Below are 56,512 nucleotides of genomic sequence, written 5' to 3' on the forward strand. Positions count from 1 at the left end.
GAGCTCGCCGGGCACGTCGATCAGATCGTGTTGTTCTCAGGCGATGGAGATTTTCGTTCGCTGGTGGAAGCCGTGCAGCGCCGCGGCGTCCGGGTGACCGTCATCTCCACGCTGGCCAGCCAGCCGCCGATGATCGCCGACGAACTGCGCCGACAGGCGGACATCTTCGTTGACCTGGCGGAACTGAAGCCGAGAGTGGGGCGCGATCCGGCGGAACGGCCGGGATCGCGCGAGATGCGTCAGCAACCGCCGCAATTCATCGCGCGCGGAACGGTGAATCGAAGCGACCAGCTGGAATAATCTTGGCCTGACGATCCCTGGATCGTCAGACGTCGAAGAACACTGTCTCGTCCGGCCCCTGCAAATTGATCGTGAAGGAATAAACAGCCTTGCCGGCGCGCTCGCTGCGGGTGGCGATCAGCGTGTTGCGACGCACCGGAGGCTCGACCAGATTGAGCACGGGATCGGCGGCGTTGGCGGCCTCTTCATCGGAGAAATAGAGCCGGGTGTTGAGCCCGATATTGATGCCGCGGGCGACAATCCAGATGTCGACGTGCGGCGCGCATTTGCGCCCGGCCCTGTCGACGATCGCACCCGGCTTGATGGTCTCGAAGGTGACGAGTCCGCTCTCGAAATCGGAGCCGGCACGGCCCCAGCCGCGGAAGTCCTCGTCCAGCGCGCCGGCCGAACGATCAGCCGGATGGTTGTAGCGGCCGGCCGCGTTGGCCTGCCAGATCTCCAAAAGAACGTCGCGCAGCACCGTGCCGCTGCCGTCGATCACCCTGCCTTGCAGCGTGATGCGTTCACCCTTCGTGTTCGGCGTCACCAGCACGTTGGAAAAGTTCTTCTCGAAAATGTCGAAGCCGGCCATGGCCGGGATCAGGCCGATATGAACGTAGGGTCCGGCGGTCTGCGAGGCGGTTTCCTTGAGATAGTTGAGCGGCTGCGGCATGGGCTCAGTTCCCTTCGGGACGGTTCTCGAAATAGGTGGAGCGCTGGCCGCGCAGCACGATGTCGAAGCGATAGGCGAGTGAGTCGAACGGCGTCGAGGCGTTGAGGTCGAGCGGCGCCACCAAGCGATCGAGCGCGTCCTTGTCCGGGATCGTCGTCAGGATCGGGCAGACCGGGATCAGCGGATCGCCCTCAAAGTACATCTGCGTGATCAGCCGCTGCGCAAAGCCCGAGCCGAACACCGAGAAGTGGATGTGGGCGGGACGCCAGCTGTTGACGAAGTTGCGCCAGGGATAGGGCCCAGGCTTCACGGTGCGGAAGTAGTAATAGCCGGTGTTATCGGTCAGCGCGCGGCCGCAGCCGCCGAAATTCGGATCGATCGGCGCCAGATACGTGTCCTTCCTGTGCCGGTAGCGGCCGCCGGCATTGGCCTGCCAGAACTCGACCAGCGTGTTCGGCACGCCGCGGCCGATCTCGTCCAGCACGCGGCCGTGGACGATGATGCGCTCTCCGACGGGATCGCCGTCCTTGGCGTAGTTGCGGATCAGATCGTTGTCGAGCGGGCCGAGATCGTTGTGGCCGAACACCGGCCCCGTGATCTCCGAGACCGAGCTCTCCAGCGACAGCAGCGGCTGGCGCGGCGAGCGCAGCACCGAGGATTTGTAGCCGGGCGCGTAGGCCGGCGGATGGATGGCGCGGTCGCGCTGGAAGAAGCCGCCGTCACGCGGCGTAAACGGCTCGGGAGCGTTGAGGCGGCGATCCCTTAAGGCTGGCGCCTGGGCATTCATCGGCGTTGTCTCTCCCTTTGGCTGCGGCCGGTCCTGGCGCACGGCCTATCGGGAGATCATGGGCCGGCCTATTCCACAGATAAATAGATCGATTATAATATATTGCATGAAAAAAATCGATCATTTGGCGCTCGACGGCCACGCCCTCGAACTGTTCCTCGCCGTGCTGGAGGAAGGTTCGGTGACGGCTGCCGCAATCCGGCTCGGCCTGACACAGTCGGCCGTCAGTCACGCCCTGAACAAGCTGCGGCGGATCGCCGGCGATCCGCTGTTCGCCAAATCCGGCCGTGGCATTGTCGCGACCGCCCACGCCCAGGCTCTGGCCGCAAAAGCGCGGGCGCTGATCGACGAGATGCGCAGCTTCGCAGGCGGTGTCACGTTCGAGCCGGCGAGCGCGCAGCTCTCGCTGACGATCGCTGCCAACGACCTTCAGCGCGATTTGCTGCTGCCGCGCTTCTTCGGACATGTCGCCGCGCAGGTGAAGAGCCTCAATCTGCGTCTAATCCCATCGCAGTCGCCCTCGCCTGCGATGCTGCGCGAGAATCGTTGCGATCTCCTGATCACACCGCTGCCGCCGTCCGGCATCGACATCGTGCAGAAGCGGCTGCTGCGGGATCATTACGTCTGCTATTACGATCCCAAGGCGCGCACCGCACCAGGCAGCCGTAGCGCCTATCTCGCAGCGCGCCACATCACCGTGGTCTATACCGACAACGAGCGGCTCGATTTCGACCGCCGGCTCGCCGCGAACGGCTTCCACCGCGACATTGCCATCTCCGTGCCGAGCTTCTCCGGCGTGCCGTCGTTCCTGCGCGGGACGCAGATGCTGGCGAGCATGCCGAGCCTGCTGGCCTCCGGCGTGATGCGTGGCTTCGCGCATGCGCTGATACCGCTGGCCTCACGCACGCGAACGCTGGCCGAACTGCCGATGTTCATGGTCTGGCACCAGCGCTATCAGAAGGACCCGGCGCATCGCTGGATCAGGGCCCAACTCGAAGCCGTGGCCGCGACCGCCGCGGAGACTTGAGACCCCGTCCCAAGTTTCGGAAGCCCGCCCCTCGCCAAACCCACTGGTTGCGCAGGGAGAGCCACGCTAGAATTCCCACATGACAGTGACCGATATCGCGAGCCGAACCTACAATCACAGCTGGCGGCTGGATCCCATCATCCGCAGCCTGCTTGATACCGACTTCTATAAGCTATTGATGTTACAGCTGATTCGGGAATCATACCCGGATCAACAGGTGACGTTTTCGGTCATCAATCGTTCGCGCCATGTGCGCCTTGCCGAGATCATCGACGAGGGCGAGCTGCGCGCCCAGCTCGATCATGCCCGCACCATCCGCTTCACCAAGAAGGAGTTGATCTGGCTCGCCGGCAACACCTTCTACGGCAAGACGCACATGTTCTCCGCGGATTTCATCCGCTGGCTCGCCGAATTCCGCCTTCCCGAATACGAGCTGCGCCAGGTCGAGGGCCAGTACGAGCTGCATTTCCACGGGCCCTGGACCCATACCACCATGTGGGAGATTCCGGCGCTCGCCATCCTCAACGAATTGCGCTCGCGTTCGGCGATGAAGGGCCGCGGCCGCTTCGAGCTGGACGTGCTCTATGCCCGCGCCAAGGCCAAGCTATGGACCAAGGTGGAGCGGCTGCGCGAGCTGGAAAATTTGCGGCTGTCCGACTTCGGCACCCGCCGCCGCCACGGCTTCCTGTGGCAGCGCTGGTGCGTAGAAGCGGTGAAGGAGGGCCTGGGTTCGTCCTTCATCGGCACCTCCAACGTGCTGCTGGCGATGGACAACGATCTCGAAGCCATCGGCACCAATGCGCATGAGCTGCCGATGGTCGCCGCCGCGCTCGCCAAGGACGACGAAGAATTGCGCTGGGCGCCGTATCGCGTTCTCGACCAGTGGCGTCAGACCTATGGCGGTAATCTGCTGATCGCGCTGCCGGATGCTTTCGGCACCAAAGCCTTCCTGCGCGATGCGCCGGAATGGGTGGCGGACTGGACCGGCTTCCGCCCCGACAGCGCGCCGCCAATCCAGGCCGGCGAAGAGATCATCGCATGGTGGGCGAAGAAGGGCCGCAACCCCAAGGACAAGCTGCTCGTGTTCTCCGACGCGATGGATGTCGGCTCGATCGAGGAGACCTATCACCACTTCTCCGGCCGCTCGCGGCTCTCGTTCGGCTGGGGCACCAACCTCACCAACGATTTCGTCGGCTGCGCGCCGGATGGCTCATTCGATCTCGATCCGATCTCGATCGTGTGCAAGGTGTCGTCGGTCGACGGACATCCGGCCGTCAAGCTCTCCGACAATCCGGAGAAGGCAACCGGTCTTCCCTCGGAGATCGAGCGCTATTTGCGCGTGTTCGGCGATGCCGGCCGCGTGCGCAAGCCTGTGCTGGTCTAGCCCCGATCCAAATTCTCTCAATCGAGTAAATCGCGAGGGTCGGATTCGCGGCATCGGCGCGCCGGTTCCGGTTTGGCGGCATTTGCGGCGATCTGCACGAATCCGTTTCACGACACCTTCACTCTGCGAGACAGTCTCTCGGCTTTTCGAGGTCGAGTTAAGCAGCGTTCCCGCCTCATTCGCGTTATGAGCGGAACGCTCCGCTGGGATCGTTGAGCGATTTGGGGAACGCAGGGTGTTTCGTAGAACAGCAACGTCGGCGAAGGAACGCAGCTTCCTTCACGTCATCAAGCTTGTCTCGCCTTTCGTGACGGTCGTCGTGCTTCAGGCGGCGATCGCGGGATTCAGCTTAGAGGTGATGTCATCGGTTCGCGCCTATGTCGCGGGCGAGGCGATGTGGTCGCGCTCGCAGAAGAACGCCGTTTATTTCCTCAATCTCTATCTGCATTCGGGCCAGGCCAGCCAGTTCGCGCAATATCAGACCTCGCTCGCCGTCCCGATCGGCGACGAATACGCGAGATGGGCACTCGAGGGCGATCCGGTCGACGTCGAGCTCGCGCGCATCGGCTTCCTGCAGGGTGGCAACCATCCAGATGACGTCCCCGGCCTGATTTGGCTGTTCCGCTATTTCAACCAAGTCAGCTTCCTCCGCGAAGCGATCCGGGAGTGGGCTGCCACCGATCCGATGCTGCTGGAACTCAGCGTCTTCGGTGAAGTCATCAAGAGTGAACTAAAAAACGGTCCCGTCAGGGACAGCGACCGTCTGCAATTCCTATCGTCCCGCCTCTCGGAGCTGAACAGGCAGTTCACAGGGCATGCCGAGCGATTCTCGACCGTGCTCGGCGAAGGCTCCCGCGCCATCAAGCTGACGCTGACATGGCTCAACATCGCCACCGCCGCGATCCTGATCCTGCTCCTGATCTGGCACACGCGACGACTGGTGCTACAGCGGCAGGCGTTCGAGGATGCGCTGCATGCCGAGAAGGAGCGCCTCGCCTATCAGGCCTCGCATGACTGGTTGACCGGCATCGCCAACCGGCGGGCCTTCGAGGCGCGCCTGCAGAGGGAGCTCGATGATAGCGGCGAAAATTCACTCAGCCTGATCCTGCTCGACCTCGACCAGTTCAAGAGCGTCAATGACAGCTGCGGCCATCTTGCCGGGGATCGACTGCTGTGTCAGGTCGCGCGCCTGCTGCAGCAGGACCGGCGGCCGCACGATCTGGTCGCACGGCTCGGCGGTGACGAGTTCGGCCTGATCCTGCCGCAATGCGCGCCGTACGACGCCGTCGATATCGCCGAGCGGCTGCGGCGATCACTCGAGATGTTCAATTTCGCCTGGGACGATCGCTATTTTGCGGTGACCGCCAGCATCGGCGTTGCCTGCATTGCCGACGCCAACACCACGCTCGAGGAGGCGATGCGCCGGACGGATGCCGCCTGCTATCGCGCCAAGGAAAAGGGGCGTAACCGGGTTCAAGTCGACAACGGAAAGCCGGACGTCGCTCTCGTCGCTGCGCCGGCGCGGGAAGCTGCCCGCGCGTGAGCGTCACCGCTATTGTCCCGGCAAGATCCCGAGACCCAGGAGATGCGCGTCCAGGAAATGCGTGACCTGCTGGCGCAGCATCTGCGGCGGCACGGCGACCATGCGTTCTTCGAGGCCGAGCGAGATGATCCCATGCACTGCGGAAAACAACGTCCGCGACAGCAGTGCGATCTTCACGTCATCCGCATCCGGTAGCAAACGCACCAGAGGCGGATGCATCAACGCGAAGGCGTCCATCACCATCTGAAGAATGTCGTCGGGATAAGGACGGTCGTCCTCCATCCGATGCTCGAACAGCGAGCGCAACAGATTGGCGTTGTCGGCGAAGAATTCGAGATAGGTCTCGGCGAGACCATAGAGCTGGCGGACCGGGTCCTCAGCCGGAACCCGGCCCAGCCGCACCGTCAACGCCTGAACCGTCTCCCGATTGACCGTCAGGATCACCCCGTCGAAGTCGCCGAACTCGTTATAGACGCTGCCGACCGAGCAGCCGGCGGCCTCGGCCACGTCTCGAACCTTCAACGATCTCAATCCTTTAGTCGCAATAATGCTGCGGGCGATCTCCAGGATCTGGAGACGCCGTCGATTTTTTTTCTGGTCCCGCAATGATTCTTCTTGAACATTGTTCATTTTAAAGCTACTCACGTGAACATTGTTCAAACTAACCCGGAGACCTGCAAAATGCAAACCCTCGCTGTCGATATCGCCTCCACCTTCGTCGACGACGCCGCGGCTCTCTTGAGCGGCTTCGGCCGCGCCCTACTGCGGGTCGTCATGGCCCCTATCGATCGGATCGCGAATGCCTGCGATATTGCCGGCGTGCTCGCTGGGCGCCGCGCGACCTTCCGGATGTGGCGGACCACCCGTCGTTCCCGCCACGAGCGCCGCCGCTTCAGCGTGCTCGGCCGCTTAAACCCCTTTCGCCACCTCGCTCACCTCACCTGAAGAGAAACCGGTGCGCATGCGAGTCGGTTCGAATGCGAGGACAGGCCGCAACAAAGACTTATTATGTCCGGACATTCGTGGCCGATCCCGCGGTTGTGAGAGAGAGACGATTCAGCTTTTGCTCATCGGCTAGGGCAATCCCCGTAAGCGCGGCATTTCCGCCCGAACCCGCGGCCGCAACCGGATATTTGCGAACCTGACGAGACCACTTGGAGACCAACAGGATCGGAGGGACCGAGGGGACAGAGCAGGCCGATGACCGTCGTCGCCTTGCAGTCGTTCCTCCCACACCCTTCCGGTCGTGACGTTTCACCGATAACGCAACACCTTCAGGCTGCTCTTCCAAAACAGGACTCGTCATGATCAGGGATTTGATGTCGTCACGCCGATTTGCGCCGCTGTTCTGGGCGCAATTCTTCTCGGCGCTCAACGACAACGTACTCAAGAACGCACTCGTCATCATCCTGCTTTACAGCGCCGCGACCGGCCACGGCGATGCGCTGGTGACGGTCGCAGGCGCCGTCTTTATCTTCCCCTATTTCATCCTGTCCGGGCTCGGCGGCCAGCTCGCCGACAAATACGTCAAATCGGTCGTCGCAAGGCGGCTGAAATTCACCGAGATCTTCGCTGCGGCCTTCGCCGCCGCCGGCTTCTTCCTGCACTCGGTGCCGCTGCTGTTCGCGGCGCTTGCGCTGTTCGGCATCATCGCCGCCCTGTTCGGCCCCGTAAAATACTCCATGCTGCCGGACCAGCTCGAACTCGGTGAGCTCGCGACCGGCAACGCGCTGGTCGAAGGCGCGACCTTCATGGCCATCCTGCTCGGCACCGTCGCCGGCGGCCAGTTCGTGGCCGGCTCCGCCCATATGGGCTGGGTCGCATCGGCCGTGGTCGTGCTGGCCCTGTTGTCGTGGGCCTTTGCCTCCCGCATTCCGCAAACAACGCCCTCCGCGCCCGATCTGCCCGTCGATGCCAATCCCTGGACCTCGACGCTCGGCCTGTTGAAGACGCTCCATGCGGATCACCGACTGTGGGACGGCACGGTGATCGTCTCCTGGTTCTGGCTGATCGGCGCGATCGTGCTGTCGCTGCTGCCGGCGCTGGTCAAGGACGTCGTCGGTGGCAACGAAGGCGTGGTGACGCTGTGCCTGGCGATCTTCGCGATCGGCATCGCCATCGGCTCGCTGTTTGCGGCCAGCCTGAGCCACGTTCGCCCCAACCTCGCGCTGGTGCCGATCGGTGCCATCATGATGGGATTTGCCGGCATCGACCTTGCCTGGGCCATCGGCGTCACCGTGAAGGGGAACGACATCGCCGCGGTCGATTTCGCAACCTCGTTTGCGGGCCTGCGCATGCTGATCGACTTTGTCGCCTTCGCTTTCGGCGGCGGGCTGTTCGTCGTTCCGTCCTTCGCCGCGGTGCAGGCCTGGTCGGCGCCGAACGAGCGCGCCCGCATCATCGCTGCCGGCAACGTGCTGCAGGCCGCCTTCATGGTGGTCGGCTCGCTGTTCGTCGCGCTGCTGCAGGCGGCCGGATTGCATGTCGGCTGGATCTTCCTCGGCCTGGGTGTCGCAAGCTTCGGCGCGGTGTGGTTCGTGCTGACGAAATGGGGCAAGGAGGGCGTGCGCGATTTCGGCGGGCTCTTCTTCCGCGCCCTGTTCCGCACCGAGGTGCGCGGGCTCGAGAACCTGCCGCCATCAGGCACGCGCATGTTGATCGCGCCCAATCATGTCAGCCTGATCGACGGCCCGCTGCTGCACGCCGTGCTGCCGATCGACGCGAGCTTCGCGGTCGATACCGGGATCTCCAAGGCGTGGTGGGCCAAGCCGTTCCTGCGTGTGGTCAAGCACTACACCATGGACCCAAGCAAGCCGCTGGCCGCACGCGACCTGATCAAGCTCGTGGCTGCCGGCGAACCGGTCGTCATCTTCCCGGAAGGACGCATCACGGTCTCCGGCTCGCTGATGAAGGTCTATGACGGGACCGCGATGATCGCCGACAAGGCCGACGCCGTCGTCGTGCCGGTTCGCATCGAGGGCGCCCAGCGCTCGCATCTCAGCTACCTCGACAGCAGCCAGATCAAGCGCTCGTGGTTTCCGCGGGTGACGGTGACGATCCTGCCGCCGGTCAAGCTTCCGGTCGATCCGGCGCTGAAGGGCAAGGCGCGCCGTAATGCTGCGGGCGCAGCGCTCCAGGACGTGATGATCGATGCGATGGTCAAGAACGCCATGCTCGACCACACGCTGTTCGAGGCGCTCGGCCATGCCTACCGCGACCGCGACACCGGCAAGGTCATCGTCGAGGACGCGCTCGGCACCAGGCTGACCTATCGCAAGCTGATCCTCGGTGCGCAGGTGTTGAGCCGCAAGCTCGAAGCCGGCACCTCGGCCGGCGAAAATGTCGGCGTGCTGCTGCCGAACTCCGCGGGCGTCGCCGTCGTCTTCATGGCGCTGCAGAGCATCGGCCGCGTACCAGCGATGCTCAACTTCTCCGCCGGCCCGGTCAACGTCCTCGCCGCCATGAAGGCTGCACAGGTCAAGACGGTGCTGACCTCAAAGGCGTTCATCGAGAAGGGCAAGCTCGACAAGCTGATGACAGCGATCTCCGCGGAGGCGCGCGTCGTTTATCTCGAGGACGTCCGCGCCTCGATCGGTACGGCCGACAAGCTCAAGGGCCTGCTCGCCGGCAGCGCGCCGCGCGTTGCCCGCCAGGCCAACGATCCAGCCGTCGTGCTGTTCACGTCGGGCTCGGAAGGTACGCCCAAGGGCGTGGTGCTGACCCACCGCAACATCCTCGCCAACGCCGCACAGGCGCTGGCGCGGGTCGACGCCAACGCCAATGACAAGGTGTTCAACGTGCTGCCGGTGTTCCACTCCTTCGGGCTGACCGGTGGCATGATGATGCCGATGCTCGCCGGCATTCCGATCTACATGTACCCCTCGCCGCTGCACTACCGCATTGTGCCCGAGCTGATCTACCAGACCGGCGCCACGATCCTGTTCGGCACCGACACGTTCCTCACTGGCTACGCGCGTTCGGCGCACGCCTACGACTTCCGCACGCTGCGGCTGGTGATCGCCGGCGCCGAAGCGGTCAAGGACCGCACGCGGCAGGTATTCATGGAGCGCTACGGCATCCGCATCCTCGAAGGCTATGGCGTCACCGAGACGGCGCCTGTGCTGGCGATGAACACGCCGATGGCCAACCGTCCCGGCACTGTCGGCCGCCTCTCGCCACTGATGGAAAGCCGGCTCGATCCGGTTCCGGGCATCGAGGAAGGCGGACGCCTGTCGGTGCGCGGACCGAACGTGATGCTCGGCTACCTCAGGGCCGAAAATCCCGGCGTGCTCGAGCCGCTTGCCGAGGGCTGGCACGACACCGGCGACATCGTGGCGATCGACGCGGCCGGCTTCATCACCATCAAGGGCCGCGCCAAGCGCTTTGCCAAGATCGCAGGCGAAATGGTCTCGCTGTCGGCGGTCGAGAGCATCGCGACGACGCTGTGGCCGCAGGCCGTATCGGTCGCGGTGTCGATCCCCGACCAGCGCAAGGGCGAGCGCATCGTGTTGCTGACGACGGAGAAGAATGCCGAGCGCAGCACGATGCAGGCCCAGGCCAAGGCGATCGGCGCCTCCGAGCTGACGGTGCCCGCGACGATCATGGTGGTCGACAAGGTGCCGCTGCTCGGCACCGGCAAGACCGACTATGTCACGGCAACGACGATGGCCCGCGAGCAGGCGACGGCAGCATCGGAGCGCGAAGTTGCCTGACACGCAGCCCACGGCCGTCGCACTGGCGCATGCGCTGTGCGACGGCGTGGTGCTGCTGCATGGCATCGGCGTCGGCTCCTGGACGCTGAAGAAGCTGGATCGAGCGCTCCAGCGTCGCGGCTTCGCGACGCTCAATCTCGACTACTCCAGCCGCAAGAAGCCGCTCGAGGCACTCGCGGAGGAGATCCAGGCGCCGATCGCCGCATTTTCCGAACAATGCGAGGGCGCGATTCACTTCGTCGCCCATTCCATGGGCGGACTGCTGACGCGGGTCTACATCGCGCGATACCGGCCGGTGCGGCTTGGCCGCGTCGTGATGCTGGGCACGCCCAATGGCGGCAGCGAGGTCGCCGATCTCTTAAAAGACCTGTCGCTCTACCGCGCCGCTTTCGGCCCGGCCGGCTTGCAGCTTACCACCACCCAGGACCCGGTGCTCGCCGACCTGCCGGCGCCCGATTATGCGATTGGCATCATCGCCGGATGCCGCACCTTCGCGCCGATCGCGTCGGCCTTTGTTCTGCCGCGCCCCAACGACGGACGGGTTTCAGTTGCGAGCGCGAAGCTGGCCGGAATGGCCGACCACATCATCGTCAAGGCATCGCACACCGGACTGCCGCGTCACGCCGCAGCGATCGAGCAGACGATCGCGTTTCTGCACGACGGCCGCTTCCATTCTGCTTGAATCTCAAGAGCCGGCTTCGCTGCGCCGCTCCTGCGCGTAACGCACCAGCGCCGCGAAGCGGTAGATGCCATGCACGAACTTGCCATAGGGCATGGTGATGAACAGCGCGAACACCGCGCCGAGATGCAGCGCCAGCAGCGGACCCATGGCGGCGGTCTCGCGCAGGAGCAGAAGCAGCACGCCGGTGAGGCCGGTCAGGAACAGCATGGCGATGAAGCCGACATCCATGCCGTAGCTGGTCTCGTCGAGAAGCTCGGGCGCGCGGCGCAATTTGGCGACGAGCAGCCCGATGGGGCCGACGACGAGACCGATGCCGCCGAGCGTGCCGAGCACGACCGGCAGATCCCACCACGGATACGGCGCCTCGCGGCCGAGCAGATAGTGATACAGCGTGGCAACCGAGGTTGCCGCAAAGCACAGCAGGAAGCCATAGAACGTCAGGTGATGGAAAAGCTTGCGCCGATCGGTCGGCGTGTCGTCCTCGTTGTAGCAACCGACCCCGCCGCCATGGAGATAGCGCAGCTCGCCGGCGTCGCGGATGGCCTGGAATATCGAGCCGCCGTCGGCCCGGCCGCCGATCGGTGCGCCGATGTCGCGCCAGAACGCGCGAACGCTCATGACCAGCGCGAGGATCGCATAGAGAAAGGCAGCGCTGAACAATGCGGCCATCGCATTATGCGGCATCAGCTTGTAGAACGCGCCGGGACCGGTGTGCACGCCAAGCAGCACGCCGCGGTCGTTGAGCGCCGCAAAGCCGAGGATGAAGGCGGCCATGCTGAGTGCGGCAACGATGCTGATGACGAGTCCATTGCGTGCGAAAGCTCCGGACAGCGCCTGCGGCCACGCATAAGCAGCATAGGATTCGGCGCGCGCCACCGCCAGCGTTTGGGGAACGTTGACGTTGAACTCGTGCGGCGGCGAGAACTGGCAGTCGACGTAGCAGGCACCGCAGGAATGGCAGAGGTTGGCGAGATAGTTGAGATCGCCATCGGAGAAGGCGCGTCGCATCTCCATCGCGGGAAACACTGCGCAGAGACCCTCGCAGTAGCGGCAGGAATTGCAGACCGTCATCAGACGGTCGGCTTCGTCCAAAATTCTAGTTCCGTGCATGTTTCGCCGCTTCCCGTCCTGCGATCCGCCCGAACACGCTGCCGATGGTCATGCCCATGCCTGCGGCATACCCCTTGCCGAGCACGTTGCCAGCCATGATCTCGCCGGCGGCGAACATGTTGGCCGACGGCTTGCCGTCAGCCATCAGCATCCGCGCCTGCTTGTCTACGCGCGTGCCGAGATAAGTGAAGGTGATGCCGGGCCGCACCGGATAGGCGAGATAAGGCGGCGTCTCGATCCGCCGCGCCCAGTGCGTCTTGGGCGGCGTGATGCCTTCGGTCACGCAATCGTCGAGAATGGTGTGGTCGAAGGTGCCGGGCCGCACTGCGGCGTTGAATTCGATGATGGTCTTTTCCAACGCGGCCGGGTCGAGGTCGAGCTTGGCTGCAAGCTCGGCGATCGTCTGCCCGGCGATCGGCGGGAACAGCGTCGGCATGAAGCTCGTGACGACAGTGGAATCGAAGATGATGTAAGCAATCTGGTCGGGCTGCGCCGCAACCAGCCGACCCCAGATCGCGTAACGCTTCGGCCAGATGTCCTCGCCCTCGTCGTAGAAGCGCTGCGAATGCTTGTTGACGACGATGCCGAACACGACGGAGTCATGCCGCGTGATGATGCCGCCGTCGAATTTCGGCGCGCGGGCGTCGATCGCGACCGCGTGGCACTGGGTGGGATCGCCAACCTCCTGCACGCCCTTGTCGAGCAGCATCTTCAGGATCGAGCCGCGATTATAGGGCGTGCCGCGGATCAGGAAATTGTCGGCGGCGTCACCCCAATATTGCTTCAGCCATTCGATGTTGGCCTCGAACCCGCCGGCCGCGGCGACCAGCGAGGTCGCGCGGATCTCGGTCTCGCCGTTGATCGGCCGCTTCAGGCGCGCGGCGACGAACATGCCGTCCTCGATCACGAGGTCGGTGACCTCGGCGTCGTATTCGACGTCGACGCCGAGCCGGTCGGCGGTGAGATAGAGCGCGTTCAGCATCGCACGGCCGCCGCCGAGGAAAAACGAGTTGGTGCGGCCCAGGCTCAGCGTGCCGCCGAGCGACGGCTGCCAGCGTACGCCCTGCTCCACGATCCAGTTCAGGATGTCCTTGGACTCCCGGATCATGTGGCGGGCGAGCACCTCGTCGGTCTGTCCCCCGGTGACGAGCAGGAGATCCTCCCAGAACTCCTGCTCGGTATAGGGACCGGTCAGGATTTCGGTCGCGGCGTCATGGGCGCAACGCATGTTGCGGGTGTGACGGGTGTTGCCGCCGCGATAGAACTTTGGCGCACCTTCGAGCACCAGCACCGAGGCACCGCCGCGGCGGGCGCTGATCGCTGCGCACAGCGCCGCGTTGCCGCCGCCGATCACCAGCACATCGTATTTGCTGCCCATGCCGTCTGTCCGATGCGACGAGGTTAGAGACATTCTGCCCGCGGGCCGCCCCGGTCAAGCCGATCCATCATTGCGTACTTTTGTATACAAAGATATACACTTGGTGCAAAGCGGCATCTGTGCATGGGCAGGATGCGCATTGCGAGCCCGAGGATTCATGGCCAGACGCCCGGCAAAGGCAGGCGGATCGATCGCACGTGGCGGCGGCGTGGCGCTGGGCGAAGCGGTGTTCCGCTCGCTCTGCGAGGCGCTCCAGGCCGGCAGCTACCGCGCCGGCGATCGCCTGCGTGAGGAAGAGGTCGCCCAGCGACTCAAGGTCAGCCGTACGCCGGTGCGCGAAGCTCTGGGCCGTCTCGCGGCACGCGGCTTCGTCGAGCCCGCCGGCGGCCGCGGGCTGATCGTCCGCAACCTCGACATATCGGAGGTGCTCGAGCTCTACGCCATGCGTGAGATCATGGAGGGCGCCGCCGCGCGCCTCGCCGCCGAGCACGCGTCTGCGCCGGAGATCCACGCGCTCAGGGATATCGAGCAGGCCTTTGTCGAGGCGCCCGAGACCGATGCCGCCGGGATGGCAGGAGAAATGGCAAGAGAAATGGCAAGGCTCAACCGCGCCTTTCACGAAGCCATCTGCCGCGCCGCGCGCAACCGCTATCTCGACAACGCGTCGCGGGAATTGCAGGACTGGATCGCCCTGCTCGGCCCGACCACCTTCACCGTGACGGGGCGCCCCTCGACCAGCCATGGCGAGCATCAGGCCATCATCGAGGCCATCGCCGCACGCGATGGCGACAAGGCCGAGCAGCTCGCGCGCGCGCATATCCGCGAGGCGCTGCGTTGCCGGCTAAAACTGTTGCAGAAACAGTAGCCGCGAACTCAGGCGAGCACGTCCGCTGCGATCGCCTTCAGGATATCCCGCACATCGGCTGGTTTCATCCGCACCTGCAGGCCGCGCTGACCGCCATTGAGATAGACCAGATCGTGCGCGAGCGCGCTCTGTTCGATCACCGTGCGCACGGACTTGCGCTGTCCGAACGGACTGATGCCGCCGACCTTGTAGCCGGTGACGCGCTCGGCCTCCGGCGGCTTCATCATCTGCGCCGACTTGCCGCTCACGGCCGCGGCGAGCTTCTTCATCGAGACTTCCTGGTCGGACGGAACGATGACACAGACCGGCTTGCCGTCCACCAGCGCCATCAGCGTTTTCAAGACCCGTGCCGGATCCTCACTGAGCGCGGCGGCCGCCTGCAGCCCGATGCTTTCGGCCTCCGGATCGTAATCGTAGGCGTGGATGATGAAGCCAACGCCAGCGGCGGTGAGCGCGCGGGTGGCTGGGGTGACTTTGGACATGGTTACGTTTACCACCGTCCTTGCAAGCGGAAAATCCGGGCGCTGTGGTGACCGTGCATTGATACAGGTGTTTTGCCCGACGCTGCAAGTCGTTTCGGCAAGACCGAAAATTCCTCAAGCCTTTCAACCCCCGTTCTACTGTGCATGGGGTTGTTTTCGCGGATTGCTATTCCGCCGCGTCCCGCATCTCCGCGCGTTCGGCCTTCGCCGCGCAGAACTTGAATTCCGGGATCTTGCCGAACGGATCGAGCGCCGGGTTGGTCAGCAGGTTCGCCGCCGCTTCCGCGTAGCAGAACGGCATGAACACCATGTTCTCCGGCACGTCGCGGTCGGAGCGAACCTTGACCTCGATCGCGCCGCGGCGGGTCTCCAGCCGAATGAAATCGCCGGGCAGCAGCTTCTTCTTGCGCATGTCCTTTGGCGACATGAACGCAACCGCCTCGGGCTCGATCTGGTCGAGCACCTGGGCGCGACGGGTCATCGACCCGGTGTGCCAGTGCTCCAGCACCCGGCCGGTGGAGAACACCATCGGATATTCGTCGTCGGGCACTTCGTCCGGTGGAATGACATGGGCCGGCACGATCTTGCCGCGGCCGCTCGCGGTCGGGAAGCCCGTGGTGAAGATGATCTCGTTGCCGGGCTTGTTCGGATCGTCGGCCGGATAGGTGACGGCGCCTTCGCGCACCAGCCGCTCCCAGCTGATGTTCTTGAGCGACGGCATCAGCTCCGCCATCTCGGTGTAGACCTCGCCCGGGCCGGCGTAATTCCACGGCAGGCCCATGCGCTTGCCGATCTCCTGGATGATCCAGAGATCCTGCCGCGCATCGCCGGGTGGCTTGATCACCTGGCGCGCGATCTGCACGCGGCGGTCGGTGTTGGTGAAGGAGCCGTCCTTTTCCGCAAAGGCCGAGGCCGGCAGGATGACGTCGGCGTGGAACGCGGTCTCGGTGACGAAGAGATCCTGCACCACGAGATGATCGAGCATGGCGAGCGCCTGGCGCGCGTGCTGGAGATCAGGATCGGACATCGCGGGGTTCTCGCCCTCGATATACATGCCCTTGATCTCACCGGCATGGATCGCGTTCATGATCTCGACTACGGTCAGGCCGCGGACGGGATCGAGGTCCTGGCCCCACAGCTTCTCGAACGCCCCGCGCATGTCGTCGCGGCCGACCGGCTGATAGTCCGGCAGGAACATCGGGATCAGGCCGGCGTCGGAGGCGCCCTGCACGTTGTTCTGGCCACGCAGCGGATGCAGGCCTGTGCCAGGACGGCCGACCTGGCCGGTGATCAGTGCGAGCGCAATCAAACACCGTGCATTGTCGGTGCCGTGGACGTGCTGGCTGATGCCCATGCCCCAGAAGATGATCGACGATTTTGCCCGCGCATAGGTCCGGGCGACCTCGCGCAGCGTCTGCGCCGGAATGCCGCAGATCGGCTCCATCTTCTCCGGCGTGAAATCCTTGATCTTCTCCTTGAGATCCTCAAAGCCCTCGGTATAGCCGGCGATGTACTGGTCGTCGGTCAGGCCTTCGGTGATGATCGTGTTGATCATCGCATTCAGCATGGCGACGTCGGAGCCCGGCTTGAACTGCAGATGCTTGGTCGCATGACGCGACAGGCTCTGCCGGCGCGGATCCATGACGAAGAGCTTTGCGCCGTTCTTGGCCGCGTTCTTGATGTAGGTCGCGGCGACGGGATGATTTACCGTCGGATTGGCGCCGATCACCCAGATCACCTCGGCATCCATAGCCGCCGAGAACGGCGCCGACACCGCGCCCGAGCTGAGGCCCTCGAACAGCGCCGCCACCGACGAAGCGTGGCACAGACGGGTGCAGTGGTCGACATTGTTCGAGCCGAAGCCGGTGCGCACCAGCTTCTGGAACAGATAGGCCTCTTCGTTCGAGCCCTTGGCCGAACCGAAGCCTGCCAGCGCCTTCACGCCCTTCTCATCCCGGATATTGACGAGACCCTTGGCGGCGATGTCGAGCGCCTCGTCCCAGCTCGCTTCACGAAAATGCGTGAAGGGGTTGGCGGGGTCGACCTGGTCGTTGGAATCCTTCTTCGCATTCGGCAGCCGCACCAACGGCTTTGTCAGGCGGTGCGGGTGGTGGATATAGTCGAAGCCAAAGCGGCCCTTGACGCAAAGACGGTTGTGATTGGCGGGGCCATCGCGACCCTCGGCATAGATCACCTTCTCGTCCTTGACCTCGTAGGTCACCTGGCAGCCGACGCCGCAGAACGGGCAGAGCGAATCCACCTTCCGGTCGGCATAGGTGACGCGCGTCTGCTTGTCGTCCAGCATCACGGCCGGCATCAACGCGCCGGTCGGGCAGGCCTGCACGCATTCGCCGCAGGCGACGCAAGTGGACTCGCCCATGGGATCGTCGAAGTCGAACACGATCTTCGAGCCATGGCTGCGATAGGCCATGCCGATGACGTCGTTGACCTGGACCTCGCGGCAGGCGCGCACGCAGAGGCCGCACTGGATGCAGGCATCGAGATTGACGCGCATCGCCGGATGGCTGGCATCGGTCTCCCAGCGCTCGGCGGCGGGGAAGCGGCTCTCGGTGACGCCTGTCGTCTCGGCCCAGTGCCAGAACTTCGAATCCGGATCGTGCGAAGTCTCGCGCGCCGGCTGGTCGGCGACCAGCAGCTCCATCACCATCTTCTGCGCCGACACTGCACGCGCGGATTCGGTCTTCACCTTCATGCCGACCGACGGCGTGCGCTTGCAGGACGCCGCCAGCACGCGCTCGCCCTCGATCTCGACCATACAGGCGCGGCAATTGCCGTCAGGGCGATAATCGGGCGCGGGCGAATAGCAGAGATGCGGAATCTCGCGGCCCTGGCGTTTGGCCACCTGCCAGATCGTCTCGCCGGGACTGGCTTCGACCTGCTTGCCGTCGAGCTCGAACGTAATTCTGGTCATTCGGCCGCTTCCTTGAACTCGTCAGGGAAATATTTGATCACGGTGGACAGCGGATTCGATGCCGCCTGTCCGAGCCCGCAGATCGAGGCATCGCGCATCGCCTGGCTCAATTCTTCCAGCAGGGCGCGGTTCCAGACCGGCTTCTGCATGAGTTGCGCCGCCTTCTGGGTTCCGACGCGACACGGGGTGCACTGGCCGCAGCTTTCGTCCTCGAAGAACTTCATCAGGTTCAGCGCGGCTGCGCGCACGCTGTCCTTGTGCGACAGGATCACGATCGCCGCCGAGCCGATGAAGCAGCCGTATTTCTCCAGCGTTCCGAAATCGAGCGGAATGTCGTCCATCGATGCCGGCAGAATGCCGCCGGACGCGCCGCCCGGAAGATACGCGTAGAACTGGTGGCCATCGGCCATGCCGCCGCAATATTCGTCGATCAGCTCGCGCACGGTGATGCCTGATGGTGCGAGCTTCATGCCGGGGGTCTTGACGCGGCCCGACACCGAGAAGCTGCGCAGGCCATGGCGTTCATGACGACCATGGCCCTTCCACCAGTCGGCGCCCTTCTCGACGATGTCGCGCACCCACCACAGCGTTTCGATGTTATTGATCAGCGTCGGCAGGCCGAACAGGCCGACCTGGAACGGATAGGGCGGCTTGTGCCGGGGCAGGCCGCGCTTGCCCTCGATGCTTTCGAGCAGCGAAGACTCTTCTCCGCAGATGTAAGCGCCGGCGCCGCGGCGCATGTGGAGCGTCGGACCACCCGCGGGGAGCTTCGCGATCTCACGCTCCAGAATCTCGCGCGAGGCCGGATATTCGTCGCGCAGATAGATGTAGACGTCGGAGGCCTGCACCACATGCGCGCCGATCAGCATGCCCTCGATGAAACGATGCGGATCGCTTTCGAGATAGACGCGGTCCTTGAACGTGCCAGGCTCGCCCTCGTCGCCGTTGATCGCCATCAGGCGCGGACCGGGTTCGCCGAGCACCGCGCGCCATTTGCGCCCTGTCGGGAAACCCGCGCCGCCGAGGCCGCGCAGCGAGGCATCGTCCAGCGCCTTCAGCAGATCGTCCTTCGGCAATTCGCCGGAGAGCATCCGGTTGAGCAGCTTGTAGCCGCCGCCGGCGACATAGGCGTCGTAGTCGATGTATTTCGGTAGATGCGGGTGGGTATCGCCGGCCTTTGCCGCGACCATCACATTGGCCACGGTCGCATGGTCGACGAAGTTGTGGCCGACTTCTGCGATCGGCGCCGTATCGCAGCGGCCGACGCAGGGCGCGCGCACGACGCGAATGCCGGGGCCCGACGCGCTCTGCAGATCCTCAAGCAGCTTCTCGCCGCCGAGCATCGCGCAGGTCAGCGAGTCGCAGACGCGGATCGTCAGCGACGCGATATCGGGCTCGCCTTCCTTCACCACGTCGAAATGCGCGTAGAAGGTCGCGGTCTCGAACACTTCGGCGAAGGCGAGCTTCATCTCGTCAGCGAGTGCGACAAGATGCGCGGCCGAGATCTGGCGATATTTGTCCTGGATCAGGTGCAGATGCTCGATCAGGAGATCGCGCCGCCGCGGGCGATCGCCGAGCAATTGCTCGATCTCGTGCGCGGCGGTCGGATCGACCTGCCGCCCCTTGGGCGTGGCCTTGGCTCGCTTGCGTCCCTCGCCCGGATGTTCGAACGAGCGGACCTCGTGCACGTCATGGCTCATCGGTGCGTCTCGTAAACCTTCTTTAGAACAGGTCCAATCCTAGCCTTTGGCATGCCAGATGCCAATAGAATTCATACGTCCCAATAAGCATTTAAGGGACATGCAGCCAACAAGCCACGTGCCCCTTATCTCGAGCGGTTCGCGGAACCCGACCTCAGGTCTTGTTCATGCACTCTTCGATGTAGAACCAGCGGTCATCGCCGGCTAGGCCCTTGGACTTCACCTCAGTGCGGCAGGCCTTCAGCTTCGGCTTGTTGGCCGCCCACTTTGCCTTCATGTCCTTCAGCTTCTGCATGGTGAGCTTGATCTTGCCCGGCTTAGCTTCGGTCGTTGCAGCAGGCGCCGGGGCAGCGGGAGCCGTTGCTGTCTGCGCTGAGGCGGAGTGGAGCGCTCCGGCAACGAGCAGCACGGCGGCGACATAAGCGAAGTTGCGAACCATCGAAATCCCCCAGATGTTCTTTTTTACGGTGTGGCGACCGCGGCGCGCGCGAGCGGCGCGCCGCGGCGATCATATTACGATCAGAAGATCTTCACCGCGCTCTCCAGCGTCTTCCACACGCCCCAGGCGAGCGGCACGCCGACAAAGGCCCAGAACAGCGCGGCCCTGACGTCCAGCCCGCCCTTGCCGATACCGAACGAGCCGTGCTGGATCGACGCATCGCTCTTGGCGCTTGCGGCCTGGAGCTTGGCAACCTCGGCCTCGCTCATGTTCCACTTCGGATCGACCGGCTTGATCAGATAGTTGCAGATCAGGCCGGCGATCAGCATGGCGCAAAGGATGTACATGGTGGTGTTGTAGAGCTGGTCGCGAGGCACGCCGGCCGCGAGCTGGAACTCGCGGATGTAGTTCACGACAACGGGACCGATGATGCCCGCGGTGGACCATGCCGTCAGCAGCCGGCCATGGATGGCGCCGACGAACTGCGTTCCGAACATGTCGGCGAGATAGGCCGGCACCGTCGCGAATCCGCCGCCATACATCGACAGGATGATGCCGAAGCCGAGCACGAACAGCAGCTTCGAGCCCATCGCCGCGAAGGTCGGCGCCAGTGCGTAGAGCGCGATGCCGAGGATGAAGAACGTGTAGTAGGTGTTCTTGCGACCCATGAGGTCCGACATCGACGCCCAGAAGAACCGGCCGCCGATGTTGAACAATGACAGCAGGCCGGCGAAGCCCGCGGCGATCGCAGCGATCGCTGTCTTCTGTTCAACCGAAAGCTGGCTGAAGGTCAACTCCGGATGCCCGATCAGCTTGCCTGCGAAGATCTCCTGCAGCATCGGCGAGGCCATGCCGATCACGCCGATGCCCGCCGAGACGTTCAAGCAGAGCACACACCAGATCAGCCAGAACTGCGGCGTCTTGTGCGCGTTGTCGAGGTGCACATGGTGCTCGGTGATCATCGACTTCTTCTCGCTCGGCGGGGTCCAGCCTTCGGGCTGCCAGCCGGCCGGGGTCACGCGGTAGGCGAAGGCGCCGATCATCATGAAGACGAAATAGATCACCCCCATCGTGACGAAGGTCTCCCAGACGCCAACCGAGTTGGGCGTCTTGAAATAGTTGATCAAGAGGTTGGCCAGAGGCGCTCCAATCATGGCACCACCGCCGAATCCCATAATGGCCATGCCGGTCGCCATGCCGCGGCGATCCGGAAACCATTTGATCAAGGTTGACACGGGGGAGATGTAGCCGAGTCCAAGTCCCACGCCACCGATCACGCCGGCACCGAGCAACATGATCCAGAGCTGATGGACGTAGACGCCGAAAGCGCCGATCAGAAGGCCACCGCCCCAACAACAGGCAGCGACGGCGCCCGCCTTGCGCGGACCGGCGCGCTCGAGCCAGCCACCCCAGATCGCGGCGGATACGCCGAGCAAGACGAAGAACAGCGTATACATCCAGCCCAGGCTCGCGACCTTCCAGTCGCAGGTCGTGGTGAACAGCTCCTGCCAGAGCGAGATGTCCGCGCACGCCTTGCTCTGGGTGACGCCGATCGCACGCGACAGCGGCAGCCAGAACACCGAGAAGCCGTAGGCCATGCCGATACAGAGGTGAATGCAGAGTGCCGCGGGCGGCACCAGCCAGCGATTGAACCCGGCCTTGGCGATCGTGTGCTCACGATCGAGAATTCCCGCGCCTGCGCCTGAAACCCTTCCAGCGCTCTCGATTGTCGTCATGCATTCCTCCCCTGCAGCTGCCCTTCTGAGCATCCTGCCGCTACCGTCCTATTCCTCAGCCCATTGCGGCGCAGCTGTTGTCCCTGCTGCTCCGCACAATTACCCGACGCGCGCCAGGATCGTCACGCGCGTGTGAAAAGTTAACCCCTCGAGCGGGGCTCTATGCCCGATACGATTTGCGAGCTTCGTAAGTGGCCCGTTGATCTGCGTATCGCGGACAAGACTCAACCTCCGCGCCTGCACGGGGAAAGTCAATTGGGGCAGAAGCCGTGGTCGATGTCGATAGATAAAAGGTCGGTATCCGCGCGGTAACGCGCTCAGGAACGCAGCGCAGCATTGGCAGCGTCTATCGAACCATTCGCTTTTTCTATCAAGAACACGATGCGCGCGTCGTTGCGCTCGGTGATCTCCACCGTGTCGCCCGTCTCGCGGATCAGGTTCGGAATGTCAATCACCGACAACGGGTCGGTGCAGTGCACTTCGAGCTGATCGCCCGGCTGCAATGGTTTCAACGCCTTGCGCGTCTTCAAGGCGGGCAGCGGGCATTTCAGCCCGGTGAGATCAAGCGTCGTTCTGGTCATGAGCGCAACATGGCGGGAGGGGTCGATGACGTCAACGCGTCGCCTCAGATCAGATCGGCATAGGACAGGAAACCTACACTGTCGCCCGGCTCGACGCGCGTGATGTCTTCGCCGAGCTCAACAAGGCCGTCGGTCTCCACCAATGACGAGAGCAGTCCGGCGCCCTCGCGCGGGAACTTGACTGCCTCCAGCGCGCCGTCGTCTCCCGGTCGCAACGAGGCGCGAACATATTCGCGCCGGCCAATCTTCTTCTTGTAGGTGAAGGCCGCGCGCACGGGGATCGGCATGAGCTTTTCCGGCAGACTGCCGGCGAGTGCCAGCACGGTCGGCCGCACCACATGGACGAAGGTGACAAAGCTCGCGACGGGGTTGCCGGGCAGCCCGATCAGCGGCGTGCCGCCGATGATGCCCATTGCCACGGGCCGTCCCGGCTTGATCGCCATTCGCCACAGCACCAGCGAGCCAACGCTTTCGACCGCCGCCTTGACGTGGTCTTCCTCGCCGGTCGAGACGCCGCCGGTGGTGAGGATCAGATCGTGGCTGCTTGCGACCTGCTTCAATCCGTTGGCGAGCGAGGTGCGTTCGTCGCGCAGGATGCCGAGATCGGAGACCTCGCAGCCGAGACGGCGCAGCATTGCCATCAGCATGAAGCGGTTGGAATCGAACAGCTGCGAGCCCGCGCGCGGCTCGCCGGGCGAGGCCAGCTCATTACCGGTGGAGAAAACGGCGACACGGATACGCCTGACGACATCGAGCCGGGTCAGACCGAAGGCTGCGGCAAGCGCGACATGCTGGGGCCGCAGCCGCTGGCCGGCGCGTAACGCGACGTGCCCGACAGGAATGTCCTCGCCTGCCGGACGAACATTGGCGCCAGGCTTCAGCCCGGGTGGCAGCACGATCTTGCCTGAAGCATCGATGCGGACATCTTCCTGCATGAAGACGGTCTCGGCCCCCGGCGGCATCGGTGCGCCCGTGAAGATGCGCGCGGTGTGGCCGGGCTTGATCGGTGCTTGCGCAAGGCCGCCGGCCTGAATGCGGCCATCGAGCGGGAATGCCTGTTCGGTTTCTCGCGGAAGGTCGGCGTTGCCCACGGCGTAACCGTCGACGGCGGAGTTGGTGAAAGGCGGCAGCGGCAGGGGCGCCGCGATATCGCGCGCCAGCACACGCCCGTCGGCGTCAACGAGCGCCACTGTATCGAGATCGGCAATCGCACTGACGCGTGCCCTGATCAGGCCAACAGCCTCATCGAGCGACATCATCGGTCCACCGAAGGCAAAGCAATCGTCCGACAGTTGCGCCATGGTGCCTCGTCAGCGCATCGCCGCGCTTCTTGCAACCGCTTCCTCGACCGGCATCGCCGCACGCAGCAGCAATGCAGCAACGGCCTCGATGTCATCGAGATGGACAGTCGGCAGCTGGGTTTCAACCGCCACATCGGTCGCGATTCCGACAATGCCGGGATCGTCAGGGAACAGCAGCGGCTTGTCGTTGGCGGCGCGATGCACCTCGATCTTGCGATGCGGCTCGCGCTTGAAGCCTTCGACCACCACGAGATCGACCGCCGACAGCTTGTTCAACAGTTCCGGCAGCCGCGGCTCGGCCGCGCCGCGCAATTCGTGCATCAGGGCCCAACGGTTCGACGAGGCCACCAGCACCTCGGCCGCACCGGCCTCGCGATGGCGCCAGGAATCCTTGCCGGGCACATCGACGTCGAACCGGTGATGCGCATGCTTGATGACGGAGACGCGCAGGCCCTGCGCGTTGAAATGCGGGATCAGCCGCGTCAACAGCGTGGTCTTGCCCGCACCGCTCCAGCCTGCAAGGCCGATGACTTTCATCGCAACCCGATCTCCGCCGACAGCCTACCAGCCGATGGAACCTCCAGCCTCTCCCCGTCATTGCGAGCGCAGCGAAGCAATCCAGAGTGTCTCCGCGGATGCATTTCTGGATTGCTTCGCTACGCTCGCAATGACGAACGGAGGCATTTCGTGCTCTCCAGGGCATGCTTATATCGGCTTGACCCGAATGTCATGCTAACGTCGCCCCCATGATGAAGATCGACAAAGCCCCGGTGCCTCTGGTCATTCCGAACCCGGACGACCCGCGCCTGACCCAGAGGGTGACCGGGACCGACCAGACCGGCACCAGGGTCGAGATCAAGGTGCCGATGGAGCGGCCCTTGACGCTGTATCTGAACTCGCAGGAGATCGTCACCATGATGACGATCGGCGACTATCCGGAATATCTGGCGCTGGGCTACCTGCTCAACCAGAACATGCTGAAATATAATGACGCCGTCACCGAGGTCGAATACGACGACGACCTCCAGGTCGTGGTGGTGCGCACCGAGCACCACACCAATTTCGAGGCCAAGCTGAAGAAGCGCACGCAGACCTCAGGCTGCGCGCAAGGCACCGCCTTCGGCGACCTGCTGGAGGCGGTCGAAAGCGTCGAGCTGCCGAAAGCCGAGCTGCGCACCTCCTGGCTCTACCAGATGACACAGACCATCAACACCATGCCCTCGCTCTATCTGGAGGCTGGCGCGATCCACGGCTGCGTGCTGTGCAGGGAGGGCGAGCCGCTCTGCTACACCGAGGACGTCGGCCGCCACAACGCCGTCGACAAGATCGCGGGCTGGATGTATCGCCACGGCGTCGATGCGTCCGACAAGATCCTTTACACGACAGGACGTCTCACCTCGGAAATGGTGATCAAGACGGTGCGGATGGGAATCCCGATCCTGGTGTCGCGCTCCGGCTTCACCGCCTGGGGCGTCGATCTTGCAAGGCAGGTGGGTTTGACGCTGGTCGGACGCACGCGCGGAAAGCGTTTCATCGCGCTCGCCGGCGAGGAACGGATCGTCTACGACCAGAATCTCGATTACGTCGAAGAGGAATCGGCGAGGCACAAGCGTAAGGGCGAAGGTGGTGACGACTAGGACTCCGGCAACGAGCATTCCATCAACTCTTGGCGTGCTGCTCGCCGGCGGCCTCGCGCGCCGCATGGGCGGCGGCGACAAGCCGATGCGGACCATCGGCAGCCGCACCATCCTGGAGCGCGTGATCGCGCGCCTATCGCCCCAGTGCGACGGATTGATCCTCAATGCGAATGGCGATCCAGCGCGCTTCGCCGCGTTCGGCTTGCAGGTCATTTCCGATGACGTCCCCGGCTTCCCCGGCCCGCTCGCCGGCATTTTGGCCGCGCTCGACTGGACCGCGGCGAACCGGCCGGAGATCGAATGGGTGCTCAGCGCCGCCGGCGACTGCCCCTTCCTGCCACGCGACCTCGTCGCGCGGCTGCATGAGGCCCGGGCACGGGGGAACGCGCAGCTTGCGGTCGCAGCGTCAGGCGACCAGTCGCATCCGGTCATCGGCCTCTGGCGCGTCGCCTTGCGCAACGAGCTGCGTCACGCACTGGTCGTCGAGAATCTCCGCAAGATCGACCGCTGGACCGCGCGCTACCCGCTGGCGACGGTGACGTGGCCGGCCGAGCCGCTCGATCCGTTCTTCAACGCAAATACAGTCGAGGACATCGCAGAGGCCGAGCGGCTCGCGGCGCTGGATGACGCTCAAGCCGCCAGCGGCACCGACCAGGCGTCGTAGCCGTAGACCCAGCTCGTATCTGTCCGCTCCTTCAGCCAGATGTTGGCACGTGAGGTCTCCTGCACCCGCGTGGTCCGCACCTTGCGCGTCGCCTCGAAGCGGCGAAAAGCATCCACGATGCCGTCGCGGTCGACACTTTCGAGACAGCGCGACAGCACCGCGGCGTCCTCGATCGCCATCGCGGCACCCTGTGCCATATAGGGCGTCATCGGATGGCAGGCGTCGCCGAGCAGCGTCACCTTGCCGTCGGCCCAGCGCTCCAGCGCATCGCGATCCATGATCGCCCATTTGTGCACGTCGGGACACGCCGCCAGCACCTTTCCGACCTGCGGATGAAAGCCTTCGAACGAGGCGCGCAGATCGCGCACGTCGCCCTTCGCCGACCAGGACTCGATCAGGAAGTTCGGCTCCGGTTGGCTGGTGACGAGATAGACCTCGCTACGATCAGGCTTGACGTAATAGATCACGATGTGGCGGTCCTCGCCCCACCACTTCGTGCAATCGTCGATTTTCTCGCCGAGCAGTGCGGCCGGATAGGTGGCGCGGTAGGCGATGCGGCCGGTGAATTTGACCGGCGTGGTGTCAAACAGAATGTCGCGCACCGCTGAATGCACGCCGTCGGCGCCGATCACCGCATCGGCAACAGCGCCGGTGCCGTCGGCGAAGCTCAGCCGAACGCCCTCGCCGGCCTCGTCGAGGCCGACGAGCTTGTGGTTGAGCCTCACACACTCATCCGGCACGACGCTCGCCAACGCTGCGTGGAGATCGCCACGATGCGCCAGCAGATAGGGCGCACCGAACTTCTCCTCCGCGCTCTCGCCAAAGATCATGTCGAACTTGATGTCGCCGCTCTTCCAGGCGCGGTTGTTCCAGGACCGCGGATAGAACGACTGGCTGCGCATTCGCGACTCCAGTCCCAGCGCGCGCAGCACCTTCATCGCGTTGCAGCCGATCTGGATGCCGGCGCCGATGCGAGCGAACTGGGAGGCCTGCTCGTAGACCATCACGCCGACGCCGACGCGCCTGAGCGCCGCAGCGGTCGCGAGCCCACCCATGCCGGCACCGACGACGGCAACCGAAAGCGGCCTTGCCATCGCTTCCCCTACCCTATTGTCCGCGCGGCTTGAATGCCGCGTCGTCTATCGTTTACGCGGGCCGGAAGCCAGCGCGCTCCAGCGCTGCGCGGGCCTCTTCCGAGCCGAGTGCGTCGAGAAAGGCCTGCACAGCAGGCCGCTGCCTGCGCGCCGTCACCAAGGCAAAGTCATAATGCTCTTCCGCGAGCGGGATGAAACCGAGTCCGACCGCATGGGCGACCGGCGCAATGGTCATGCCCCAATCGGCGCGATGCTGCGCGACGGCTGCGGCGACCGCATTGTGCGAGCGCGGCTGGTTCCAATAGCCGTCCGGACGGGCGCCCTCGAGCAGGCGGTCGATCAGGATCCGCGTGCCGGCGCCCTGGTTGCGGCTGACCATGATGCAGGCGGGGTCGGCGAGCGCGGCAGCAACGGCCTGCTTCGCACCGAGCCCCTCAAAACGCTTGTCGCCCCTGCGGTACACAATGCCCTGCATCCGCCGCCAGCCCGGCACGAGCTCGAGTCCCTCGGCGAGGTAAGGCGTGTTGTAGGTCTCGCTCTTGTCGTCGAACAGATGGATCGGCGCGAGATCGCATTCGCCGCGCTTCGCTGCCGCAAGTCCGCCGAGGCTGCCGACGGCGATCGAGCGCACGGTGAGGCCAGCATGCGCGAGCGGTGCGGTGACGAGATCGAGGCCGGTGCAATGACTGCCGACGATGACGAGATCAGGCACCCGCACATGCGGCGTAAACAGAGTGACCTCTGCTTCGGTCCCTGCCGGCATCTGGTCGGCGAGCGCGTCGATGCGCAAAAAGCCGTCGGCTTGCGCGAAGGACGTGATCGCACCAGAGCCTTTGCCGGAGGGATAGGCGATCAGGCCGTCCTTGCCCTCGACCAGCGAGACCATCACGAATTCGGTGCGGCCGAGCTCGGAAGGCATGCGCACCGGCACGGTGACACTCACCTTGGCATCGGAGCGCGGCGGCAGGCCGGCCATCTTGCGCAGCGCTGGCACGATCATGTCGTGGAAGGTGAACATCGCCGAGGTCGGAAAGCCCGGCAGGATCACGACCGGCTTGCCGTCGCATACCGCGAGACACAGCGGCTTGCCCGGCTTGAGCGCAACGCCATGCGCGATGATGCCGGGCTGGCCGAGCCGGCCGATGATGCGATGGGACAGATCGCCCGCCCCCTTCGACGTGCCGCCGGACAGCACCAGCATGTCGGCGTCCGCCAGCGCCTGGCGCATGGCGGCTTCGAGCTTGGCTTCGTCGTCGGGAATGGCGCCGAGGAAGATGGCCTCGCCGCCGTTCTCGTCGATCGCGGCCGCGACGATGGCGCCATTGGTGTCGTAGATCGCGGCCGGCGCAAGCGCCCCGCCGGGCTGCACCAGTTCGTCGCCGGTGGAGATCACCGCGACGCGCGGCTTCCGCGCAACCTTCACCTCGGCGATGCCACAGGCCGCCAGCATCCCGATCTCACGCGAGCCTATGATCGTGCCGGCGCGCAGCAGCGCCTCGCCGCGCGCGATGTCGGATCCGGCATAGGATACGAATTGCCCCGGCGAGGCGGCGCGACGAACATCGATCGCGTCGGGGCCGGCCGGCTGGGTGTGCTCGACCATGACCACAGCATCGGCGCCTCGCGGCACGGGGCCGCCAGTGGCGATCGGCGTTACGGTGCCCGCGGCGACTTGCAGCTTGGGCACGGTGCCGCAGTGAATGGTCTCGCCGTTCAGCGCGAGCCGCACGGATGCGCCTTCACCGGCGGCGGAAAGATCCGCCGAGCGTACGGCAAAACCATCGACATTCGAGCGGTCGAAGGGCGGCACGTCGATCGGTGCGGTGATGTCTTCAGCCAGTGCCGTACCGAGCGCATCGGCAAGCTTGCGCTGTTCGCTCGGGATCGCGCGCGGAAACAGGGCCGCCTCGAACCGCGCGAGCGCCTCCTCGCGTGAGAGGATCTTGAGGAATTGCTCCTGTTCGAGCGCGCTGCGATCTGGCGGTTTTGGGATCATCGTCATGCCGGAACCCATATCATTCCCGCATCAGATAAGCATCGACCGGCTCGTCCGCCGCAAATCCCTCATGGCTGGCGGGAATGAGCAGCCATGCATCCGCTCCGGCAATGGCGTGGAGCGGCCATTCACCGACTGCAAGCGGCATCCACGTTTTATGTTCCTCGGCCAGCAGAGCGATCTCGGCAATGCCGACGCTGGACGCGATCTTTCGCGCGAGCGGCAGGGTCACTGTGCGGCGCGGCTGCCGCGCCGACATTCTGTCGATGAGCGGAAGCACAAGCGCCAACCAGACCGCGAGGGCCGGAGCGGGCGCCCCGGGCAAGGCAAGGACGGGAACTTTTCCGAGCCGCCCAGCGGCTGCGGTGCGTCCGGGCTGGAGCGCGAGGCCGTGGGCGAATTCGGCTCCACGCTGGGCCAGCGCCGTTACCGAGGCATCCGCACGACCGGCTCCGCTGCCGCCGATCGTCAGCAGCAGATCGCAGACGGAGACATCGAGCGCCTCCGCAATCGATGTCGCATCACGTGAGCCGGCTTCATGCGCGGTCACCTCCAATCCCGCCGCGCGCGCGAGGTCGGTGATCATCTGCATCGTCGCGGTGGCGCCCGGCACGTTGACGATGCGCAGCCGCGGTCGCCTGATGCTCAGCCTTTCGACATCGGCGACACGCGCGAGCAACAGAGCCGTTGCATCGATGGGAAGTCCCGCTGTGGCCGCGGGCAAGCGGTCTGCGGTGTCGCCGCCGGCACGCCCGACGCCTTGCCCTGGAACGCCCTCGGCCAGAACCTGGGCGAGCGGGCCCGACACCTCGACGGCGCCGGCATCGAGCACGCAGTCGCACCCTGCCGGCATCGCATCGCCGGCGTCGACCCACACGGGAAGCCCGGTCAGAGGCAGCGGCGAATAGGAGGACGCACCGACCAGATCGTTGGCACGCAACGCCCAGCCATCTACGACGGCGATGTCGCACGGCGGATAGGCTGCGAGCTGCGGCATCCCCGCGGCGATACAGCCGACTGCTTCAGCCAGCGGCAATTCGACCGGCGCGACCGGACCGATGCCGCGCAGCAAAACAGCGAGCGCGGTGTCGAGCGGCGTCAGCGAGGGCGGCAGGCGCTGGGTCATGCCTCATGGTGGACCACGCATCGCTCGGTTTGGCAACCGCTCGTGCCTCGGCCAATCAGGGCTTGTCCGCATTCGGAAAGAACACCTGTTGCCCGTCGACCTTGAAGCCTGCGATCGCCGCCTGCCCTTCCGGCGAGATCAACCAGTCGACGAAGGTCTGGCCCAGCTCCTTCTTGACGTTCGGATGCTTCTCCGGGTTCACCAGCATCACGCCGTATTGGTTGAGCAGCCGCTTGTCGCCCTCGACAACGATGTCGAGATCGCCGCGATCCCTGAAGGCGATCCAGCTGGCGCGATCCGCGAGCACATAGGCATTCGCCGCGCGTGCGGCGTCGAGGGCGGCGGTCATGCCCTGCCCGCTCTCGCGATACCAGGCGCCTTTTGTACTGGCGATGTCGATGCCGGCAACGATCCAGAGAGCAAGCTCCGCCGCGTGGGTGCCGGAACGATCGCCACGCGTGATGAACGGCGCACCCTTGGCCTCGATCGCCTTCAACGCGGTGGCGATGTCCTTGCCCTTCACGCCGGCGGGATCGCTCTTCGGCCCGATCAGCACGAAATCGTTGTACATCACGTCGTAGCGCTTCGTGGCAAAACCGTCAGCGACGAATTTCTCCTCTTGCGGCCGGGCATGCATCAACACGACGTCGACCTCGCCCCGTCGGGCAACGTCGAGCACCTCGTCGCTGCGGCGTGCGATCACCGTCACCTCGATGCCGGTCTTGTCGCGGACAATCGGCAGCAGATAGTCGAGCAGGCCGGAGTCCTGCGTCGATGTCGTCGAGGCCAGGACGATCGCACGCTCCTCGCCAGACGAGGCCGCAATGCCTCCGGCGAGGCCGCAGAGAAGCGCAAATGCAACGGTCAGTCGGCGAACGGCCATGACGGGTTCCCATTGAACAAGACGCGATCATGATGCTCGATTGCGCCGCACTCGTGACGGACTTGCCAGTTGCCACAGCAACAGGAGATAGAGCTTGAGCCTGACCACCACCGAAAGGCAAGTTCACCACGCGTCGGCGAGCGGACGAAGACGAGTTATCCGGGAAATTTCGGCAATCAATCAACCGCCACGTTGACTGCAATCACGAGCGCAACGGCCGCAACGCCCGCACCATTCGAGCCCAGCAAGATCGTCAACCAAAATCAAAACACGCGTCAGGATGTGTTGCAAAGCAACGAGATCATCGGGCATGGTTCGCGCGGACAAAAATCGAAGTGCAGAATTCCACCTGCGTTTAACGTCAAAAAGAAGCAAGAATTTGCATAGGAATGCAGGATGGAATTCCTGACGACCAGTGAAGCCGCGGACTATCTCCGTCTCGGCGAACGCAAGCTTTACGAACTGGTCACCAATGGCGCGATCCCGTGCACCAAGGTGACCGGCAAATGGCTCTTCCCGCGGCACGAGCTCGATCTCTGGGTGCTGTCGGGCATGGCGCGTCCGGCCGGCATGCTGACGGCGGAGCCGCCGCCGGTCGTGGGCGGCAGCCAGGACGAGCTCCTGGATTGGAGCCTGCGTGAATCCGGCTCGGGCCTGGGATCGATGACCGAAGGCAGTGCGCGCGGGCTCGAGCGCCTGCAACGTGACGAGGTGATGGCAGTCGCCGTGCACTTCCACAGCCTCGATGCCGAGGGCAATCTCGCCTCCGACGCCAGCGCGGCGGCGCTGCGGGACGCGCCTGACCTGCATGACGCGCTGCTGGTCGCCTTCGTGCGCCGCGAGCAGGGTCTCGTGCTGCCGCCGGGCAATCCGAAGCGGCTGCGCGGTCTCTCCGACGTGCTCGCGCTCGGCTCGCGGATGGCGACGCGGCAACAGGGCACGGGCGCGCAGATGCTGCTCGACGTGCTGCTGCTGCGCGCGGGCGCCTCGACGCGCGATCTGCGCCGGGTGGAGACGCCTGCCCTCACCGGGCCGGATCTCGCCGAAGTGGTCCGCGCCGGGCAGGCCGACTGCGGCGTTGCGACGCGCGCGGCGGCGCGCTCGGCGGGTCTCGATTTCGTGCCGCTGGTCTGGGAGAATTTTGACCTTGCGATGCGGCAGCGCAGCTATTTCCGCCCCGCCATGCAGGCCCTGATCCGGTTCCTCAGCGAACGGCGGCTGCGCCGGCGCGCCGAGGAGCTGACCGGCTACGATCCCTCCCCCGCCGGGCAGATCCGCTTCGCGGCCTGACATTGACGCCCGCCCCAAAATAGTTGCAAAAGAAACCAATTCAGCCGGGCCGTACCCGGGACAGGCAACTTCGGCCAACGAGCCGGATCAGGGGAGGACAAGCGTGAATCCAGCGAGATTTGGACTGCCGGTCGCGGCTGCCTTTATAGCGATGCCCTTGGCGGCGGCGCTGCTGTCGGGCGCCGCAATGGCGCAGGTGTCCGACGACATCGTCAAGATCGGCGTGCTCACCGACATGAACGGCCCGGCCTCCGCGCCGACCGGCCAGGGCTCGGTGACCGCGGCGCAGATGGCGATCGACGATTTCGGCGGCACGGTGCTCGGCAAGCCGATCAGCATCGTGATCGGCGACCACCAGCTCAAGGCCGATATCGGCGGCGGCATCGCGCGGCGCTGGTACGATGTCGACCAGGTCGATCTCATCGTCGACGTGCCGGTTTCCGCCGTTGGCCTCGCGGTGCAGAACGTCGCCAACGAGAAGAAGCGGCTGTTCATCACCCACTCCACCGGCACCGCCGATTTCCACGGCAAGTTCTGCTCGCCCTATGCGATACAGTGGGTGTTCGACACCCGCGCGCTCGCGGTCGGCACCGCGGACGCGGTGGTCAAGCGCGGCGGCGACAGCTGGTTCTTCATCACCGACGACTATGCCTTCGGCCACTCGCTCGAACGCGATGCCTCCAGCGTCATCACCGCCAATGGCGGCAAGGTGCTCGGCTCGGTGAAGCCGCCGCTGGCGACGCCGGATCTCTCCTCTTTCGTGCTGCAGGCGCAGGCCTCCAAGGCCAAGATCATCGGCATCGCGGCCGGCCCGCCCAACAACATGAACGAGATCAAGACCGGCTCGGAGTTCGGCGTGTTCAAGGGCGGCCAGCAGATGGCGGCGCTGCTCGCGCTGATCACCGACATCCACGGCCTCGGCCTGCAGGCAGCCCAAGGCCTGTTGCTGACGACGTCGTTCTATTGGGACATGGACGACAAGACGCGCGAATGGTCGAAGCGCTATTTCGCCAAGATGAACAAGATGCCGTCGATGTGGCAGGCCGGCGTCTACTCCAGCGTGATGCACTATCTCAACGCCATCAAGGCAACCGGCACCGACGATCCGCTCAAGGTCGCGGCGAAAATGCGCGAGACACCGGTCGAGGATTTCTTCGCCCGCAACGGCCGCTTGCGCGAAGACAATCTGATGGTGCACGACCTCTGGCTGGTGCAGGTGAAGACGCCGGAGGAAAGCAAATATCCGTGGGACTATTACAAGATCCTCACCACGATCTCGGGCGACAAGGCGTTCGGCCCGCCGGACCCGGCGTGTCCGATGCTGAAGAAGTGACGAGCGCCTAAAGCGATCGTCACTTCACGACTCCAATCTCGCGAAAATACTGCATCACGCCCGGATGAATCAGCTCCGGCTTCGGTGCCGCCGCGACCGTGTTCGCCGCGGTGGTCTCGCAGGCCTGGGCGAGCTTCCTACAGAAGATCGCTTCGGCGCTGTGCAGCGTCTTCGCGAGAAGATAGGCGACATCGTCGGGCAGATCCTCGCGCGTCAGCATAAAGCTCCAGGAGCCGAGCGAGGCGATCGGCTCGGACTGTTTGGGATAGGAGCCGGCCGGCACGGTCAGGGGTTTAAGGAACGCATGCCTGGCGCGGATGCGCGTGATCTCTTCGGCAGAGGGCGCGATGAAGCGCGCGCCTGATGCGCTCGAGGCCACCGCCGCAAAGCCCGGCCAGCCGATGCCGGCGCCCCACAGTGCAGCCACGCGGCCATCCTCGACCATCGCGGGGCCGTCGCCGGCGCGGTCGAGATAAACAGCCTTGAAATCCTCGTCCTGCTTCAGGCCGAGCCCGTCGAGCACGTAGCGCGCCAGGATCGGCAGGCCCGAGCCCTTGGCGCCGAACGCAACCGGCTGGCCGACGAGATCATGAATCGTTTTGTACGGACTGTCCGCCCGCACCACGAACATGCCGGGGTTGGAATAGATCGCGGTCAAGATCTTCAGCGCTACCTTCGCGCGGCCGATGCCAGCAAACGCCTCATAGGCCGGCTCGCCCGCGACCAGCGCGAGATCGAGCTCGCCTTTCTCCAAAAGCGGAATGTTCTCGTTGCTGCCCTTGGTGTTGCGCGGAGCAATGGTGAGCGTGCTATCTGCCGCGTTCATCACCTCCGCAAAGGCGTTGCCATAAAGCGGGAAACCGCCGCCGGGCGTCGCGGTGCCCAGGCTGATCGTCGTGGTGGAAATGGCATTGCCTCCGGTTTGAGCGGCAGCGGGGCCTGCAAGGGAATTTCCGAGCAGCGCCGCAGTGATGAGAATCCTGATAGCGAATTTCATGGTCGTTCCGGCTGCGTCCGCGTCAACATCGACTTGAGGCGATGTAGGCAGCGGGCGGTTTTTGTGAAAGCATGCCGCCAACGACAATAGAACAATGGGAGGCATCATGTTGCGAATTTTGCGGTGCGCTGTTTTCGGGCTGGTTTTTCTGTTCGGTGTTTTTGCAGCCTCCCCTCCCGCCTCCGCCGCCTACCCCCACCGCCCCGTGCACTGGATGATCGGCTTTGCCGCCGGCGGCCCGGTCGACATCGTGGCGCGCATCATGGCGCAGGCGCTGTCGGATCGGCTCGGCCAGCAATTCATCGTCGAGAACCGCGCCGGCTCCGGCGGCAACATCGCAGCCGGTGCCGCGATCAACGCAGCCCCCGACGGCTACACGCTGCTGTTCGTCGCGCCCAACAACGCGATCTCGACCTCGCTCTACAAGAAGCTGCCGTTCGACTTCCTGCGCGACACCGTGCCGGTCGCGAGCATCATGCAGCTCACCAACATGCTGGTCGTCTCCAATGCGATGCCGGTGAAGACGGTCCAGGAGTTCATCGACTATTGCAGGGCCAATCCCGGCCAGATCTCGTTCGCCTCGTCCGGCAACGGCACCTCGGTGCACATGTCGGCGGAGCTGTTCAAGGCGATGACCAAGTGCGACATGGTGCACGTGCCCTATCGCGGCTCTGCGATCGCCTTCCCCGACATCATATCCAACAAGGTGCAGCTGATCTTCGACAACCTTCCTTCCGCGCTCGAGCAGTCGCGCGGCGGCACTGTCCGCGCCATCGGCGTGACCTCGCCGCAGCGCTGGCCTGGTGTGCCCGATGTGCCTGCGATCGCCGAGACCGTGCCGGGCTTCGAAGCGGTCGGCTTCTACGGCATCTCCGCGCCAAAGGGCACGCCGCCCGAAGTGGTCGAGATTCTCAACAAGGCCGTCGGCGACGCGCTGAAGGACCCGAAGGTCACCGCGCGGTTGACCGAGAATGGCGGCATCCCCAAGCCGATGACGCCGGCCGAGTTCGGCAAGCTCGTCGCCGACGAGACCGAGAAGTGGCGCAAGGTCGTGGCATTCGCCGGGGTCTCGGTGGACTGAGCGGACAGCCTGCCACGGGCTGAGAGCTCGCGAGCAAGCGTGTTGAGGGGACCGGCGGGTCCCCTCCCAGGAAGAGTCGCGAAAACAACCCCATGCACAGTAGAAAAGGAAGGCAATTCCAGTGGGTTACAGACGCAAAAACGGGCTCGCCGCGAAAAACGCTTGACCCGTCGGGCAAAACAGGCGCATAAGGGCATCATCCCAGACTTCGGTAATTTAGAAATACCCGGAATACAGCGCCGACGATTTCAGTTCGCCAGACCCGGCATTGCACCCCCGCCTCCGGCCCTGTAAACGAACCGCGCACCGTTGCCGGCCGCGCACTTCCCGCAGGCCGTCCCGCGGCGGGGCCTGTAGCTCAATGGTTAGAGCCGGCCGCTCATAACGGTCTGGTTGCAGGTTCGAGTCCTGCCGGGCCCACTAGCCTTCGCTCGCTTCGCGAGCTTCGGCAAGGCAAGCCAGCGCCATACATCAAAAGCGAAGCGAGTGAAGGCTGCCGCGCCGAAGCCCAAAAGGCGAAGGCGGGCCCGCAGTTGGCAAGCACACCACGATGACGACCTGGCCCAACGAACGCGGCTGATGGCTACCTAAGTGCCTGAGTTTGCTGGCGCGCCATTCGGGACAAAACTACGGGCTCTTATATGATTGAAATTGCGACATGATTTCCTCTCAAGCAAATGCCGGGACTAACCACCCCGGCGGCTTACCGCGGGACCGATCCCAACGTCGCGACGATTCCGATTCCATTTCGATAGACAAGTTCGGCACCTTTCCAGCCGGTAACGGCGAGCGGACCAATAGCCGCAACGAGCGCCAATGCGACCACCAGATGCGCTTTCTTGCCTTGAGCTGCCCTACCGGCCTCCAACACTGCGATGAACCACCAGATGACGGCAGTCGCGATCGCCCATCGCCGGTGGTCGATCATGAACATCGTTTGAGACGCGTCATGAGCAACAGTGAAGAAGGCGTTGATTCCTGCAATCACGGTCAGGATCGACAGCGCAGCTCCTGTCCAGAGATTTATCCGAGCCGCGACGATCACAACGCCTGCCCAGTTGCGTCCGCGAGCAATTTGACCGAGCGCATACAGTGCCGTCGCCACTACGTATAAGGCGATCGTGAAATGCACAAAAACCGGATGCCAATTCGGAATGATCTCGGGCATCGCGATACTCCTATTTTCGCTTCTGGACGCTGTCGGCTTGCCGAGTCTTCGCCTCGGCCGGCAGATTTTCGAGCGCCCTAACGAAAAATAAGAACATTTTCGAAGCGAGACTTGCGAGCTTGCTCGGGTGCAGACGGGCAATAGCTGACTGGAAACCAAGTCCCTGTATGATGCAGAAGTAGAGAATTGCCGCGTCAGAGACATTTGTGCTCTTCGGAAGTTGGCCAAGCCGAATCGCTTCCTTGAGCAGATCGGTCACCTGCCGCTCGTATCGGATGTGAAGCCGTTGAAACTGCTCGTTGAGCGTTGGGTAGCGGTGCCGAAGATCGTCCGACATCACCACCTTTGCGAGCGCGGGAAACTTCTCGATCAGTCCGACGTGGCCGACCAGGATACTTTCGAGACGAGCGAGCGGCGATTCGCCTCCGCGCTCGAGGAGAGCGCGGGTCCAAACGCCCTCCAGGCTTCCCTGGAGCCACGCCAGCACTTCGGTCCAGAGCGCCTCTTTTGTAGGGAAGTGTCGAAAGACCGCCCCTTGGGATCGCCCGATCGTATCCGCAATTAGCTGCGTACTGACCGACTCGGCGCCTCGTTCATGGACCAATCGCAAGACCGTCTGCACGATCTGCTCCTTGCGCTCTTCGGCCTGCAATCGTTCGCGGCTAGGAGACGAAGCTACTTCGGGCATTTCTGGCGTCCTCGATTAGATAGCATGTACTCGCTATCTATCCGGCTCAGAACTTGCTGTCAACTCTGGAAAACCGACAGGAGGACGTGTTGGACCTCAAACTGCTTCGTGTAATTGCGCCTCTGGCGACGTGCCTGGCAGCGCTCCTAACGAATAACACCATCGTCATCGGCCTTAACGGATTGGTGGGCTATGCCGTGCTCGGCAGCGACAAGTCGCTGGCAACCTTGCCCATCGCGACCTACATCGCCGGCACCGCGGCCGCGACCTTCCCTGTCCGGCTGGCTGCTCCAGAGAGCCGGATGGCAGATCTTGCTGGGCGTGACCGCGGCTTTGGCAGTGATCGTCTTGGAATTACGGTGACGCTGCACGAAATGCCGGTGTTCGAAAGCTCATTGAGCGCACCTGTCGCCGTCACACTTCTCAAGCCAGTTCCAGCCGCAATGACCGCCCCACCATGCGCGCGGCGCGCTGAAGCGTTGTCAGCGTGACGTTGCCGTCCTTCGGGTCGAGCAGGCGCCCGATCTGACTGCGCGAGGTCTTCATGCTCTGGGCCAGATTGTTTGCGGGATATGTTGTTCTCCTTCATTGCCTGCTCGATCTGCCACGCAAGGACCTCTTTGACGGCGATGGCTTCGAACTCCTCTCGATTGCCTTCTTCGCCGAGGAAATCATCGAGCGTGGTGAGCCTGGCGATGGAACGGACTGCTTTCTTCCTTTTCGTCACTGCTTTTTTGACCATTTCGATCTCCTTCATTTCTCGAATTCACGGTTTCTGCGGTGCGCCAGCGCCAGATCATCGGGCGGCGTCTTCCGGGTCTTCTTGATGAAGCCGTGAATGTACGGTCCCGCAGCGGCTCCTCGTTGCAGCTCGCGCGCCATCGGAGTAGATCGGCAAGACATTACGGGTATCTGTAGCTCCCATGCCTTCAAAAAAGAGCCCCAGGGATGGATATCGAATGAAAACGGCAGCGCAATCGGGTCCGTCTGGATTATCGCCCTCGCCCACCCCCTACAAAACCCCAGTTAACCGCTCTCTCGAGGCAGGAGATTTTCATGGTCAGTGAAAAAGGCCCGAACATCAAGAAGAAGCAGAAATGCAAGAATTGTGAGGGCAAAGGCCTACTCAAGAAGGGCGACAAGGTGGTGAAGTGCCAGCGCTGCAAAGGCACTGGGGTGCGGTGACATCGCGGATTGCCTCTCGCTTTCGCACCCCGTCATTGCGAGCACAGCGAAGCAATCCAGAGTCCCTCCGCGGGAAGACTCTGGATTGCTTCGTCGCAAGGGCTCCTCGCAATGACGGTGGAGAGAGTTGCGCGAGGTGGCGCCTCACACTTCGTCATTGCGAGCACAGCGAAGCAATCCGGAGTCCCTCCGCGGGAAGATCCTGGATTGCTTCGTCGCAAGGGCTCCTCGCAATGACGGTGGAGAGAGTTGCGCGAGGCGGCGCATCACACTTCGTCATTGCGAGCGGAGCGAAGCAATCCGGAGTCCCTCCGCGGGAAGATTCTGGATTGCTTCGTCGCAAGGGCTCCTCGCAATGACGGTGGAGAGAGTTGCGCGAGGTGGCGCCTCACACTTCGTCATTGCGAGCGTAGCGAAACGATCCGGAGTCCCTCCGCGGGACGATTCTGGATTGCTTCGTCGCCAGGGCTCCTCGCAATGACGGTGGAAAGAGTTGCGCGAGGCGGCGCCACGCACTCCGTCATTGCAAGCACTGTCTGGTTGCAGGTTCGAGTCCTGCCGGGCCCACCAGCCAATCGATCACTTGACCGGATCGCAATGCTCGATCAGCAATTCCGTGAGGACCCGGATCTTCCGCGCGGGATGCTGGCCTGGCGGGCGGATGACATAGGCACCCGCAGGAGGTGGTGGATGACGGGTCATGACTGAAACAAGCCGCCCCGATGCCAGCAATTCATCCGTGAGGAAATCGGGGAGGTAGGCAATCCCGAGTCCTGCTGTTGCCGCGGCCACCAGGGCTGTGCCGTTGTCGGCCTTGAAGCGACCCTGCGGACGAACCGTGATGATCTTGTCGCCATCCATGAGCTGCCAGGCTTCGGTGCCCTGCATGAGAGCTTGATGGACGATGAGTTCCTCGGGTGTCTCAGGCGACCCGTGCTCTCTGACGTAGCCGGGACTCGCAACGAACTTGCCGTAGATCGGTCCGACGCGCCTGGCGATCAGATTCGAGTCTTGAAGATAGCCAATCCGGATCGCGCAGTCATAACCTTCTGCGATGAGATCAACGAATTGGTCACTGTAGCAGGCTTGGATCTGGAGCTTCGGGTGTCGTCTCGCCATTTCCGCCATCACGGGGGCGAAGTAGTTCGAGCCGAAGGACAGCGGCACGGCAACTCGCAAGCGTCCACGAAGCTCGCCGGCAGGCAGGATCGTTTCCTTGGCCAGGTCGATTTCGGTGCAGACCCTCGCAGCATAGTCTCGGAACGTCGCCCCAGCTTCCGTTAGAGCGGCGCCGCGGGTGGTTCGTGCAAGAAGCTGGACACCAAGTTCCGATTCAAGCCGCAACAGCCTTCGACTGACGATCGACTTGGAGACGCCGAGCCGGAGCGCAGCAGGCGAAACTCCGCCGGCATCAGCAACTTCCACGAATGTCCTGAGCTCTTCGACGTCCACTTTGGCGTTCCTGCTTTCGCGACACAGCTTGCCACCAAACGGTACTACCGCATCGAACACGGGAACGGCAATAAGCCCTCCAGGTAACGCCGCCTGTGGCGAGCGTCTCCCCAAAACCGATGCCGCATTCAACGGCAACAAAGGATGTCATGATGAAACTTCGTAACGGCCTTGCTTCGCTTCTTCGTCCCGAAGACTCAGTGCTCGTTCTGATCGACCACCAACCCTACCAGCTTGCGAACGTGAACAGCCATGAACCGCAGATGGTGATCAACAACACGGCAGCTCTTGCGAAGGCAGCAAAGGCCTTCGGTGTTCCCACGATCCTGACGAGCGTGATTGCCGAGCGAGGTGGCCTCCTCTTCCCTCAGATCACCGAAGTGTTCCCCGGACAGGAGGTGATCGACCGGACGTTCATCAACACCTGGCAGGATAAGAAGGTCGTGGATGCGGTCAAGGCCACGGGCCGCAAGCAGCTGATCATCGCCGGTCTGTGGACCGAGATATGCGTCGCGATGCCGACGATCCAGGCTCTCGGCGAAGGCTGGGACGTCACTGTGGTGACAGATGCGTCCGGTGCCGTTTCGGTCGAAGCCCACGAGATCGCCATTCAGCGCATGATCACCGCCGGCGCCAACATGATGACCTGGTTGGCAGTGGCGGCCGAATGGCAGCGCGACTGGGCCAGGGCCGACCAAGCCGCCAAGCTGACCGAGGTGATCCTGCAGCATGCCGGCGGCAGTGGCATCGCGTTCCTGTGGGAGCAGCAGCTGCTCAACACACCGGTACCGAAAAGCGCAGCCTGAGCTGAACTGGACCTCGGCTTGGTTACGGAGACAGGCATCGAGAACTTCTTGCTCTGAAAAGGTGGGGACGGCTCAGGGGCCCAGTCGAGATGGCTAGAGCTATTCTGCCTCGGCGTCGGGAGCCAGCACACCCCACGCTCGCAACACTTCGGCGAGGATTGCGCGGTCGCTGTCGTCGAGTCGCGGCAGGCCGGGCAGCCGCACGGGGCCGACCGGAAATCCGATCAGCCGCAGCGCCTCTTTGACCACCGTGACGTTCGCGCCGTTGCCGAAACGCGTCCGCATCGCCTCGAACTTGGCGATGGTATCGACGAGTTCGCGAACCCGGTCGAACCGGCCAGCCTCGAGCGCGGCATGGATGGCCAGTGAACGGGCGGGATCGATGTTGACGAGGCCCGAAGTGAACCCCCTCGCCCCCGCCGCGTAGAAGGCGGGCGCCCAGCCCTCGGCAAGACCGCACACCCACAATGCGGTCGCTCCGGTGCTGGAGCGGATGCACTCGGACAGCAGCATCAGGTTCGTGGTGGCGAATTTCACGCCGGCGACGTTCGGATGGTTGGCAACACTCAAGATGTCGCCGAGGCTCATCGCGTCCGAGCGGACATAGGCAATGAGCGGCACATCCACCGCATCCGCGATCGCCTTGAAGTAGGCTGCCTGCGCCTGTGGTGCTGCGAACGGATCGAGCGGCTGATGCGCCATCAAGGCGTCGGCGCCCTTGTCTCTCGCCCGCCGGCCGAGCTCGATCGCCTCCTTCAGCGAGCGCCCGACACCGGCGGTCAGCAGCGAGCGGCCCGCATTGGCTTCGATGGCGCCATCATGCACGGTGCGGACTTCGTCGGCTGCCAAGGCGTAGAACTCACCGGTATTGCCGGCGGATACGATATTGTGGATGCCCGCGCCCGCGATTCTGTCGACGATGCGGCTGAGCAACGGCCGGTCGATGTCGCCGCTCGTGGCGTAGGGCGTAACATGCACGCCCGAAATGCCCTCGAGCGCAGCTCTTACTTTTTTCAACCTCAAGAGTTGTGCTCCTTCGTAGCACGGACAGCTTGGGGAGCAGTTTGCGGTTGCCCACGGTTTTCGAACGCGGCCTTGACGTGCTGCCGTGCCGAACGGACCACGTGATCGCGCATTTCCCGCTCGGCGGCGTCACTGTCACGGCGGGCCAGCGCTTCGTAGATGGTGCAATGCTCGCGAAGGGCGCGGCCTCGTTCCTCCGCGTCGCTTAGGATGAACTGACGTGCGGTATGCACGTAGACGCGCTGCCCGACCAGAATGCGCTGCAGATAACTGCAACGCGAGATCTCGTGGATGGCATCGTGAAACAACTCGTTGAGCTTGATCAGATCGTCGGTCGCGCTCGCCGCGGTCGCCTCGGCCATTTTGCTCACGATGGCGGCCAGCCGCGCGACCCCTTCATCGTCGATGCGCGACGCCGCCATGCGGGCGATCATGCTCTCGAGCGCGGCACGGGCCAGCGCCATCTCTTCGGCCTGCTCGGCATCGAAGGTCACGCGGATGCCGCGGCGCGGCTCCGCCACGACCAGGCCTTCGGCTTCGAGCTGGCGCAACGCCTCCTTCAGCGGCGTGGTGCTGACGCCGAGCTGTTCCGCCATCTGCCGTTCGTTGAGCACCGCGCCGGACGGCAGCTCGCCCGCGATGATGGCGCGACGCAGCTCCTCGCGGACATGAGCACGCAGCCCTTTCAGATAAACCGGATCGACCGGCTGAAGCCTTGGCGGCACGCTGCTCTCCCTGGACGCAGGTTCATGCGCCCAAATTTTTTTGGATATTGGCCAAACGCTTTATGGACAGCCGTGAAATTTGATATATCAAATCCACCCTATGTCAATAAGCCGGCAAGAGTCCGGCCACAGGGACGGAATGTATGCGCAAAGAGACAGCGCAGACGGCGCGGGCCTCGGCGTTCGACGAGCCGGACGTGCGTGCATCCGATTGCAAGCTGGCCGCGCGAGCGATGCGGGCGGCGGTGCGGCCGCATGAGGGCGGACGGTTGGCATCGCTTTGGCGCGAGGCGCCTGGCAACCGTCGCATCGATGTCCTCGTTCCCATGGCCACCGGCCACTTTGAGCCGCTGATCTGGCCCAAAGCCGGCACCTATCCGCTGGTCCCTTATTCGAACCGCATTCGCAACGCCGCTTTCCGATTTGACGAAACCCTCGTCAAGCCCGCGTCGCACCCGGCCGCGGCGCCCCATCCGCTGCGCGTGCTGCATCCCGGCGAAACGTTTTTTGGGCCAGCGTAGGGATCACGGTGACATGATGACATTACGACCATCACCATGACAGTGGCGAACTACACGACGGCGCCATCAAGAACCACAAGGCCGAATGGCCGCAACACACATCTCGACCGGGAGGAACCATGAGCGAGGACATCCAGCAGAGGACGCCCCACTGCCGCCGACTAGACCGCCGCTCCGTGCTGAAGGGATTTGCCGGCGCGACCGCGATTTCCGCACTGCCTTATGCGGCGCGCGCCGAGGGCGCCAAGGAAGCGCCGGCGCTTGCCAAGCTCGTGGTGGACGGCAAGCTGGCACCGCTGGCGGACCGCATCTCGGCCAACCCAATGGTCGTCACCGTCGAGAAGGTCGGCCGCTATGGCGGCGCGCTGCGGCGCGGCCTGCGCGGCTCGGCAGACCACAACGGTATCCTGCGCATGGTCGGCAATCAGGGCCTGGTGCGCTGGAATCTCGCCTTCACCGAGGTGCTGCCGAATGTTGCCGACAAATGGGAGATCAACGCCGATTCCACCGAATTCACCTTCCATCTCCGTCAGGGCATGAAGTGGTCGGATGGTCATCCGTTCACGGCAGACGATATCGTCTTCGCCATCGAGGACTGCGCCAAGAACACCGAGCTCTATAAATCGCCGCCGACCCCGATCGTGATCGGTGGCAAGGCCGGCACCGTCACCAAGATCGACGACACTACTGTGAAGTTCACCTTCGCTGGTCCCTACGCGCTGTTCCTGGAGCAGATGGCAACGCCGCTCGGACAGCATCCCACGCTGTTCGCGAAGCACTACTGCAGCCAGTTCCACCCGAAGTACAATCCGGCGGTGGCCGATCTCGTCAAGGCCGCGAACCTCTCCGACTGGGGCACGCTGTTCCGCAGCAAGTGCGGCGACATCGAAATCCCCACGCGTTGGGGTAACGCCGACAAACCGACGCTCGATCCATGGGTCATCAAGGAACCCTACACCGGCGGCGCGACGCGCGTGGTGATGGAGCGCAACCCCTACTTCTGGCAGGTCGACACGGCCGGCAACCAGCTCCCCTATATCGACAGGCTCAACTTCAACATCTCGCAGGACGTCGAGTCGCTGATGCTCGATGTGATCTCTGGCCGTCTCGACATCCAGGAACGCCATATCGACACGCTACAAAACAAACCTACGCTGTCGCAGAACATGCAGAAGGGCGGCTACCGCCTGATCGAACTGATCAATTCCGGATCCCAGCAGGTTCAGATCTACCTGAACCTCACGCACAAGGATCCTAAGATGCGGGAAATGTTCGCCAACAAGGAATTTCGCAAGGCGTTGTCGCTCGGCATGAACCGCAGCGAGATCATCGAGCTGGTCTATCTCGGACAATCGCAGCCCTATCAGGCCGGGCCGCGGCCGGGGCATCCCTGGTATCATGCCGCGCTAGCGACGCAGTTCAGCGAGTTCGATCAGGCCCAGGCCAATGCCATCCTCGATAAGCTCGGCTATGCCAAGAAGGATGCCAACGGCTTCCGGCTACGTCCGGACGGACAGAAGATCTTCTTCGCCATCGACGTAATCCCGACGCTCTACCCGGACGAGGTCGATGCGCTCGAGTTGGCGAAGCGGCACTGGGCCGATATCGGCATCGACATCAAGGTCAACACCATCGAGCGCGCGCTCTACTACACGCGCGGCGACAACAACGACCACGATGCGGCGGTGTGGCCCGGTCCGGGCGGCCTCGATCCGATGCTCGATCCGCGCGACTTCTTCGCACAGCACACACAGGGCTCGCGCTACGCCGTGCCGTGGGCGCAATGGTACGTCTCCGGCGGCAAGGATGGCCAGGAGCCGCCCGAGAGCCAGAAGCAGCGCATGAAGCTGTTCGATCAGGCTCGTGCCACGGCCGACCTGCAAAAGCGCGGCGAAATCATGAAGCAGCTGTTCGATCTCACGGCCGACGCTTTCGAGACTATCGGCATTTGCCTGGCGGTGAACGCCTTTGGCATCTGCAAGACCAACCTGGCGAACGTGCCAGCGAAATATCCGAACTCGTGGTCGTGGCCCAATCCAGGCCCGGCCCTGCCGCAGCAATTCTTCTTCTCGACGTGATCGGCCTTGAGCCCGGCCGCGCCGCGCGGTGCGACCGGATTCTATTTCCCTGAACAGGCAGGACCATGCTCCGCTTCATCGCCAAGCGCCTTCTCTGGATGGTGCCCTCGCTCATCGTGGTGAGTTTCCTGGCGTTCGTGCTCATCCAGCTACCGCCCGGCGACTACGTCACGACCTTTATCGCGACGCTGGCCGCGTCGAACGAGGTCGTCGACCAGAACACCGCCGCCGACCTACGCGCCCGCTTCGGGCTCGATCAGCCGATGATCATCCAGTATCTGAAATGGATCAGCGGTATTCTGCTGCACGGAGATTTCGGCCTCAGCTTCGAATGGCAACAGCCGGTCAGCAACCTGATCTGGGAACGGATGGCGCTCACGCTGGTGCTGACGTTTTCGACCCTGCTCGCGACCTGGGGCATCGCGCTGCCGGTCGGCGTCTACTCGGCGGTCAAGAAATATTCGGTCGGCGACTACGTCGTCACTTTCCTCAGTTTCCTCGGGCTCGCGATCCCAAGCTTCCTGCTCGCGCTGGTGCTGATGTACATCGCCGCCGTCGAATTCGGCCAGGAGGTCGGCGGACTTTTCTCAGAGGCTTATGTCAACGCGCCCTGGAGCTTCGGCAAGGTCCTCGACCTGCTGCACCATCTCTGGATTCCAGTCATCATCCTCGCGGCCTCCGGCACCGCCAGCCTGATCCGCGTCATGCGCGCGAACATGCTCGACGAGCTCAACAAGCCCTATGTCACCACGGCGCGCGCAAAAGGCCTGTCGGAATTCCATCTCCTGGTGAAATACCCGCTGCGGCTGGCGCTCAATCCCTTCATTTCGACGATCTCCTGGTTGCTTCCGAACCTCGTCTCCGGCTCGATCATCGTGGCCATCGTGCTCAGCCTGCCGACGGCGGGACCGCTTCTGCTGCAGTCACTGATGAGCCAGGACATGTATCTGGCCGGCGCCTTCGTGCTCCTGATCTGCGCACTGACGCTGATTGGCTCGCTCATAAGCGACATCCTGCTCGCCCTCGTCGACCCGCGCATCAGGCTGGAATAGGCCGGGATCAGAATCATGACCGATATCGCCATTTCACACGTCGACAGCCGCCAGCTCGCGGTAGCATCGCAGTGGCAACTGGTGTGGTGGGCATTCAAGCGCCACCGTCTCGCCATGGCCGGGCTCGTCGTCACGGCATTCTTCTACATCGTAGCCGCAGCGCCCGGCTTCTTCGCTGTCAACGATCCATCGCAGCAGAACGCGCGCGCCGCCTACCATCCGCCCCAGGGCGTACATTTCATCGACCTCGCGGCCGACGGCAGCTGGTCGGTCCGGCCCTACATCCATCCCTATGCGCTCAAGCGTGACCCGCAGACGCTGCAGGCGGTCTATCGCGAGGACGAGACGCGCAAGAGCTACATCCGGTTCTTTGGCACCGGCTACGCCTACAAGCTGTTCGGCCTGTTCGACACCACGACGCACCTGATCGCCACCGACAACAAGAGCCAGCCGCTGTTCCTGCTCGGCGCCGACCGGCTCGGCCGCTGCGTCTACAGCCGCATCATACAGGGCGCTCAGATCTCGCTGTCGGTCGGTCTCGCCGGCGTGCTGCTGTCGCTGACCATCGGCATCGTGCTCGGCGGCCTTTCCGGCTATTATGGCGGACGGATCGATTTCGCGGTTCAGCGGCTGATCGATTTCGTGCTGTCGCTGCCCAGCATTCCGATCTGGCTCGCGCTGTCTGCGGCCCTGCCGCACGATTGGCCAGCGACGCTCAACTACTTTATGATCACGCTGATCCTCTCCCTCACCGCCTGGGCCCAGCTCGCGCGCGTCGTACGCGGCCGCTTCCTTAGCCTGCGCACCGAGGAGTTCGTCACCGCGGCACGGCTCGACGGCGCATCCGAATGGCGGGTGATCTTCCGTCACATGCTGCCGAGCTTCACCAGCCACATCATCGCGTCGATCTCGCTGGCGATTCCGGCTATGATCCTGGCGGAAACGTCGCTCAGCTTCCTCGGCCTCGGCCTGCAGCCACCGACCATTTCCTGGGGCGTGCTGCTGCGCGAAGCCCAGAACATCCGATCGATCGCAACCGCGCCATGGCTGTTTGCACCCGGCGCCGCAGTGGTGATCGCCGTGATCGCCCTCAATTTCCTGGGAGACGGGCTGCGCGACGCCGCAGATCCGTACAACAAATGAGCCTGATCGATCTCGCAACCCATGCTGGCGCGCGCTCGGCCACACCCCCTTCGCTCATTCTCGAGGTGAAGGACCTCGTAACGCACTTCCCGGTACGAAACGGCATCGTCAAGGCCGTCGATGGCGTGTCGCTCACGCTCGAGCGTGGCAAGACGCTCTGCATCGTCGGCGAAAGCGGCTCGGGCAAAAGCGTGACCGCCCGTTCGATCCTGCAGATTGTGGACGCGCCCGGGCGCATCGTGTCCGGCGCGATGATGCTGCATCGAGCCGACGGAACGTCGGTGGATCTCGCCAAGTTCAATCCGCGCGGACGGGAGATCCGTGCGGTACGCGGCCGCGAGATCGCGATGATCTTCCAGGAACCGATGTCGTCGCTATCGCCGGTCCACACCGTCGGCGACCAGATGATGGAGGTGTTGCGGCTGCATCTCGACATGGGAAAGAAGCAGGCCCGCGCGCGCTGCATCGAGCTGCTCAAGCAGGTCGAGATCCCCGATGCCGAGCGGGCCATCGACCGCTACACTTTCGAATTCTCCGGTGGCATGCGCCAGCGCGTGATGATAGCGATGGCGCTGGCCTGTAACCCTTCCCTCCTGATCGCCGACGAGCCAACCACCGCGCTTGACGTCACCACTCAGGCGGAGATCCTCGACCTGATCCGCCGGCTGCAGCAGCAGCACGGCATGGCCGTGATGTTCATCACCCACGACATGGGTGTCGTCGCCGAGATCGCCGATGACGTGCTGGTGATGCATCGCGGTAAGGTGATGGAGAGCGGCACGGTGGACGCCATCTTCCATTCACCGCAGAACGATTATACGCGGATGCTGATCGGCTCAGTGCTGAAGCTGGAGCAGAAGGCGGAGATCCGGTTGCGTCGCTCCCCGATCGCCGACGAGACGCTGCCGGTGCTGCAGGTCCGCAATCTCAGCATGCAGTTCGGCTCGGGAAAAAACGCGCTTAAGGCCGTCGACGATGTCTCGCTGACCGTGAAGCCGGGCGAGACGCTGGGCATTGTTGGTGAGTCCGGATCGGGCAAAACTACGATGGGACGTTGCCTGTTGCGGATCTACGATCCCAGCGCCGGCGCAATCGATTATCGCCGGCCGGACGGCAGTACCCTCGATCTCGTCAAGGCGGACAAGGAGACACTGAAGGCCTGCCGGCGCGAGATTCGCATGATCTTCCAGGATCCTGTCGGATCGCTCAATCCGCGCATGACCGTGGCCCAGATTGTCGGCGAGCCGCTGCTCGTCAACAGGATCGCAGCCGGCAAGCAGCTCGACGACCGTGTGGCCGATCTGCTGCAGCAGGTCGGTCTGGAGCCATCCTGGCGCGAGCGCTACCCGCACGCTTTTTCCGGCGGCCAGCGCCAGCGCATCGGCATTGCCCGCGCGATCGCCCTCAATCCGCGCATCATCGTCGCCGACGAGGCGACGTCCGCACTCGACGTCTCGCTGCGGTCGCAGATGCTCGACCTGATGATGGGCCTGCAGGACAAGCTCGGACTGTCCTACGTCTTCATCAGCCACGACATCGGCGTGATCCGCTACATGTGCGATCGCGTGGCGGTGATGTATCGCGGTCGGGTGGTGGAAACCGGCTCCGCCGAGCAGGTCTGCAACTCTCCGACCCACGCCTATACGCAGGCGCTGCTGTCAGCCATTCCACGACCGGACCCGCGGGCGCGCAGCATCCACCGGCGGCACCGCCACACGGCGGCCTGAGACAATCCCGGCGTCCGTTTTCGGGCGCGACAACAAGCAAATGGATGGAGATAACCCGTGAAGATCGACCGCCTGCGGGCCTTTATGTCACGCGACAAGGACCGCCCTCGCCTGATCATTGCCATCGATACCGACGACGGGCTGACCGGCTGGGGCGAGTGCTACAATCACGGGCCCGACAAGGCGCTGGAACCGCTGCTCGAGTATCTGTTCACTTTCATCCGCGGCGAAGATCCGCGGCGGATCGAATATCTGATCCAGTATCTGTTGCAGCAATGCCGCTTTCCGCCCGGCGCGCTGGGCCTTGCGGCGATCTCCGCGATCGATCATTGCCTCTGGGACATCTCGGCCAAGGCACTCAATGTCCCAGTCTACCGGCTGCTCGGCGGCAACGTGCGCGACCGCGTCCGCATTTACGCCGGTGTCTATACCGCGCCGGACGCAGCGATTGCCCGCGACGAATTCGACAGGCTCAACGCTGAATGGGGCCTGACGGCCTTCAAGCTCAGCCCCTACCGGATCGACATGCATGCGCAACGCTGGGGCGAGGTCGTACGTACCAGCGCGGAGTATTTCCGCAAGCTGCGCGAGACGGTGCGCACCGACTACGAGATCGCCTTCGACGCCCACGCCAAGATCTTCGAGGTCGGACAGGCGATCCAGCTAGGCAATGCGCTCGCGCCCTACGATCCACTGTTCTTCGAAGAACCGATCCGGCCTGAGAACATCGAGGCCTGGGGCGACCTGAAACGGGGTCTCACCTGCACGCTCGCGACGGGTGAGTCCCTTTACAACCGCTTCGAATTCCTGCGGCTGTTATCGGTCAAGGGCTGCGACATCATCCAGCCCGACATTTGCGTGGTCGGCGGGATTTCGGAAATGCGCCGGATCGCAACCCTTGCCGAGGCGCACTACGTGACGGTCGCCCCACACAATCCGATGGGACCGCTCGCCACCGCCGTCAATTTGCATTTCTCCGCTGCGCAGCCGAACTTCCGAATTCTTGAATACCGACTGCCGCAGGGTGCGGCTTACGCCTTCGGCGACGGCAGCAGCGACCCCAACGTCACGCCGGACCGCTCGCAGGGCGCCTGGTACGTGAAGGACCCCTACCTGCCGAAGAACGGCTATCTCGAACTGCGGCCCGACCGGCCGGGTTGGGGCGTCGAGATGGACATGGAGGTGCTCGGCAAAGAGGATTACGTTCATTGGGAGCGCAAGGTGCCGCGCCGGCCAGACGGATCGACGGCCTATGCGTGACGCGCTCAGTAACCGATAGCAGCCCTATCACTGCGCGGGTCTGCTGCGCCAGCCAAAATCTCGCTTTGCGGGTCAATCGTAATTCCACAAGCGCGACCCGCTGCGCAGTCGCCAGCGCGACGTTGTCACCCCCCACGCGAGCGCCTTGCCGCAGGTGCCGCGACAATCGTGTGGGCACTGGTCCACACTGCGCTGGACCGGCGCGCTTGACCTTATAGACGACCGGTCGTATAGTGAATACGACCGGTCGTCTTAGTCTCCAAAGTGCGAGGAGAGTTTGCATGAAGCTGATTGGCACCTATCTGTCGCCCTACGCGAGGCGGGTCGCAGCGGCCCTGATCTCCCGCGGGCTGCCCTTCGACCATGAACCTGTGAACGGTTACCGGGAGTTCGAGACCGCGAGCCGTTATAATCCCGTGGCGAAGGTACCTTCGCTCGTGCTCGACGATGGCGAGGTCCTGATCGACAGCACGGCCATCCTCGACTACCTCAATGAACTGACGCCTTCGGCGCCGCTGATCCCCGCCGCGTCAAGCGCGCGCCGGGCGACGCTCAAGCTCGCGGCAATCGGTTACGGCGTCTATGAACAGGCCACCAGCCTGTCGTTCCGTGGACGCGAGGTCCCTGAGACCGAGGCCAACCGCTGGAAAGCGCAGATTTTGGGAGGCTTGCGCGCGCTCGACGAGGCCGCGCGCGACGGCGGACCGCTCAGGGCGAGCCCGCTGGATGCCGCAGCGATCACCGCCATCGTAGCGGTGGAATACCTCGCCCGGACGAATCCGGACCTGGAAGCCCTTCCCGCAATCCCCGCCCTGGCTGAGCTTGCAGCCGAGTATCGAGACGCACCGCCCTTCGCACTGACAAGGGTAGCGGCTTGAGGCGCATGGAGGAAAGCATGGCTGATCGGATCGCTCTCATCGCAGGTGTCGGCGGCGCAACTGGCGCTGCGCTCTCGCGGCGCTTCGCACAAGGTGGATATCGTGTGGCGATGATCGCCCGCAACGCCGAGCGGCTCGCGGAGCTCGAGACGCAGATACCTCGTGCGCGCGGCTATCCTTGCGACGTCGCCAACCTTGCCCGGCTCGGCGAAATTGTCGAGCGCGTGCAGACCGAGCTCGGGCCACCCCATGTGCTCATCCATAACGCCGTCGCGGCAACATTCGCCAAGATCCTCGACGCCTCGGTAGAGGATCTAGAGCGGAATTTTCAGGTGAACACCACGTCGCTGTTCTTCCTGGCACAAAAACTCGCGCCGGCGATGATCGAGCGCGGCGAGGGAGCCATCATGGTCACCGGAAACACCTCGTCGTTCCGGGGCATTCCGCTACGCCCGGCCTTCGCGCCGACGAAGGCCGCCCAGCGCATCCTCGCGCAGTCCCTGGCAAAGGATTTGGGCCCGAAGCGCGTGCATGTTGGATACATCACCATCGATGCCGCGATCGATGCCCCATGGAGGAGGGAGACCTTGCCGCTGCCGGATTGGCAGGATAAGCGGGGCGACCATTTCGCGCATCCCGATGCGATTGCCGACGAGGTTTACCACATCGCGCATCAACACCCCTCCACGTGGTCGTTCGATCATGTCATCCGGCCCTTCGCCGAGAATTGGACCCTGAACTGACCATGCCAAAACCTAATCATAAGGAAGCACTCCTCGACGCGGGCCTCGCGGCGTTTCATCACCGCGGCTATCATGCAACCGGTGTTCAGGAGATCGTCTCGTCGGCCGGTGTGCCGAAGGGCTCTTTCTACAGTCATTTCGAAAGCAAGGACGCCCTCGGCCTGGCGGCGCTGGCGCGTTACTGGGAGGACCGCGCCAAAGCGCGTGCCCTGTTGCGGGACGCCGGCCTTCCCGGGCTCGAGCGGCTTGACCGCTACCTCGCGGCCCTCGGCTATAGCGAGGACGGCTGCCTGATCGGCAATCTCACGGCCGAACTCGCGCAACTCGACGCCTTTCGCCAGGATTTGTCGCGCCTGTGGCGCCAGTGGACGGATGCACTTTCCCAGTGCCTGGCGGATGGGCAGCGCGACGGCAGCGTACGAACCGACGTGCCCGCCACCGAGCTTGCGCGTACGGTGCTGGCGCTTTGGGAAGGCGCGGTGCTCTCAGCGAAGGTCGAGCGCAGCCCTAAGCCGCTCAACATGGCGCGTCGAACGCTGCGGCATTTGCTGGCGCCGTGACGTATGGCCGATCCCCTGCTGCGTAGTTGGAACATAGGCGGCGCCACACGCTCCGTCATTGCGAGCGAAGCGGCGAAGACAAGCAATTCAGAGTCTCCCTGCGGGAAGATTCTGGATTGTTTCGTCGCAAGGGCTCCTCGCAATGACGATGGAGAGAGTTGCGGGATTACGGTGGCGGCACTCAATGCCTCCGGTCGCAAGCGCCAGTGAGGCATTGCAACTCGCAGCCCTTGCGCTCTTCATTCGCTTTGCGGGATGAAACGGCTGAAGGAAGGTAGTCCAAGACAGAGCTTAACGATGAGAGGAAGCGCGAGGACCGGGATGACGCATGCAGCGACATAACCCTCCGCGAGAGATGGCAGACCGAAGCCGGCCGCCGCCCACACGAGAGTAACGTTACGGTTTCCGCTCACGAGGCCTATGGTTCCGGCGGTTTGCAGCCCCAGTCTCGCGAACGTCACCGTAGCGAGTCCGCACAGGCCGAAATTGAGGACGACTGCCGCGGCGAGCATCACGTCGAAACGCAGCGCGTTGCTGGTCCATTGCGCCCTTATGCCCTGCGAGGTGGCAAGCCCCACGATGATAAGCCCGATCACGGCGATTCCGGTGGCGGCGCTTTGATCCGGCAGAACGAGACTCAGATGACGATGGAACCTTATGGCTAAAAAGGCCACCAAGCCGGCAGCGCCGATAATGCTGAATAGCCGGATCGCCAGCCCGCTCATGTCGAACGCAATGCCAAGTCCGAGCATCGTGGCGAAGCACGGAATCGAGATCGGCGTAACCAGGGTCAGCGCAATCGAGACGACCAGGGCGAGACGTGGTCGCAAACCGAGCATTCCAGCAATCGCGGCCGCGCTTCCGACCGGCGGCGCCAGCAGTGAAAGCAGAACGCCGGCCCGCAGGGCAGGATCAAGCGGGACAAAGGACAGCAGCATCGCAGCAGCCAAAGGCAGCACCAGGCCGACCCAGCCGAGCACCAGGCCTATCAGCGGCAGACGAACGCTGCCTTCGGAGGGAGCAAGACCCGCCGTGAGAAACGAACCAAGCGTCAGAAGAAATGCTGAAAAAGGCAGAAGACCGTAGCCGAAGCGCGCGAAGGGCGAGATCAACAGGCCTGCGCAAAGCGAGATCACCAAAAGGATCGGTCCTTGTCCGCCAAGTGTGGACAATATCCGGCCAACGTACATATCGCCTCCTCATTTGCATGCGCATCGGCGTGATGCCGCCCCGGATGCGCGGCTATAGCAGCCCGTGTTGTGCGGTGTGCACCACAGCGGTTGACGCCGGCCAAGGTCAGAAGAATCCAGGGCTCAAATCGAGGCCGTCGGTCAGAGAGAGCACGAACACAAACGCGCAAGCTGCACAGAACAGCAGGGCGTGTTTGGCCAGGCCGGCGCCGGTGACCGAGAGGACCGTGAGGGAAATTGCGCGCTTGATTGCCGTCATGTTGCCGCCTTGCTTTTTAGATCGGTGAGTTGGATGTGCCACGCGTGCCCGTCAGTCGCACCGCAAATCGATGCCCAGGGGAGCGCCACCTCGCTCGGGTGACGTTCGCTGCATGAGGATCGCGGCCATCGCGTGAACAGCGCCGAAGCCCAGAAGAACGAGAATCATCAGGCGCGTCCCGCCGCCTCGGCTTGCGTTTGTGTCACGCGGCATTGGAGATCCGGCCCGAATTGCAGACCCGGCATGAACGTCGTTTTTCACGGCTTCCCTCTTTACGGTTGCGCTGGCTTGCGTAGCGACCGCGGGGGGACCCTTGGTCCGCGCGGCCCCGTTGCCCGATGCGGATCGTTTACGGCAGCGGCGGGTTAAAAATGTAATGGGTGACGAAATCATCGGAGACGAGATCCGCTTGGGGCTCTCGGGGCGCCTGGCTCGTCGCAGCGAAGGCAATTAGCAGCGCGAGGAGCGAGCCATAGAATGCGATCAGTCTAAGTCTCCACGTACTGATTATTCGCAGCTCCTCGTCGGGTGCGCGAAAATAGTACGGCTTGTTTTCCAGCAGCACGATATCGGTCAATGCGACCTCCTGGTTGATGGCGATTCCGACATTCGGGGTGCGATCAGTCGCCTCCGAAAAGGAGCGGTGCGACGGGAGGTGCCGGCTCCGAAGCGGCCCTGAGTGTCGGGCGCGCGAAAGGACTCAACGCTGCGTCGAACCCGGCGAGGACCACGAACAGGCTGACGACGATGATGATGAGGTGATGCGCGCGCATGTCGGCTTGCCGGATGAAATTGCTCTGCGTCGATCAGGCCAACCGGCATCCCGTCGCGACGCGATCTGAACCCGTCGGCGTCGTCGCGGGCGTTATTCAATCGTCATTACGGCGTTAATATTGTTCGCAAAGTTGGCAACTCGTGTAGGATGTATACCTGCGAGCATGCCTGCTCAATTTTGAGGCGGAATGACTGAAACTGCGTCTGCGCCCGGCCCAAGCTTTACTCTCTCGCTACTGGGGCGTTTCGAGCTGACCGGGCCGAATGGCGTGGTCAGCTTGCCCAACAAGAAGCTCGCGGGATTGCTGGCCTATCTGGCTTGCACGGCACCTCAGCCTCAATACCGGGAGAGACTCTCGACCCTGCTGTGGGGATCTCACTTCGACGCGCAGGCGAAGCAAAATCTTCGGCAGGCGCTGTTCAAGCTCCGCCAGGTTCTTGGTCAGGGCGCTCTCAGGAGCGATGGCGAGTTCATCTCGTTGAACGCCGCAGTGGTCATCTGCGACGTACGGCGATTTGAGGAGCTGGTCGCGAAGGACAGCCGCGAGGCGCTGAGTGCGGCGACAGATCTCTATCGTGGGCCTCTCGTTGATGACATCGGCGTCAGCGAGGAAGGCTGGCGCGATTGGCTGGCCGGCGAACGCGAGCGGCTGTCGGAGCTCGCTGTTGGCGCCCTGGTCGCCCTCGGCGAGTCTGAACTGACACAGGAGCGTGCCGGCCATGCCCTCCTCGCCGGCCAGCGTGCCAATGCGCTCAACAGCCTGCGCGAGGATGCGCACCGCCTGATCATGCGCGCGTTGTCGGCGGCTGGCCGCAACGCCGAAGCACTCAAATACTACCAGGCCGTCGTAGCCCTGCTGAAGCAAGAGCTTGGCACCGGGCCCGATGTTGCGACCAACTCGCTCGCTGCAGAGCTGCGCAAAGTCCAGGAGCAGAAGACGGCCCCGGCAATGGGGGAAATCGCGGCAGAACAAGCCGAGCACATGATTGGCAACGACAGGCCCTCCGTAGCGGTGCTTCCGTTCCAGAACATGGGCGGTGACACCGAACAGGAATACTTTGCCGATGGCATCACTGCAGACATCATCACCGCTCTATCGCGCTTTCGCGAACTGGTGGTGATTGCCGCCGGATCGAGCTTTGTCTTTCGGGACAAGGGAATGACCAGCCGGCAGATTGCGCAACAGCTCGGTGTTCAATACATCCTGAGCGGCCATATACGTAAAGCGGGCAACCGCATTCGCGTGTCGGCCGAGCTCACTCATACCGGCAGCGAAGCCCAAGTCTGGTCCAATCGCTATGACCGTCCCCTCGTCGATATATTCGATCTGCAGGACGACGTCAGCAGTAGCGTTGCTGCAGTCGTCGCTCCCGTCGTTCGGAGCGCCGAAATCGAACGAGCACGCCGCAAACCGCCAACCGATCTATCGGCCTATGATCTCTACCTGCGTGGACTTCACCATTTGTGGACCGGCACCCGTGAAGGTGTCATCAAGGCCATCGAGCTGCTTCGGCAGTCTCTGGGCCTCGATCAGGAGCGAACGGCGACGCTGGCGGCGCTGGCCTGG

Annotated in this window: 54 protein-coding genes and 1 tRNA gene (2 of these 55 only partly in view); 29 read left to right on the forward strand and 26 right to left on the reverse strand. The window is 63.7% G+C overall.

Annotation, left to right across the window (positions count from 1 at the left end; translation table 11 throughout):
* On the forward strand, positions 1-300 hold the final stretch of the coding sequence (locus ABID58_RS22335) for a LabA-like NYN domain-containing protein (RefSeq protein ID WP_148755412.1). 315 nt of this gene lie to the left of the window's left edge; 300 of the gene's 615 nt are visible here — the last part of the coding sequence; the start codon falls outside the window, past its left edge; it ends in the stop codon at positions 298-300.
* 25 nt (positions 301-325) lie between these two features.
* On the opposite strand, the gene pcaG is transcribed toward ABID58_RS22335, so the two are convergent.
* Both pcaG and pcaH read right to left on the reverse strand, forming a co-directional pair.
* Entirely contained in the window at positions 326-952 is a 627-nt protein-coding gene (pcaG, locus tag ABID58_RS22340) for a protocatechuate 3,4-dioxygenase subunit alpha (RefSeq protein WP_354034676.1), read from the reverse strand.
* 4 nt (positions 953-956) lie between these two features.
* A complete protein-coding gene (gene pcaH, locus ABID58_RS22345; RefSeq protein WP_354034677.1) occupies positions 957-1,739 on the reverse strand; it encodes a protocatechuate 3,4-dioxygenase subunit beta in 783 nt (260 codons plus the stop codon).
* A 106-nt stretch (positions 1,740-1,845) separates the two neighbouring features.
* Between pcaH and ABID58_RS22350 the strand changes: the two genes are divergently transcribed.
* The 3 genes from ABID58_RS22350 to ABID58_RS22360 all read left to right on the forward strand — a co-directional run bounded on the left by ABID58_RS22350 (position 1,846) and on the right by ABID58_RS22360 (position 5,693).
* Positions 1,846-2,766, forward strand: coding sequence for a LysR family transcriptional regulator (locus tag ABID58_RS22350; protein ID WP_354034678.1), 921 nt, complete (start codon positions 1,846-1,848; stop codon positions 2,764-2,766).
* 79 nt (positions 2,767-2,845) lie between these two features.
* On the forward strand, positions 2,846-4,150 hold the full coding sequence (gene pncB, locus ABID58_RS22355) for a nicotinate phosphoribosyltransferase (RefSeq protein WP_354034679.1): 1,305 nt from the start codon (positions 2,846-2,848) through the stop codon (positions 4,148-4,150).
* Positions 4,151-4,385: 235 nt separating this feature from the next.
* The gene (locus tag ABID58_RS22360) at positions 4,386-5,693 is read left to right on the forward strand and encodes a GGDEF domain-containing protein (RefSeq protein ID WP_354034680.1); all 1,308 of its coding nucleotides are present in this window, start codon (positions 4,386-4,388) and stop codon (positions 5,691-5,693) included.
* Positions 5,694-5,702: 9 nt separating this feature from the next.
* Here ABID58_RS22360 and ABID58_RS22365 read toward each other — a convergent pair whose 3' ends face one another.
* On the reverse strand, positions 5,703-6,323 hold the full coding sequence (locus tag ABID58_RS22365; protein ID WP_354034856.1) for a TetR/AcrR family transcriptional regulator: 621 nt from the start codon (positions 6,321-6,323) through the stop codon (positions 5,703-5,705).
* A 51-nt stretch (positions 6,324-6,374) separates the two neighbouring features.
* Between ABID58_RS22365 and ABID58_RS22370 the strand changes: the two genes are divergently transcribed.
* From ABID58_RS22370 to ABID58_RS22380, 3 genes are all read left to right on the forward strand, one after another.
* Positions 6,375-6,638, forward strand: coding sequence for a hypothetical protein (locus ABID58_RS22370; RefSeq protein ID WP_354034681.1), 264 nt, complete (start codon positions 6,375-6,377; stop codon positions 6,636-6,638).
* 359 nt (positions 6,639-6,997) lie between these two features.
* Entirely contained in the window at positions 6,998-10,405 is a 3,408-nt protein-coding gene (locus tag ABID58_RS22375) for an acyl-[ACP]--phospholipid O-acyltransferase (protein WP_354034682.1), read from the forward strand.
* Positions 10,398-11,087, forward strand: coding sequence for an alpha/beta hydrolase (locus ABID58_RS22380; protein WP_354034683.1), 690 nt, complete (start codon positions 10,398-10,400; stop codon positions 11,085-11,087). Before ABID58_RS22375 ends, ABID58_RS22380 begins: the two co-directional genes overlap by 8 nt.
* 3 nt (positions 11,088-11,090) lie before the next feature.
* On the opposite strand, the gene tcuB is transcribed toward ABID58_RS22380, so the two are convergent.
* The gene (tcuB, locus tag ABID58_RS22385) at positions 11,091-12,197 is read right to left on the reverse strand and encodes a tricarballylate utilization 4Fe-4S protein TcuB (RefSeq protein WP_354034684.1); all 1,107 of its coding nucleotides are present in this window, start codon (positions 12,195-12,197) and stop codon (positions 11,091-11,093) included.
* Positions 12,184-13,575: an FAD-dependent tricarballylate dehydrogenase TcuA gene (tcuA, locus tag ABID58_RS22390; protein ID WP_354034686.1), complete on the reverse strand. Its 1,392-nt coding sequence runs from the start codon at positions 13,573-13,575 to the stop codon at positions 12,184-12,186. Before tcuA ends, tcuB begins: the two co-directional genes overlap by 14 nt.
* A 157-nt stretch (positions 13,576-13,732) precedes the next feature.
* Between tcuA and ABID58_RS22395 the strand changes: the two genes are divergently transcribed.
* A complete protein-coding gene (locus ABID58_RS22395; RefSeq protein WP_354034687.1) occupies positions 13,733-14,440 on the forward strand; it encodes a GntR family transcriptional regulator in 708 nt (235 codons plus the stop codon).
* Positions 14,441-14,448: 8 nt separating this feature from the next.
* On the opposite strand, the gene ybaK is transcribed toward ABID58_RS22395, so the two are convergent.
* The 8 genes from ybaK to mobB form a co-directional block, all read right to left on the reverse strand.
* Positions 14,449-14,922 carry a Cys-tRNA(Pro) deacylase gene (ybaK, locus tag ABID58_RS22400; RefSeq protein WP_354034689.1) on the reverse strand — a complete coding sequence of 158 codons (474 nt, stop codon included), beginning with the start codon at positions 14,920-14,922 and terminating at the stop codon, positions 14,449-14,451.
* 166 nt (positions 14,923-15,088) lie between these two features.
* Positions 15,089-17,854, reverse strand: a complete 2,766-nt coding sequence (fdhF, locus tag ABID58_RS22405) for a formate dehydrogenase subunit alpha (RefSeq protein WP_354034691.1) — start codon at positions 17,852-17,854, stop codon at positions 15,089-15,091.
* Positions 17,851-19,554 (reverse strand): NADH-ubiquinone oxidoreductase-F iron-sulfur binding region domain-containing protein, encoded by a 1,704-nt coding sequence (locus ABID58_RS22410; protein WP_354034693.1) that lies wholly within the window; start codon positions 19,552-19,554, stop codon positions 17,851-17,853. Before ABID58_RS22410 ends, fdhF begins: the two co-directional genes overlap by 4 nt.
* Positions 19,555-19,708: 154 nt before the next feature.
* Entirely contained in the window at positions 19,709-19,993 is a 285-nt protein-coding gene (locus ABID58_RS22415; protein WP_354034694.1) for a hypothetical protein, read from the reverse strand.
* An 80-nt stretch (positions 19,994-20,073) separates the two neighbouring features.
* Positions 20,074-21,729: an OFA family MFS transporter gene (locus ABID58_RS22420; RefSeq protein ID WP_354034695.1), complete on the reverse strand. Its 1,656-nt coding sequence runs from the start codon at positions 21,727-21,729 to the stop codon at positions 20,074-20,076.
* Between the two features lie 317 nt (positions 21,730-22,046).
* On the reverse strand, positions 22,047-22,310 hold the full coding sequence (locus tag ABID58_RS22425) for a sulfurtransferase TusA family protein (protein ID WP_148755395.1): 264 nt from the start codon (positions 22,308-22,310) through the stop codon (positions 22,047-22,049).
* Between the two features lie 44 nt (positions 22,311-22,354).
* Positions 22,355-23,611 carry a molybdopterin molybdotransferase MoeA gene (locus ABID58_RS22430; RefSeq protein ID WP_354034696.1) on the reverse strand — a complete coding sequence of 419 codons (1,257 nt, stop codon included), beginning with the start codon at positions 23,609-23,611 and terminating at the stop codon, positions 22,355-22,357.
* A 9-nt stretch (positions 23,612-23,620) separates the two neighbouring features.
* Complete coding sequence (gene mobB / locus ABID58_RS22435; RefSeq protein ID WP_354034697.1) at positions 23,621-24,148, reverse strand: molybdopterin-guanine dinucleotide biosynthesis protein B; 528 nt, start codon at positions 24,146-24,148, stop codon at positions 23,621-23,623.
* 209 nt (positions 24,149-24,357) lie between these two features.
* On the opposite strand from mobB, the gene fdhD reads away from it, so the two are divergent.
* Complete coding sequence (gene fdhD / locus ABID58_RS22440) at positions 24,358-25,248, forward strand: formate dehydrogenase accessory sulfurtransferase FdhD (protein WP_354034699.1); 891 nt, start codon at positions 24,358-24,360, stop codon at positions 25,246-25,248.
* On the forward strand, positions 25,238-25,912 hold the full coding sequence (gene mobA / locus ABID58_RS22445; RefSeq protein ID WP_354034701.1) for a molybdenum cofactor guanylyltransferase MobA: 675 nt from the start codon (positions 25,238-25,240) through the stop codon (positions 25,910-25,912). Before fdhD ends, mobA begins: the two co-directional genes overlap by 11 nt.
* On the opposite strand, the gene ABID58_RS22450 is transcribed toward mobA, so the two are convergent.
* Genes ABID58_RS22450 through ABID58_RS22465 form a run of 4 tightly spaced genes read right to left on the reverse strand, consistent with a single transcriptional unit; the run spans position 25,879 to position 31,011 of the window.
* A complete protein-coding gene (locus ABID58_RS22450; protein ID WP_354034702.1) occupies positions 25,879-27,006 on the reverse strand; it encodes an FAD-dependent monooxygenase in 1,128 nt (375 codons plus the stop codon). The two genes, mobA and ABID58_RS22450, sit on opposite strands and share 34 nt — an antisense overlap.
* Before the next feature lie 52 nt (positions 27,007-27,058).
* Complete coding sequence (locus ABID58_RS22455; protein WP_354034704.1) at positions 27,059-29,008, reverse strand: molybdopterin biosynthesis protein; 1,950 nt, start codon at positions 29,006-29,008, stop codon at positions 27,059-27,061.
* Positions 29,009-29,021: 13 nt separating this feature from the next.
* On the reverse strand, positions 29,022-30,128 hold the full coding sequence (locus tag ABID58_RS22460) for a molybdopterin-binding protein (RefSeq protein WP_354034705.1): 1,107 nt from the start codon (positions 30,126-30,128) through the stop codon (positions 29,022-29,024).
* A gap of 55 nt (positions 30,129-30,183) precedes the next feature.
* On the reverse strand, positions 30,184-31,011 hold the full coding sequence (locus tag ABID58_RS22465; protein WP_354034707.1) for an ABC transporter substrate-binding protein: 828 nt from the start codon (positions 31,009-31,011) through the stop codon (positions 30,184-30,186).
* A gap of 69 nt (positions 31,012-31,080) precedes the next feature.
* On the opposite strand from ABID58_RS22465, the gene ABID58_RS22470 reads away from it, so the two are divergent.
* From ABID58_RS22470 to ABID58_RS22480, 3 genes are all read left to right on the forward strand, one after another.
* On the forward strand, positions 31,081-31,398 hold the full coding sequence (locus ABID58_RS22470) for a hypothetical protein (protein WP_148755386.1): 318 nt from the start codon (positions 31,081-31,083) through the stop codon (positions 31,396-31,398).
* Positions 31,399-31,407: 9 nt separating this feature from the next.
* Positions 31,408-32,301: a substrate-binding domain-containing protein gene (locus tag ABID58_RS22475; protein WP_354034708.1), complete on the forward strand. Its 894-nt coding sequence runs from the start codon at positions 31,408-31,410 to the stop codon at positions 32,299-32,301.
* A 103-nt stretch (positions 32,302-32,404) separates the two neighbouring features.
* The gene (locus ABID58_RS22480) at positions 32,405-33,634 is read left to right on the forward strand and encodes an ABC transporter substrate-binding protein (RefSeq protein ID WP_148755384.1); all 1,230 of its coding nucleotides are present in this window, start codon (positions 32,405-32,407) and stop codon (positions 33,632-33,634) included.
* A gap of 19 nt (positions 33,635-33,653) precedes the next feature.
* Here the strand turns inward: ABID58_RS22480 and ABID58_RS22485 are convergent, their stop codons facing one another.
* Complete coding sequence (locus ABID58_RS22485; protein WP_354034709.1) at positions 33,654-34,631, reverse strand: TAXI family TRAP transporter solute-binding subunit; 978 nt, start codon at positions 34,629-34,631, stop codon at positions 33,654-33,656.
* A gap of 106 nt (positions 34,632-34,737) precedes the next feature.
* On the opposite strand from ABID58_RS22485, the gene ABID58_RS22490 reads away from it, so the two are divergent.
* Both ABID58_RS22490 and ABID58_RS22495 read left to right on the forward strand, forming a co-directional pair.
* Positions 34,738-35,712 carry a Bug family tripartite tricarboxylate transporter substrate binding protein gene (locus tag ABID58_RS22490; RefSeq protein ID WP_354034710.1) on the forward strand — a complete coding sequence of 325 codons (975 nt, stop codon included), beginning with the start codon at positions 34,738-34,740 and terminating at the stop codon, positions 35,710-35,712.
* Positions 35,713-36,059: 347 nt separating this feature from the next.
* A tRNA-Ile gene (locus tag ABID58_RS22495) sits at positions 36,060-36,132 on the forward strand.
* 283 nt (positions 36,133-36,415) lie between these two features.
* On the opposite strand, the gene ABID58_RS22500 is transcribed toward ABID58_RS22495, so the two are convergent.
* Complete coding sequence (locus ABID58_RS22500; RefSeq protein ID WP_354034711.1) at positions 36,416-36,880, reverse strand: DUF2231 domain-containing protein; 465 nt, start codon at positions 36,878-36,880, stop codon at positions 36,416-36,418.
* A gap of 10 nt (positions 36,881-36,890) precedes the next feature.
* Positions 36,891-37,568 carry a TetR/AcrR family transcriptional regulator gene (locus ABID58_RS22505; RefSeq protein ID WP_354034712.1) on the reverse strand — a complete coding sequence of 226 codons (678 nt, stop codon included), beginning with the start codon at positions 37,566-37,568 and terminating at the stop codon, positions 36,891-36,893.
* 89 nt (positions 37,569-37,657) lie between these two features.
* Here ABID58_RS22505 and ABID58_RS22510 point away from each other — a divergent pair, with 89 nt between their 5' ends.
* The 3 genes from ABID58_RS22510 (at position 37,658) to ABID58_RS22520 (ending at position 38,753) form a co-directional block, all read left to right on the forward strand.
* A complete protein-coding gene (locus ABID58_RS22510) occupies positions 37,658-38,059 on the forward strand; it encodes a hypothetical protein (protein WP_354034713.1) in 402 nt (133 codons plus the stop codon).
* A 53-nt stretch (positions 38,060-38,112) separates the two neighbouring features.
* Positions 38,113-38,406, forward strand: coding sequence for a hypothetical protein (locus ABID58_RS22515; RefSeq protein ID WP_354034714.1), 294 nt, complete (start codon positions 38,113-38,115; stop codon positions 38,404-38,406).
* A 218-nt stretch (positions 38,407-38,624) separates the two neighbouring features.
* A complete protein-coding gene (locus ABID58_RS22520; RefSeq protein ID WP_256374932.1) occupies positions 38,625-38,753 on the forward strand; it encodes a hypothetical protein in 129 nt (42 codons plus the stop codon).
* A 579-nt stretch (positions 38,754-39,332) separates the two neighbouring features.
* On the opposite strand, the gene ABID58_RS22525 is transcribed toward ABID58_RS22520, so the two are convergent.
* Entirely contained in the window at positions 39,333-40,205 is an 873-nt protein-coding gene (locus tag ABID58_RS22525) for a LysR family transcriptional regulator (protein WP_354034715.1), read from the reverse strand.
* A gap of 152 nt (positions 40,206-40,357) precedes the next feature.
* Between ABID58_RS22525 and ABID58_RS22530 the strand changes: the two genes are divergently transcribed.
* A complete protein-coding gene (locus tag ABID58_RS22530) occupies positions 40,358-41,011 on the forward strand; it encodes a hydrolase (protein WP_187435092.1) in 654 nt (217 codons plus the stop codon).
* A 99-nt stretch (positions 41,012-41,110) separates the two neighbouring features.
* Here the strand turns inward: ABID58_RS22530 and ABID58_RS22535 are convergent, their stop codons facing one another.
* Complete coding sequence (locus ABID58_RS22535) at positions 41,111-42,034, reverse strand: dihydrodipicolinate synthase family protein (protein WP_502916420.1); 924 nt, start codon at positions 42,032-42,034, stop codon at positions 41,111-41,113.
* Complete coding sequence (locus ABID58_RS22540) at positions 42,031-42,759, reverse strand: GntR family transcriptional regulator (protein ID WP_148753369.1); 729 nt, start codon at positions 42,757-42,759, stop codon at positions 42,031-42,033. Before ABID58_RS22540 ends, ABID58_RS22535 begins: the two co-directional genes overlap by 4 nt.
* Before the next feature lie 143 nt (positions 42,760-42,902).
* Between ABID58_RS22540 and ABID58_RS22545 the strand changes: the two genes are divergently transcribed.
* The 9 genes from ABID58_RS22545 to ABID58_RS22585 all read left to right on the forward strand — a co-directional run bounded on the left by ABID58_RS22545 (position 42,903) and on the right by ABID58_RS22585 (position 52,721).
* Positions 42,903-43,280 carry an aldose epimerase family protein gene (locus ABID58_RS22545; RefSeq protein ID WP_354034716.1) on the forward strand — a complete coding sequence of 126 codons (378 nt, stop codon included), beginning with the start codon at positions 42,903-42,905 and terminating at the stop codon, positions 43,278-43,280.
* Between the two features lie 119 nt (positions 43,281-43,399).
* The gene (locus ABID58_RS22550; protein ID WP_354034717.1) at positions 43,400-45,358 is read left to right on the forward strand and encodes an ABC transporter substrate-binding protein; all 1,959 of its coding nucleotides are present in this window, start codon (positions 43,400-43,402) and stop codon (positions 45,356-45,358) included.
* Between the two features lie 65 nt (positions 45,359-45,423).
* Positions 45,424-46,410, forward strand: coding sequence for an ABC transporter permease (locus ABID58_RS22555; RefSeq protein WP_354034718.1), 987 nt, complete (start codon positions 45,424-45,426; stop codon positions 46,408-46,410).
* A gap of 15 nt (positions 46,411-46,425) precedes the next feature.
* Positions 46,426-47,553 carry an ABC transporter permease gene (locus ABID58_RS22560; RefSeq protein WP_354034719.1) on the forward strand — a complete coding sequence of 376 codons (1,128 nt, stop codon included), beginning with the start codon at positions 46,426-46,428 and terminating at the stop codon, positions 47,551-47,553.
* A complete protein-coding gene (locus tag ABID58_RS22565; protein WP_354034720.1) occupies positions 47,550-49,280 on the forward strand; it encodes an ABC transporter ATP-binding protein in 1,731 nt (576 codons plus the stop codon). The genes ABID58_RS22560 and ABID58_RS22565 overlap by 4 nt, the downstream gene beginning before the upstream one ends.
* 57 nt (positions 49,281-49,337) lie before the next feature.
* Positions 49,338-50,540, forward strand: a complete 1,203-nt coding sequence (locus ABID58_RS22570; protein ID WP_354034721.1) for a mandelate racemase/muconate lactonizing enzyme family protein — start codon at positions 49,338-49,340, stop codon at positions 50,538-50,540.
* 281 nt (positions 50,541-50,821) lie between these two features.
* Complete coding sequence (locus ABID58_RS22575) at positions 50,822-51,418, forward strand: glutathione S-transferase N-terminal domain-containing protein (protein ID WP_354034722.1); 597 nt, start codon at positions 50,822-50,824, stop codon at positions 51,416-51,418.
* A gap of 17 nt (positions 51,419-51,435) precedes the next feature.
* Positions 51,436-52,161: an SDR family NAD(P)-dependent oxidoreductase gene (locus ABID58_RS22580; RefSeq protein WP_354034723.1), complete on the forward strand. Its 726-nt coding sequence runs from the start codon at positions 51,436-51,438 to the stop codon at positions 52,159-52,161.
* A complete protein-coding gene (locus tag ABID58_RS22585) occupies positions 52,146-52,721 on the forward strand; it encodes a TetR/AcrR family transcriptional regulator (protein WP_354034724.1) in 576 nt (191 codons plus the stop codon). The genes ABID58_RS22580 and ABID58_RS22585 overlap by 16 nt, the downstream gene beginning before the upstream one ends.
* A 239-nt stretch (positions 52,722-52,960) precedes the next feature.
* On the opposite strand, the gene ABID58_RS22590 is transcribed toward ABID58_RS22585, so the two are convergent.
* From ABID58_RS22590 to ABID58_RS22600, 3 genes are all read right to left on the reverse strand, one after another.
* Positions 52,961-53,911, reverse strand: coding sequence for a hypothetical protein (locus tag ABID58_RS22590; protein WP_148753358.1), 951 nt, complete (start codon positions 53,909-53,911; stop codon positions 52,961-52,963).
* 106 nt (positions 53,912-54,017) lie between these two features.
* Positions 54,018-54,170: a hypothetical protein gene (locus ABID58_RS22595; protein ID WP_354034725.1), complete on the reverse strand. Its 153-nt coding sequence runs from the start codon at positions 54,168-54,170 to the stop codon at positions 54,018-54,020.
* Positions 54,171-54,519: 349 nt separating this feature from the next.
* On the reverse strand, positions 54,520-54,747 hold the full coding sequence (locus ABID58_RS22600; RefSeq protein WP_354034726.1) for a hypothetical protein: 228 nt from the start codon (positions 54,745-54,747) through the stop codon (positions 54,520-54,522).
* A gap of 385 nt (positions 54,748-55,132) precedes the next feature.
* On the opposite strand from ABID58_RS22600, the gene ABID58_RS22605 reads away from it, so the two are divergent.
* On the forward strand, positions 55,133-56,512 hold the 5' portion of the coding sequence (locus ABID58_RS22605; RefSeq protein ID WP_354034727.1) for a BTAD domain-containing putative transcriptional regulator. It continues 615 nt past the right edge of the window; only the first 1,380 of its 1,995 coding nucleotides appear in the window; the start codon lies at positions 55,133-55,135; its stop codon lies beyond the right edge, outside the window.

The sequence above is a fragment of the Bradyrhizobium sp. S3.2.6 genome, assembly GCF_040546885.1.
GTDB classification, from domain to species: Bacteria; Pseudomonadota; Alphaproteobacteria; order Rhizobiales; family Xanthobacteraceae; genus Bradyrhizobium; species Bradyrhizobium cytisi.

Bases quoted from the DNA above. Each gene is read 5' to 3' on its own strand.
- ABID58_RS22475 (WP_354034708.1), top strand. From the start codon at position 31,408: ATGGAATTCCTGACGACCAGTGAAGCCGCGGACTATCTCCGTCTCGGC.
- ABID58_RS22365 (WP_354034856.1), bottom strand. From the start codon at position 6,323: ATGAACAATGTTCAAGAAGAATCATTGCGGGACCAGAAAAAAAATCGA.
- ABID58_RS22485 (WP_354034709.1), bottom strand. From the start codon at position 34,631: ATGAAATTCGCTATCAGGATTCTCATCACTGCGGCGCTGCTCGGAAAT.
- ABID58_RS22350 (WP_354034678.1), top strand. From the start codon at position 1,846: ATGAAAAAAATCGATCATTTGGCGCTCGACGGCCACGCCCTCGAACTG.
- ybaK (WP_354034689.1), bottom strand. From the start codon at position 14,922: ATGTCCAAAGTCACCCCAGCCACCCGCGCGCTCACCGCCGCTGGCGTT.
- ABID58_RS22575 (WP_354034722.1), top strand. From the start codon at position 50,822: ATGAAGCTGATTGGCACCTATCTGTCGCCCTACGCGAGGCGGGTCGCA.
- mobB (WP_354034697.1), bottom strand. From the start codon at position 24,148: ATGAAAGTCATCGGCCTTGCAGGCTGGAGCGGTGCGGGCAAGACCACG.
- ABID58_RS22370 (WP_354034681.1), top strand. From the start codon at position 6,375: ATGCAAACCCTCGCTGTCGATATCGCCTCCACCTTCGTCGACGACGCC.
- ABID58_RS22415 (WP_354034694.1), bottom strand. From the start codon at position 19,993: ATGGTTCGCAACTTCGCTTATGTCGCCGCCGTGCTGCTCGTTGCCGGA.
- ABID58_RS22395 (WP_354034687.1), top strand. From the start codon at position 13,733: ATGGCCAGACGCCCGGCAAAGGCAGGCGGATCGATCGCACGTGGCGGC.
- ABID58_RS22590 (WP_148753358.1), bottom strand. From the start codon at position 53,911: ATGTACGTTGGCCGGATATTGTCCACACTTGGCGGACAAGGACCGATC.
- ABID58_RS22450 (WP_354034702.1), bottom strand. From the start codon at position 27,006: ATGGCAAGGCCGCTTTCGGTTGCCGTCGTCGGTGCCGGCATGGGTGGG.
- ABID58_RS22530 (WP_187435092.1), top strand. From the start codon at position 40,358: ATGAAACTTCGTAACGGCCTTGCTTCGCTTCTTCGTCCCGAAGACTCA.
- ABID58_RS22465 (WP_354034707.1), bottom strand. From the start codon at position 31,011: ATGGCCGTTCGCCGACTGACCGTTGCATTTGCGCTTCTCTGCGGCCTC.
- ABID58_RS22595 (WP_354034725.1), bottom strand. From the start codon at position 54,170: ATGACGGCAATCAAGCGCGCAATTTCCCTCACGGTCCTCTCGGTCACC.
- tcuA (WP_354034686.1), bottom strand. From the start codon at position 13,575: ATGGGCAGCAAATACGATGTGCTGGTGATCGGCGGCGGCAACGCGGCG.
- tcuB (WP_354034684.1), bottom strand. From the start codon at position 12,197: ATGCACGGAACTAGAATTTTGGACGAAGCCGACCGTCTGATGACGGTC.
- ABID58_RS22425 (WP_148755395.1), bottom strand. From the start codon at position 22,310: ATGACCAGAACGACGCTTGATCTCACCGGGCTGAAATGCCCGCTGCCC.
- ABID58_RS22500 (WP_354034711.1), bottom strand. From the start codon at position 36,880: ATGCCCGAGATCATTCCGAATTGGCATCCGGTTTTTGTGCATTTCACG.
- ABID58_RS22375 (WP_354034682.1), top strand. From the start codon at position 6,998: ATGATCAGGGATTTGATGTCGTCACGCCGATTTGCGCCGCTGTTCTGG.
- ABID58_RS22505 (WP_354034712.1), bottom strand. From the start codon at position 37,568: ATGCCCGAAGTAGCTTCGTCTCCTAGCCGCGAACGATTGCAGGCCGAA.
- pncB (WP_354034679.1), top strand. From the start codon at position 2,846: ATGACAGTGACCGATATCGCGAGCCGAACCTACAATCACAGCTGGCGG.
- ABID58_RS22550 (WP_354034717.1), top strand. From the start codon at position 43,400: ATGAGCGAGGACATCCAGCAGAGGACGCCCCACTGCCGCCGACTAGAC.
- pcaG (WP_354034676.1), bottom strand. From the start codon at position 952: ATGCCGCAGCCGCTCAACTATCTCAAGGAAACCGCCTCGCAGACCGCC.
- ABID58_RS22410 (WP_354034693.1), bottom strand. From the start codon at position 19,554: ATGAGCCATGACGTGCACGAGGTCCGCTCGTTCGAACATCCGGGCGAG.
- fdhD (WP_354034699.1), top strand. From the start codon at position 24,358: ATGATGAAGATCGACAAAGCCCCGGTGCCTCTGGTCATTCCGAACCCG.
- ABID58_RS22455 (WP_354034704.1), bottom strand. From the start codon at position 29,008: ATGACGATGATCCCAAAACCGCCAGATCGCAGCGCGCTCGAACAGGAG.
- ABID58_RS22460 (WP_354034705.1), bottom strand. From the start codon at position 30,128: ATGACCCAGCGCCTGCCGCCCTCGCTGACGCCGCTCGACACCGCGCTC.
- ABID58_RS22545 (WP_354034716.1), top strand. From the start codon at position 42,903: ATGCGCAAAGAGACAGCGCAGACGGCGCGGGCCTCGGCGTTCGACGAG.
- pcaH (WP_354034677.1), bottom strand. From the start codon at position 1,739: ATGAATGCCCAGGCGCCAGCCTTAAGGGATCGCCGCCTCAACGCTCCC.
- ABID58_RS22520 (WP_256374932.1), top strand. From the start codon at position 38,625: ATGGTCAGTGAAAAAGGCCCGAACATCAAGAAGAAGCAGAAATGCAAG.
- ABID58_RS22555 (WP_354034718.1), top strand. From the start codon at position 45,424: ATGCTCCGCTTCATCGCCAAGCGCCTTCTCTGGATGGTGCCCTCGCTC.
- ABID58_RS22430 (WP_354034696.1), bottom strand. From the start codon at position 23,611: ATGGCGCAACTGTCGGACGATTGCTTTGCCTTCGGTGGACCGATGATG.
- ABID58_RS22580 (WP_354034723.1), top strand. From the start codon at position 51,436: ATGGCTGATCGGATCGCTCTCATCGCAGGTGTCGGCGGCGCAACTGGC.
- fdhF (WP_354034691.1), bottom strand. From the start codon at position 17,854: ATGACCAGAATTACGTTCGAGCTCGACGGCAAGCAGGTCGAAGCCAGT.
- ABID58_RS22490 (WP_354034710.1), top strand. From the start codon at position 34,738: ATGTTGCGAATTTTGCGGTGCGCTGTTTTCGGGCTGGTTTTTCTGTTC.
- ABID58_RS22420 (WP_354034695.1), bottom strand. From the start codon at position 21,729: ATGACGACAATCGAGAGCGCTGGAAGGGTTTCAGGCGCAGGCGCGGGA.
- ABID58_RS22560 (WP_354034719.1), top strand. From the start codon at position 46,426: ATGACCGATATCGCCATTTCACACGTCGACAGCCGCCAGCTCGCGGTA.
- ABID58_RS22515 (WP_354034714.1), top strand. From the start codon at position 38,113: ATGCTCTGGGCCAGATTGTTTGCGGGATATGTTGTTCTCCTTCATTGC.
- ABID58_RS22565 (WP_354034720.1), top strand. From the start codon at position 47,550: ATGAGCCTGATCGATCTCGCAACCCATGCTGGCGCGCGCTCGGCCACA.